Origin of the sequence: Pseudomonas brassicacearum (genome assembly GCF_003732265.1) — a bacterium.
Classification (GTDB): domain Bacteria; phylum Pseudomonadota; class Gammaproteobacteria; order Pseudomonadales; family Pseudomonadaceae; genus Aquipseudomonas; species Aquipseudomonas brassicacearum_D.
Map to the genome: position 1 here is coordinate 55,352 of NZ_MOBK01000010.1, position 57,671 is coordinate 113,022.

48 protein-coding genes, 1 tRNA gene and 3 pseudogenes (1 of these 52 cut by a window edge) are annotated in these 57,671 nt (G+C 57.6%); 25 read left to right on the top strand and 27 right to left on the bottom strand.

Translation table 11 applies throughout. The features are described from left to right. The first annotated feature begins 80 nt into the window (after positions 1-80). Positions 81-491: a hypothetical protein gene (locus BK660_RS24240; RefSeq protein WP_123435432.1), complete on the top strand. Its 411-nt coding sequence runs from the start codon at positions 81-83 to the stop codon at positions 489-491. Positions 492-538: 47 nt separating this feature from the next. Here BK660_RS24240 and BK660_RS24245 read toward each other — a convergent pair whose 3' ends face one another. Both BK660_RS24245 and BK660_RS24250 read right to left on the bottom strand, forming a co-directional pair. Beyond that, the gene (locus tag BK660_RS24245; RefSeq protein WP_123435433.1) at positions 539-3,532 is read right to left on the bottom strand and encodes an Eco57I restriction-modification methylase domain-containing protein; all 2,994 of its coding nucleotides are present in this window, start codon (positions 3,530-3,532) and stop codon (positions 539-541) included. A 19-nt stretch (positions 3,533-3,551) separates the two neighbouring features. After that, positions 3,552-3,831, bottom strand: a pseudogene (locus tag BK660_RS24250) (nuclease-related domain-containing protein); the annotation flags it as partial. Positions 3,832-3,981: 150 nt separating this feature from the next. Here BK660_RS24250 and BK660_RS33790 point away from each other — a divergent pair. Next, positions 3,982-4,153: pseudogene (locus BK660_RS33790) on the top strand (transposase); the annotation flags it as partial. A gap of 1,035 nt (positions 4,154-5,188) precedes the next feature. Here the strand turns inward: BK660_RS33790 and BK660_RS24260 are convergent. From BK660_RS24260 to BK660_RS24305, 10 genes are all read right to left on the bottom strand, one after another. After that, positions 5,189-6,568 (bottom strand): phage/plasmid primase, P4 family, encoded by a 1,380-nt coding sequence (locus BK660_RS24260; RefSeq protein WP_123435434.1) that lies wholly within the window; start codon positions 6,566-6,568, stop codon positions 5,189-5,191. Between the two features lie 147 nt (positions 6,569-6,715). After that, positions 6,716-7,072, bottom strand: coding sequence for a hypothetical protein (locus tag BK660_RS24265; protein ID WP_123435435.1), 357 nt, complete (start codon positions 7,070-7,072; stop codon positions 6,716-6,718). A 148-nt stretch (positions 7,073-7,220) separates the two neighbouring features. Then, entirely contained in the window at positions 7,221-7,472 is a 252-nt protein-coding gene (locus BK660_RS24270; protein WP_123435436.1) for a helix-turn-helix transcriptional regulator, read from the bottom strand. 208 nt (positions 7,473-7,680) lie between these two features. Beyond that, positions 7,681-8,178: a hypothetical protein gene (locus tag BK660_RS24275; RefSeq protein ID WP_123435437.1), complete on the bottom strand. Its 498-nt coding sequence runs from the start codon at positions 8,176-8,178 to the stop codon at positions 7,681-7,683. Between the two features lie 89 nt (positions 8,179-8,267). Further along, the gene (locus BK660_RS24280) at positions 8,268-9,491 is read right to left on the bottom strand and encodes a tyrosine-type recombinase/integrase (RefSeq protein ID WP_404942952.1); all 1,224 of its coding nucleotides are present in this window, start codon (positions 9,489-9,491) and stop codon (positions 8,268-8,270) included. A 172-nt stretch (positions 9,492-9,663) separates the two neighbouring features. Continuing rightward, positions 9,664-9,739 (bottom strand) — tRNA-Phe (locus tag BK660_RS24285). A 103-nt stretch (positions 9,740-9,842) separates the two neighbouring features. After that, positions 9,843-10,115: an oxidative damage protection protein gene (locus BK660_RS24290; protein ID WP_010464608.1), complete on the bottom strand. Its 273-nt coding sequence runs from the start codon at positions 10,113-10,115 to the stop codon at positions 9,843-9,845. Next, positions 10,112-11,179 carry an A/G-specific adenine glycosylase gene (mutY, locus tag BK660_RS24295; RefSeq protein WP_123435438.1) on the bottom strand — a complete coding sequence of 356 codons (1,068 nt, stop codon included), beginning with the start codon at positions 11,177-11,179 and terminating at the stop codon, positions 10,112-10,114. Before mutY ends, BK660_RS24290 begins: the two co-directional genes overlap by 4 nt. Beyond that, positions 11,176-13,401, bottom strand: coding sequence for an AsmA family protein (locus BK660_RS24300; RefSeq protein ID WP_123435439.1), 2,226 nt, complete (start codon positions 13,399-13,401; stop codon positions 11,176-11,178). Before BK660_RS24300 ends, mutY begins: the two co-directional genes overlap by 4 nt. Before the next feature lie 78 nt (positions 13,402-13,479). Next, on the bottom strand, positions 13,480-13,884 hold the full coding sequence (locus BK660_RS24305; protein ID WP_123435440.1) for an acetyl-CoA sensor PanZ family protein: 405 nt from the start codon (positions 13,882-13,884) through the stop codon (positions 13,480-13,482). 222 nt (positions 13,885-14,106) lie between these two features. On the opposite strand from BK660_RS24305, the gene BK660_RS24310 reads away from it, so the two are divergent. The 6 genes from BK660_RS24310 to hisF all read left to right on the top strand — a co-directional run bounded on the left by BK660_RS24310 (position 14,107) and on the right by hisF (position 19,092). Beyond that, a complete protein-coding gene (locus BK660_RS24310; RefSeq protein ID WP_123435441.1) occupies positions 14,107-15,771 on the top strand; it encodes an OFA family MFS transporter in 1,665 nt (554 codons plus the stop codon). A 271-nt stretch (positions 15,772-16,042) separates the two neighbouring features. Continuing rightward, the gene (gene hisB / locus BK660_RS24315; RefSeq protein WP_003218037.1) at positions 16,043-16,636 is read left to right on the top strand and encodes an imidazoleglycerol-phosphate dehydratase HisB; all 594 of its coding nucleotides are present in this window, start codon (positions 16,043-16,045) and stop codon (positions 16,634-16,636) included. After that, positions 16,636-17,274 carry an imidazole glycerol phosphate synthase subunit HisH gene (gene hisH / locus BK660_RS24320; protein WP_059181795.1) on the top strand — a complete coding sequence of 213 codons (639 nt, stop codon included), beginning with the start codon at positions 16,636-16,638 and terminating at the stop codon, positions 17,272-17,274. Before hisB ends, hisH begins: the two co-directional genes overlap by 1 nt. Continuing rightward, a complete protein-coding gene (locus BK660_RS24325) occupies positions 17,275-17,532 on the top strand; it encodes a DUF2164 domain-containing protein (protein WP_050682512.1) in 258 nt (85 codons plus the stop codon). A gap of 42 nt (positions 17,533-17,574) precedes the next feature. Next, a complete protein-coding gene (gene hisA, locus BK660_RS24330) occupies positions 17,575-18,312 on the top strand; it encodes a 1-(5-phosphoribosyl)-5-[(5-phosphoribosylamino)methylideneamino]imidazole-4-carboxamide isomerase (protein ID WP_017336056.1) in 738 nt (245 codons plus the stop codon). A 9-nt stretch (positions 18,313-18,321) separates the two neighbouring features. Continuing rightward, a complete protein-coding gene (hisF, locus tag BK660_RS24335) occupies positions 18,322-19,092 on the top strand; it encodes an imidazole glycerol phosphate synthase subunit HisF (RefSeq protein ID WP_007897430.1) in 771 nt (256 codons plus the stop codon). 29 nt (positions 19,093-19,121) lie between these two features. Here the strand turns inward: hisF and BK660_RS24340 are convergent, their stop codons facing one another. Then, complete coding sequence (locus tag BK660_RS24340; protein ID WP_123435442.1) at positions 19,122-20,651, bottom strand: trypsin-like serine peptidase; 1,530 nt, start codon at positions 20,649-20,651, stop codon at positions 19,122-19,124. A 212-nt stretch (positions 20,652-20,863) separates the two neighbouring features. On the opposite strand from BK660_RS24340, the gene BK660_RS24345 reads away from it, so the two are divergent. Beyond that, on the top strand, positions 20,864-21,619 hold the full coding sequence (locus BK660_RS24345) for a substrate-binding periplasmic protein (protein ID WP_123435443.1): 756 nt from the start codon (positions 20,864-20,866) through the stop codon (positions 21,617-21,619). Between the two features lie 148 nt (positions 21,620-21,767). Here BK660_RS24345 and BK660_RS24350 read toward each other — a convergent pair whose 3' ends face one another. The 4 genes from BK660_RS24350 to gpmI all read right to left on the bottom strand — a co-directional run bounded on the left by BK660_RS24350 (position 21,768) and on the right by gpmI (position 26,952). Further along, a complete protein-coding gene (locus BK660_RS24350; protein WP_123435444.1) occupies positions 21,768-22,544 on the bottom strand; it encodes a divergent polysaccharide deacetylase family protein in 777 nt (258 codons plus the stop codon). A gap of 1 nt (position 22,545) precedes the next feature. Next, positions 22,546-23,865 (bottom strand): S41 family peptidase, encoded by a 1,320-nt coding sequence (locus tag BK660_RS24355; RefSeq protein WP_123435445.1) that lies wholly within the window; start codon positions 23,863-23,865, stop codon positions 22,546-22,548. Between the two features lie 32 nt (positions 23,866-23,897). Further along, entirely contained in the window at positions 23,898-25,196 is a 1,299-nt protein-coding gene (locus BK660_RS24360) for a murein hydrolase activator EnvC family protein (RefSeq protein ID WP_123435446.1), read from the bottom strand. 226 nt (positions 25,197-25,422) lie between these two features. Continuing rightward, complete coding sequence (gpmI, locus tag BK660_RS24370; RefSeq protein WP_123435447.1) at positions 25,423-26,952, bottom strand: 2,3-bisphosphoglycerate-independent phosphoglycerate mutase; 1,530 nt, start codon at positions 26,950-26,952, stop codon at positions 25,423-25,425. Between the two features lie 154 nt (positions 26,953-27,106). On the opposite strand from gpmI, the gene BK660_RS24375 reads away from it, so the two are divergent. The 3 genes from BK660_RS24375 to secB are packed head-to-tail and all read left to right on the top strand — an operon-like array spanning position 27,107 to position 28,309. After that, positions 27,107-27,520 (top strand): rhodanese-like domain-containing protein, encoded by a 414-nt coding sequence (locus BK660_RS24375; protein ID WP_027922167.1) that lies wholly within the window; start codon positions 27,107-27,109, stop codon positions 27,518-27,520. 1 nt (position 27,521) lies between these two features. Then, positions 27,522-27,776, top strand: a complete 255-nt coding sequence (gene grxC, locus BK660_RS24380) for a glutaredoxin 3 (RefSeq protein WP_123435448.1) — start codon at positions 27,522-27,524, stop codon at positions 27,774-27,776. 41 nt (positions 27,777-27,817) lie between these two features. Beyond that, positions 27,818-28,309, top strand: a complete 492-nt coding sequence (gene secB / locus BK660_RS24385) for a protein-export chaperone SecB (RefSeq protein ID WP_077432292.1) — start codon at positions 27,818-27,820, stop codon at positions 28,307-28,309. Between the two features lie 132 nt (positions 28,310-28,441). Here the strand turns inward: secB and BK660_RS24390 are convergent, their stop codons facing one another. Continuing rightward, positions 28,442-28,897, bottom strand: a complete 456-nt coding sequence (locus BK660_RS24390; RefSeq protein ID WP_123435449.1) for a tRNA (cytidine(34)-2'-O)-methyltransferase — start codon at positions 28,895-28,897, stop codon at positions 28,442-28,444. Here BK660_RS24390 and BK660_RS24395 point away from each other — a divergent pair. Beyond that, complete coding sequence (locus BK660_RS24395; protein WP_123435450.1) at positions 28,896-29,336, top strand: hypothetical protein; 441 nt, start codon at positions 28,896-28,898, stop codon at positions 29,334-29,336. The genes BK660_RS24390 and BK660_RS24395 overlap by 2 nt on opposite strands. A 607-nt stretch (positions 29,337-29,943) precedes the next feature. Here BK660_RS24395 and ntrC read toward each other — a convergent pair. From ntrC to glnA, 5 genes are all read right to left on the bottom strand, one after another. Next, on the bottom strand, positions 29,944-31,380 hold the full coding sequence (gene ntrC / locus BK660_RS24400) for a nitrogen regulation protein NR(I) (RefSeq protein ID WP_027922162.1): 1,437 nt from the start codon (positions 31,378-31,380) through the stop codon (positions 29,944-29,946). Then, positions 31,377-32,462, bottom strand: coding sequence for a nitrogen regulation protein NR(II) (glnL, locus tag BK660_RS24405; RefSeq protein WP_008024908.1), 1,086 nt, complete (start codon positions 32,460-32,462; stop codon positions 31,377-31,379). Before glnL ends, ntrC begins: the two co-directional genes overlap by 4 nt. Positions 32,463-32,692: 230 nt before the next feature. Further along, entirely contained in the window at positions 32,693-33,310 is a 618-nt protein-coding gene (locus tag BK660_RS24410; RefSeq protein ID WP_123435451.1) for a DUF4124 domain-containing protein, read from the bottom strand. Further along, positions 33,307-33,816, bottom strand: coding sequence for a DUF4124 domain-containing protein (locus BK660_RS24415; protein ID WP_123435452.1), 510 nt, complete (start codon positions 33,814-33,816; stop codon positions 33,307-33,309). The genes BK660_RS24410 and BK660_RS24415 overlap by 4 nt, the downstream gene beginning before the upstream one ends. A 298-nt stretch (positions 33,817-34,114) precedes the next feature. After that, a complete protein-coding gene (gene glnA / locus BK660_RS24420; RefSeq protein ID WP_027922158.1) occupies positions 34,115-35,521 on the bottom strand; it encodes a glutamate--ammonia ligase in 1,407 nt (468 codons plus the stop codon). A 330-nt stretch (positions 35,522-35,851) separates the two neighbouring features. On the opposite strand from glnA, the gene thiI reads away from it, so the two are divergent. Both thiI and typA read left to right on the top strand, forming a co-directional pair. Then, the gene (gene thiI, locus BK660_RS24430; protein WP_027922157.1) at positions 35,852-37,306 is read left to right on the top strand and encodes a tRNA uracil 4-sulfurtransferase ThiI; all 1,455 of its coding nucleotides are present in this window, start codon (positions 35,852-35,854) and stop codon (positions 37,304-37,306) included. Positions 37,307-37,445: 139 nt separating this feature from the next. Continuing rightward, complete coding sequence (typA, locus tag BK660_RS24435; RefSeq protein WP_090176728.1) at positions 37,446-39,266, top strand: translational GTPase TypA; 1,821 nt, start codon at positions 37,446-37,448, stop codon at positions 39,264-39,266. 225 nt (positions 39,267-39,491) lie between these two features. On the opposite strand, the gene BK660_RS24445 is transcribed toward typA, so the two are convergent. Continuing rightward, positions 39,492-39,932: a YkgJ family cysteine cluster protein gene (locus BK660_RS24445; RefSeq protein ID WP_123435589.1), complete on the bottom strand. Its 441-nt coding sequence runs from the start codon at positions 39,930-39,932 to the stop codon at positions 39,492-39,494. A 260-nt stretch (positions 39,933-40,192) separates the two neighbouring features. Here BK660_RS24445 and BK660_RS24450 point away from each other — a divergent pair, with 260 nt between their 5' ends. From BK660_RS24450 to BK660_RS24470, 5 genes are all read left to right on the top strand, one after another. Beyond that, a complete protein-coding gene (locus BK660_RS24450) occupies positions 40,193-42,643 on the top strand; it encodes a glycogen/starch/alpha-glucan phosphorylase (RefSeq protein ID WP_123435454.1) in 2,451 nt (816 codons plus the stop codon). A 207-nt stretch (positions 42,644-42,850) separates the two neighbouring features. Further along, a complete protein-coding gene (locus BK660_RS24455) occupies positions 42,851-46,429 on the top strand; it encodes a DUF2339 domain-containing protein (RefSeq protein ID WP_123435455.1) in 3,579 nt (1,192 codons plus the stop codon). Next, positions 46,426-47,799: a DUF3999 domain-containing protein gene (locus BK660_RS24460; RefSeq protein WP_123435456.1), complete on the top strand. Its 1,374-nt coding sequence runs from the start codon at positions 46,426-46,428 to the stop codon at positions 47,797-47,799. Before BK660_RS24455 ends, BK660_RS24460 begins: the two co-directional genes overlap by 4 nt. A gap of 192 nt (positions 47,800-47,991) precedes the next feature. After that, on the top strand, positions 47,992-49,002 hold the full coding sequence (locus BK660_RS24465; RefSeq protein ID WP_059181786.1) for a class 1 fructose-bisphosphatase: 1,011 nt from the start codon (positions 47,992-47,994) through the stop codon (positions 49,000-49,002). A 3-nt stretch (positions 49,003-49,005) separates the two neighbouring features. Then, positions 49,006-49,608, top strand: a complete 603-nt coding sequence (locus BK660_RS24470; RefSeq protein ID WP_123435457.1) for a DUF924 family protein — start codon at positions 49,006-49,008, stop codon at positions 49,606-49,608. 117 nt (positions 49,609-49,725) lie between these two features. Here BK660_RS24470 and BK660_RS33675 read toward each other — a convergent pair whose 3' ends face one another. Together BK660_RS33675 and BK660_RS33680 are read right to left on the bottom strand one after the other, a co-directional pair. Next, on the bottom strand, positions 49,726-50,490 hold the full coding sequence (locus BK660_RS33675; protein WP_370694468.1) for a methyl-accepting chemotaxis protein: 765 nt from the start codon (positions 50,488-50,490) through the stop codon (positions 49,726-49,728). Positions 50,491-50,583: 93 nt separating this feature from the next. Next, positions 50,584-51,618 (bottom strand): annotated as a pseudogene (locus tag BK660_RS33680) (HAMP domain-containing protein); the annotation flags it as partial. Positions 51,619-51,901: 283 nt separating this feature from the next. On the opposite strand from BK660_RS33680, the gene BK660_RS24480 reads away from it, so the two are divergent. Both BK660_RS24480 and BK660_RS24485 read left to right on the top strand, forming a co-directional pair. After that, entirely contained in the window at positions 51,902-52,156 is a 255-nt protein-coding gene (locus BK660_RS24480; protein WP_007949003.1) for a hypothetical protein, read from the top strand. Positions 52,157-52,187: 31 nt separating this feature from the next. After that, a complete protein-coding gene (locus BK660_RS24485) occupies positions 52,188-52,757 on the top strand; it encodes a lipocalin family protein (RefSeq protein ID WP_123435459.1) in 570 nt (189 codons plus the stop codon). 119 nt (positions 52,758-52,876) lie between these two features. On the opposite strand, the gene BK660_RS24490 is transcribed toward BK660_RS24485, so the two are convergent. Continuing rightward, positions 52,877-54,241 carry a formimidoylglutamate deiminase gene (locus BK660_RS24490; protein ID WP_123435460.1) on the bottom strand — a complete coding sequence of 455 codons (1,365 nt, stop codon included), beginning with the start codon at positions 54,239-54,241 and terminating at the stop codon, positions 52,877-52,879. Between the two features lie 146 nt (positions 54,242-54,387). Here BK660_RS24490 and hutC point away from each other — a divergent pair, with 146 nt between their 5' ends. The 3 genes from hutC to hutU all read left to right on the top strand — a co-directional run. After that, on the top strand, positions 54,388-55,098 hold the full coding sequence (gene hutC / locus BK660_RS24495; protein WP_172825957.1) for a histidine utilization repressor: 711 nt from the start codon (positions 54,388-54,390) through the stop codon (positions 55,096-55,098). 10 nt (positions 55,099-55,108) lie between these two features. Next, positions 55,109-55,678 (top strand): HutD/Ves family protein, encoded by a 570-nt coding sequence (locus tag BK660_RS24500; RefSeq protein ID WP_123435462.1) that lies wholly within the window; start codon positions 55,109-55,111, stop codon positions 55,676-55,678. Between the two features lie 493 nt (positions 55,679-56,171). Further along, positions 56,172-57,671, top strand: partial view of a urocanate hydratase gene (gene hutU / locus BK660_RS24505; RefSeq protein WP_123435463.1) — the 5' portion only. Its footprint extends 189 nt past the window's final position; 1,500 of the gene's 1,689 nt are visible here — the first part of the coding sequence; its start codon is at positions 56,172-56,174; its stop codon lies beyond the right edge, outside the window.

Consider the following 57,671-nt stretch of genomic DNA (forward strand, 5'->3'; position numbering starts at 1 on the left):
AGCCGAAACTATAGTCGAACTTATAATTGCTTTATTAGCTGGTGGTTTTTTAGTCTAACGTAACTATGGAGCAGGGTAAAATGTCACTACATAAAGTTTGGGAAAAGGTAAATCTCCCTAGGGGAGACTTGCAATTGCTTGATACAAGCCATGCTTCAGGTGTCTTGCGATTAACTCAATCTGATTATGGCATTGATCAAACTAATTATTTTCGCCACGTTGTATTTGTCAGATTGGCTTGGTATCCAATTGATGACAAAGAGATGGCTAGTGCGAATTTTAAGTTTTTGATAAATGGACAAGATTGTGGCGTGTTTAGGTTGGAACTAAGCCATAAGCCTTCATGGGAGTCCAATCAAAGAAATTATACAACAGGTTTACATTGGGGGGCGGCTTTGGGTGTAATCCAAAATGAGCAGTTAATTGGCAAAACATTAACTATTTATGATGCTCGAAATGAGGCATATGACTATCAAATTGAGATTCGATAGGAGGTAATTAAATGGGGAGCAGAGATAAATTTTCTACTCCCTTGGTTTTAAAGTGAACCGTACAGCTCTTTTACCGTTGGTATTTCTTTATCGAAATCACCTAGATCGAAAAGACTCTGAACTAACAGGCTCATTTCTTGAACAAGATTCTCAAACTGTCTTTCCAAAGGGGTTTTAGAACGTTCATTTGCTTTATTAATTTGAGAATAAAGTTTATTCATTTGCTTTTGCAAGTTGGCAACCATATCATGTTTTGCCTTCTCAGCTGCATTGCTAAAGTTTATTCTTGGAATAGGCATTCGAGTTTGAATTTTTGTGCCTCGAGCGACAAATCCACCTCTAAATACTTCACCATAAATAGAAGCAAACCACTCCAAATACTTAGAGGACAAAAGCGCCTGTATGTAATAGGTGGAGTAAGGGCAAGAATCAGGCACGTTGATTATGCTATAGCCAGCCGTGCCACCAGACGATACGAAAGTTCGATTTTCATCAATCGAGTACTTGAAACCATTCGATAAAACACCAACGATGATTTTTTGTGGAACATCGCAGTTTTCTAAAGCTTGACTACGACCGTATCTATACCATTCATTCGGAGTGGTAGGTACTGGTTTTACCGAACGATTGACGTTATCTAGATGTACTTTCACGACATGAAGAAAATCATACATTTTAGGATAATTTTTTTTCAATTCGTGATATTCGACAAGTTCGATAGAATTACTGACTTTTTTGTATGGGTAAATCACAAAGGCGTTGGGCTCGACATCTTTGTATGTGTAGAAATGATCATCTCCTGAACGCTGTGTTTGGAAGTAAGGTCTAGTAAGCTCTTTTTCCACACAGTGTATTGCGCCATCGTACTCAAAATAAATTAAATTGCTTACGGTTTTAATTTCTTCGTGAATGTAATAGGCATTGGCACTTGTTTGTATACCGTTCGCGATCGAGTTACTGCCTAAAATATCCCCTAGAGGCTCTGATTTGCTATACATCATTTCCAACAGTCTATTGGTATCCTTCTCAAGGATCCATGTGTCGGAGTTGAGCTTATCAACTTCATACGTGCTGGCATTCAGAAAGTTTTCTTCACGAGTAAGCCACTTCTTAAAATCTTTTACTTCATAATAATCGAATCTGGTTTGTGGAGATTTTTTTAAGAACAGCAAGCACGTATATGTGGTTTTGTTCTTGAATACTTGGCTCGCCCCGAACGAGATCATCTTGCTCAAAAATTTGTTATCTGCTAAAAGTTTTCGTAAGCCTTGGCCAGCACCTAATTTAGTGAATTTGGATGGTAGGATGTAGCCTAGATACCCATCTTCTTTTAACAGATGCATTGAGCGCTCTACAAACAAGAAATACTTATCAAACTGCTTAAATGCAGCTTTGTATTTATTTTTATAGATTGGCAGCTCTAATGGAGTGAACTGCTTCATATGCTCAGTTGCCATATAAGGAGGATTGCCAATAATCACATCAAACTGGTGTTCAATATTCAAAGGATTAACGGCAAGCACTTCTGAGCTTTTAATATTGGCCGATAAGTCAATCAAACTATTTCCAAATAGAATGTTTTTATCTATCCTTGGAAGAATAGGTGTATTTGGCTCAATTGTCTCCTTGGATTCGCCTTCAAGTAGTTTTAGAAGCAAGCCAAATGAACATGCTTTTACTGCGTTAAAATCTTTGTCCACGCCGTAGATGCATTTCGTTAAAATATCTTTCTTGACAGATAGCTTTAGCTTGAAACTATGCTCTGTCAGCTGCTGCAACTTAGACCGGTCATGTTCGATATAGTAGTCAATTAAAATGTCTTGTAAGGCCTGGAATGCTTCAAGCAAAAATGCACCTGAGCCACAAGCTATATCTGCAAACTTTGATTGCAGTATTTGCTCATCAGTTTTGCCTTTGCAAAACTCTACAATAGTGTTTCTTATTATATCTTTAACAATATGACTAGGCGTTGTAACGACATCTCTGTCGATATTCTCATTTTTTGGTTGTAACTCGATCTCACCGCTTTGATTAACACGGATTTTCTCACTAAGAAACACCTCATAAATATTTCCCAATATATCAGATGAAAATACGGAGAATGAGTAGGTGCTTTCAGGGAAGTACAGTTGTTTAATAATCGTCCAAATACATGAATCGAGATTATTGACGAGTAAATTGATATGAGAAAGAGAAAATAAGCCTGAGTTGTACCTTCTATCAGACGCCTTTAGTTTTTTGACTAATGACTGAAAGTCCTTTTTTATAGCAAGACAATAAAGCGATTCATAATTTTCAAGGTCTCTATCCTCACAAACTCTCAAAAAAACAATGCTATTTATATAGTCTTGAGTTAAATCATTAAGCTCTTCCTCGTTGAAGTCTGGTTTTATGCCAATGAATTCCTTTGCTAGCATCAAGCGCCAGTCATTAATTTGTTTTAGAAATAAGTCATCAATACTAAAGCGAGATATTTTATTTTCAATATTGGCCCATTCAGAATCAAATGTGCCTGAGTAAACGCTTTCCTTGCCGATTAACCGCTTAATTTCTTCGAGATTTTTTACAAGATCAGTGTAATGGTAGATTTTGATTCTTGAGTTGGTGGATAAGTCTTCTTCGGTAACTGGGTTAGAGCAGTCGTATATCGCTGTATATTCAAAATTAGATAGAACTGAAATTTTTAACTTTGCGGTAAATCCGTAGCGACGAATCTGTTTTGCTGACTCAGAATCGATATGAACTTGAATGTTTGGTTTCTTTGCTTCAACAAAAAATTTACGCTCAGAAAAAAGTCGAAAAGTGTAATCAGGCTTTTTTGTATTATCACCCGACCTAAATCGTAAGCCCTCTTCGACCAAAACCTCACGTTCATTTGTTGTCTTGCCGCTAGCATTCGTTATATCCCAACCTAGAATCGTAAACAGTTGGTCTAGAAAGTCAGTCCTTAGTTGCGTTTCGTTATAGCGGGTAGAGCGATAATAATCTAGGTTGCTGTTGTATTTTCCGATAAGGGCTTGCAAATTTTCTAATTGTGTCATTGTTTTATCTTATGAGATGAATTATGCCGCTCATATTCTTCGCTTTAATCACGAAAATGTCGTCGGGCGAGATGAAAATACGGCTGATCTGGGTGATGCCGTCTGGCGTATTCAGGGTGATATTGTGACGGCGGCGGTAGGTTTTCTTGTCCAGCTACCAGTGGGCGAACAGGCGTATCAGGAGTTCGCCAATAATAGACCTTAGCCCAAGGAGACTTGAGCGCACCGATCAGCAACTTCTGCGAGATAAACCAGCCGAGGGTGCCCTTGACTTTCGCATTGATGGGGATGAAGCCCATTTTCTGACCTCCTGTAATTCTGAGTTACCCGGATATTACCGAAGGCAAGCGTAAACGCACGAAAATATTGCCTGCTTCTCTAGGGTCTGTTGCCGTTTCACCTCAATCTATTGATCTAAAAGAGAAAACGCGTATCGTTAAAGCTCCTACATGACAACAAAACTAGTTTGCAATACCCGATTACTGTTAAGTGATGCGCACTGGTCGAAGCTTCGGGAAATTCTGCTGCACATGGGCTTCTACAACAAGCGTGATTTGCGAATGACCCTGGAAGGCATGCTGTGTCGCATGCGCGGGATGTCCTTGGCGAGAGCTAATCGCCACTTCATAGCATCTGAGTGAGTTTGGCTGTTCTCTACCTGTCATGGCCACGAAACGACTTGGTCAAACCCGATGCAAGGTCAGGTGGAATGAAACAGGTGGGCTAGTCTGTGCGATTGCCTACTATGGCTCACCAAGGACTTAAAACACACAGCTGCGTGGTAATTTCCGCGCTCTATTGAGTCGTGAATAGACAACCAGACTATGCGTTTAATCGGACTGCTTGCAATCTCTCCAATAATTTTGGCGGGTTGTTCAACCTTGCCAACTCCCTCAGACCAAGCAGCTCCGTTCCTGCAATTAGGCTTACAGCATCTCAGAGTAAGCCCACCGGCCAATACGGGGCACTGACAGTCTCTCGTGATAATGGCTTCACGGGCTCAGCGTGCTACACCATCTTGTACATCGACGGGAAAAAGTCGGCAGAGATAGGCTCAGGAGAAACCGCTAAATTTTACCTACCAGTTGGTAAGAGAATCATTGGCGCCAACTCCACAACCACATTGCCGGCTACCTTCAAGAAAGTTACCAATGCTCCAAGGGACCGCATGACGCTGAACTCGTACCGGTTGCGGCGAGTAAGCTTTCAGGCCTCAGGAGGATTGCCTGATCACATCCGCATATACCAAGGTGGCTAATCTCCAGCGCTACGGTTCAGGTGATAGGGACTTGCCCTCACGGGTGTTGCGATACGCGGCATGACCTGGTCCAAGTTTTCAGCATCTTGATAATTTCGAGCTGCTCGAAATTCTGTTTAGCCAGCGGCACGGATGCTGTTTTGTATTCGCGCGGTGATTTCCGCCAGCTCGCCGAAGGACAGGTGGGACAGATTTATCCATTTACGCCACATACGTGCGGGCGCTTCTTGCGCGATATACCATAAAAATCTGTCCTATCTGTCCCGAACAGTCTTAAAGCCAGCAATCGCGGGGTTCACAGCGATGACAGATTGGTTATTGAAACTGTCTTTACCTGTCACCAACTGTCACTCGTGCAGGCCAAACAGCCCGACGTTACGGTCGGGCGGCTGGACAGATTAATCATTCCACGTATCAAGGTAACGGGCATCATCGAATGCCTTTGCGGGCTTCATGCGCAACCCTCTGAAACCTCTAGCGCTCTCCACTTTCTTCCGCTCGAAACCTCGATTTACCAACATTTGAGTGAAGGCCTTTCCCGTTTTTGATTCTTCCCCGGCCGCCATGGCGTAGGTACTCCAGCTGCTAAATAGAATCTTGTGGGAGTCTTCATGATTTGTACCGCGCTCACAAAATTCCTCTAGCCACTGTCCCAATAGGTCTTGATCCTCGAAGTACGACTTGGTCGCGTCTGACACGACGTTCGGCCGTAGAAAACCGTTCTGTTGCCAGTCCAGGCAACCTTCAATCATCCAACGCAGGATGGCAGGCCATTCGTCGCGGAGTTTGCCTTCCAAATCAGGGTCAGGGGTACTCGGTTTGTAGGTGAACGGGATGATGTTGAGTCGGCGCGTCATAGCGTCATCTACATTGTCGAGAGAGGGCTTGTGATTGCCGATGATGACGAGCTTGAACTCTGGTTGGTAGGTGAAGAAGTCGCGACGCATAAAGCGGGCAGTAATTGGATCGCCGCCGGTGATTTGCTTAATTTTGGCCTCCGCCCAACGCTTACCTTCCTCGGTTTCACTTGCCGTGACCAACCGTGCGCCCTTGAGCATGGCCAGATCAGTCGAATGTCTCTCGTATTTGCTGGCAGTAAAAGTATCCATGGCGGCGGCCTGCGCGTATTCGCCCAGAATACCGGTCAACGTATTGAGAAAAACCGTTTTCCCATTACCACCAGGGCCATAGATGAAAAACAGAGCATGTTCACGTGTGGAGCCAGTCAAGCAATACCCTGCTATCTGCTGTAAGAAGCGAATCAGATCAGGATTATTGCCTGTTACGTCGTTTAAAAATTTAAGCCAGTGAACCGGTATATCGCCTTTGGCGGCAGCCGTTACGCTTGATTGACGGGTAATGAAGTCTTGTTGATTGGCATCCCGAAGCTTACCGCTGCGCAGGTCTACGGTACCGTTAGGAGTGCCTAGTAACCAGGGGTCTGTATCCCAGCATTCAGCGATAACTGCTAGCGCGCGGGAAGAACGGGCAAGGCGCTCGACGGCGTTGACAGTGGCGTGCTTCAAGTAGGCTGGTTTTCCATCAGCACAGCTTCGGCAAACTTTGCGTGCTTTGTCTAAAGCAAGGTGATCGCAATCCTTTCTCCAGCAATTCCGGTTCCAAAAGTACCAAGTGCCTGACGTGTGGCAGTAACGCAGTTCATCGCGATAGAGTGCTTCGAAGACCAAGGCAAATTTGTCTTCACTCTGGGTGCTGTGTTCGCCTGTGTTGGCTCCAGGTGGCAGTTGCTCATGTGGCGGAGGTTCGTAGTCATTCATGGCCGCATTCTCCAGAGCTGAAGGTTGTTGAAGTTGGTCAGGGGGCAAAGGCTAATGTCTGCGCGGAGCAGCGACACGCCCTCACCGATCTGATCCATCAATGAGATTCCCGCGTTTAGTTTCGACATGTCCGCGCTATTCATGGCCTTAGTCCGCGAAGTTGATAAAGATGGTTGTTCTATATCCGGCTACAACCAAGAACGCTGCTTTCTCTGCAAGTTTGCAAGCGCGCCTCCAGTCACAAGTATTGCGTTTGTCTTTGTCTGATGGAGTTAGTGCGCCATAAGCCTCTACGAAGTCGAGGCAGGCAATGCTGTCAGAGATACGTCTGATCTCTATAGTGCGAGCGCCAGCAAATGACTGGTAAAATAGTTCAAGAGCACGATACATGCGCTCGGTTTGGGGATCTCCGTGTTTGATCTGCTCTATGGCAATATTAAATTTAGAGCTGTAATGGAAATCCCGTTCCTCGTCGGAATTGATATATTTAAATTGCAAGTTCATATTCATTCCCTCTATGGGGGGGCTTTTCTTCCAGGCAAGCGCAAGGCGCTCCTTTTTTTTTATTCAGGTGGTTTGACTCGTCTTAATCATCTGCTTAAAGCGTGCAGCGGTGTCGGCCAGTCGGTGGTGACTGGCTAGGCGTCTCGCTTCAGGCCATCTCGCCGCGGCTTTCCCGAATGCGCGCCTCTTGCCATTGGAGGACCTCGTTTTCGAGCCAGGCGGACGACTTTGGACCAAATTTTATTTGCGCAGGAAACGTGCCGAGTCCGATGCGCCGATAAATTTCGGTTGCGGAAAGTGTGGTTAGCGCTTTGACGACATCAAGCTTTATGAACTTGTGTGGCCCAGCGACGGTAAGAGTTTCGGTGGGTGCTTGAATTTGTTTAGTTGTGTGTGCCATTTCTTGTTCCTCTACGGATGTATGTTTACAAGCGAAAGGCTAAGCGCGAAAAGTTCAGAGCGCCAGAATTCCCTCGAAAAAAAAGTATCAAGTGCGCGTTAATGAAACTTCCAAAAGTGCCAGCAAGGCGTTAGTGAAACTTTCGGAGGACGCAAAAAAAGCCCCGCGCGTGAGGGGCTGGATGGGGGGGCAGAGCGTGCAGGTTGAGTTACCACGTGATCCCTGCATTGTTCAGATAACGCCGCACGCTGATCTTCGAATAGCCAGTTTGATCAGCAATTGTTCCTACACGGGTATGCGGGGGCTTGTATGCGTATTTGTTCCAGAGTGCAACGACCTCGAATTGTCTTTCCAGCGCAGCCTCGTGGTTCTTTCGGCCAGATGCCCGGCCACCGGCACGTTTTCGATAGTCGCGCCCGGGCTCGATGCGCCGACCCCGGATCGCCAATATCAGCTCAGTAATACGGGCTTGAATCTGAAGCCCGGCGCGGCGCTCCTCGGGCGTCCCGGTTCGCGTACCAACGTCCCGGCCAATATCTCGCAGTTCAGTCAAATCGCTATCCTTGGTCGTGTAGGTAGTTTCCCAGCCGAGCGCTTGGTAAGCGCGCTGAAGCGCCGCACGCTTTCGCGCTGACATCTGTCTTGCTTCGAACGCCGTCAATGCCTTGTAGAACTCCTTAACGGCGTCAGTCTCGTCATCCGACATGGGCACACTCCCAAAAAAACGAGATTAGCCGGTTTTAATTGGGTGTGCAGGGGAAGGCTTGGGGGATCTTTTTTGTGGGCGTGGTGGCTTCAAGCGTTGCGCTTGAGAGTCACTACGTTGGCACCTGCACACAGTGCGTCGATAGAGTCCGCCCACGCCTGCATCATGTCCCGGCGCTGCTCAAGATAAGCGGCATGATTGTAGGTGTCGCGGATGCCATCCGCGTCACCATGGGCAAGCTGGCGCTCAATCCAGTCTCGGTTATAGCTACGCCCGTTCAACTCAGTGGACAACAGATGGCGGAATCCGTGGCCGGTCTGGCGGTCTTCATATCCCATCAGCCGCAACGCCTTGTTGATCGTGTTTTCACTCATTGGCCGGTCAGGGTTTTGCTGGCCGGGAAACAACAGGTCATAGCTACCAGTAATTTCGTTGAGTTGGCGCAGGATCGCAACTGCCTGACGGGGCAGCGGCACCACGTGTGGGCGACGGGCTTTCATCCGCTCTTTCGGAATCGTCCATGTGGCGTTGTCGAGATCGAATTCAGACCATGGGGCAGCGCGCAGTTCTCCAGGGCGCACGGCGGTCAGCACCAGCAGGCGAATGGCGCAGCGGGTAGGGGTGTAAATCTTTGCGGCCTCCACCTTGGCCAGTAGGTCGGGCAACTCGGCGAAACTAATGTGTGGGTGATGGCGTGGAGGCTTCGCTGGCGCTGCCACCACATCCAGGTCAGTGGCCGGATTGGCGTCTACCACTCCCTTGGCCAGCCCGTAGCGAAATATCTGGTGCAGCCACTGGCGGATCTTCCCGGCTGCATTGAGTGTGCCCCGTGCCTCTACGCCGCGCACCAGTGCCGCCAACTCGGATCGGGTGATTTCCTTCACGGGACGCGAGCCAATGCCGGGGATGATGTCGTTTTCCAAATACAGATTGGCCTTGTAGCGGGTCGTCTCGGCCCAGCGTGGGGCGTTGTAGGCGTACCACTCTCGCGCCAGCAATTCAAAAGTCAGCTCCTTGACTTTCTGTGCTTGCTTGACTGCCTGTCGTTCGGCACTGGGATCTTTGCCGTCGGCTATCAACTGTTGGGCGTCTGACTGCTTTTTTCGTGCCTGCGCCAGTGTTACGCCAGGGTATGACCCAAGGGCCAGTCGGTTCTCCTTGCCGAAGTGACGATACTTGAGCCGCCACAGCTTTGAACCTGTAGGCATGATCTCCAGATACAAGCCTCTGCCGTCAGAGAGCTTGTAGGGCTTCTCCTGAGGCTTGGCTGCCTTGATTGCTGAATCGGTAAGCTGTATGACTTTGCGAGGCATAGGGCATCTCCGTAGGGGCATTAAATTGACCGAACCGGGGATGCCCCCAGATATGCCCCCAACTGTCTGGGCAGCTAGGGATCATTTGGGAAAGCATAGACAACAAAAAACCCGCACTAGGCGGGTTTCTTGGGGCTTTCGGGTGGTATAGACACCACCTGAAATTAATTAGTGGTGCCCAGAGACGGAATCGAACCGCCGACACGGGGATTTTCAATCCCCTGCTCTACCGACTGAGCTATCTGGGCAACGGGGCGCATTAAACTGGTTTTTCAGGGGGTCGTCAAGAAAGTTTTCAAAAAAAATTTAATTATTACCGTCGCTTACGATCCGACCCCCGAGAAATCGGGATTATTCAGCCGGCGGCACGTAGCCGTCAGCCTTGGCGTATTCCTCGCCGGAGAAGTACTTGTCCATCTCGCCCTGAAGATATTTGCGGTCTTCGGCGTTCATCATGTTCAGGCGTTTTTCGTTGATCAGCAGGGTCTGGTGCTTTTGCCAGTCGGCCCAGGCCTTGGCCGAGACGTGGTCAAAAATGTCCTGGCCTTTTGCGCCCGGGAAGGGAGCGCGTTCGAGGGCGGGCAATTCTTCTTTGTACTTGCGGCACATGATGGTGCGGGTCATGACAATTCTCCTGCGTTCAATACGGCGGCCGCGCGTTCGAGCAAGGTTTTGACCGGGGCGGCAAGGCCCAGGCGCGGCGGGGTGGCGAGGTTATACCAGAGCCAGTCGGCCTCGGCCACGTGATGGCCGGCCTCCTGGACCTGAACCAGCCAGGGTTCGATGGACAACTGAAAGTGGCTGAAGGTGTGCACCAGGCTCGGCAGCGCCTGTTGGCTGCCCAGTTCCAGTGAGTGCTGCGCGGCCAGATGTTGCAGGTCGTCGAGGTCATCGAGCTCCGGCAAACTCCAGAGACCGCCCCACAAGCCCGTGGAAGGCCGCCGGTAAAGCAGAATCGCGCCTTTGCCATTGGCGAGCATCGGCATCAGCGTGCGCTTCTGTGGCACGGTTTTGCGCGGTTTGGGGATGGGGTAGCGGGTTTCCAGGCCGAGCATGTGCGCTTCGCAGCCCTTTTCCAGCGGGCAGAGCAGGCAGCTCGGCTTGCTGCGCGTACACAGCGTGGCGCCCAGATCCATCATCGCCTGGGTGTAGGCGTTGACCCGATCATGCGGCGTAAAGCGCTCAGCGTTCGCCCACAGCTGTTTGGCGACCTTCGGCTCCCCGGGGTAACCCTCTTGCGCGGTAAAGCGCGCCAGGACGCGTTTGACGTTGCCGTCGAGGATTGGCGCCCGCAAGCCCATGCTCAGGCTGGCGATGGCGCCCGCTGTCGACAAGCCGATGCCCGGCAGCTCAACCAGTTTTTCAACGTCGCGGGGAAACTCGCCACCGTATTCAGCGACGACAATTTTCGCGGTCTTCTGCAGATTGCGTGCGCGGGTGTAGTAACCCAGGCCGGTCCACAGGTGCAGCACTTCGTCTTCCGGCGCCGCGGCCAGGGCTTCGACCGTCGGCAACGAAGCCATGAAACGGTCAAAGTAATTCAACACGGTGCTGACCTGGGTTTGCTGCAGCATGATTTCCGAGACCCACACCCGATAGGGCGTGATGCCCTGTTGCCAAGGCAAATCGTGGCGGCCGTGGCGGTCGTACCAATCCAGCACCGCCGTTGAAAACTGCTCGGATCTCATCGCTTGAACAGCCCCTTCAATGCGTTTTTCAGTTCAGGACTGACCTTGTCGCCCAGCTTCTCGTCGATTTTTTCGCTGATCTTGTCGCCGGCCATTTTGCTCGCGACCTGACCCATGCGTTCGTTATCCAGACGGCAGGCCTTGGCGCCGAGTTCCAGCGGACCCCGGCAACGCAACGGCCACTCGACACCGACAAACTTGTCGCCGACCTGGCAAGCCGGGTCCGGCATGGCGCTGGTGTCGCCTTCGACGATGATGCCCACGCGGTAATCCATGCCCAGCACGCGCAGATCGACGTCGCCGTCGCCATTCACGGTCATGCCCGGGATGCGCACTTTCAGGTCCGGGTTGCTGGCCACGCCGTTACGGAAGGTCAGGTTGCCCTTGAGTTCCTGGAACGGTGTGTCCTTGCCCCGTGGCTCGCCGCTGAGGGATTTGCGGTTCAGGGTGGCGATGCCTTTGCACAGCTGTTGCTCAAGGTTGGCATTGAGCAGCACGCCGTTGTTGATGATGAAACTGGCGGTGCCGTTGAGGCTGTCGATCAACGCTTTCTGGCTGTTACCGCTGCCGGTCAGCGCACTGTTAAGCGTCACCAGACCTTTGACCGGCGGATTTTTGCCTTGGCTTTCGAGGATTTTTTCCACCGGCACTTTGCTGATGCGCGTCTGCATGTTCAGTGCTGGAACCTGCTGGCGCACATCGAGGGTGCCCTTGGCTTCGAAGTTGCCCTCGTACAGATCGCCGCGCAGGTTCTCCAGGGTCAGCAGGCCGCCCTGGCCGGAGGCCTTGAGCGCTGCGTTGTTGATCGGCAGCTTGTCGAGGGTCAACTGGCCAAAGGTCAGGTCGGCGTCCACGTCGAGTTTGCTCAAGCGCTCGACCGGCAGCAGGCGTTCGGTGCTCCACGCTGTCTTGGTCGGCGACTCCGGCAGTGGTGTGCTGCCGGCGCCGGCCATGGCGTCGGCCTCGGTGCTGGCAACTTCGGCCTGACGCACTTGTGTCGCGCTGTTGGCTTCGGCGGACTTGGGTGGCAGATATCGATCGACGTTGAACGTGTCCGCCTTGAGGGCTGCGCGCAGCGACTGCTTGGCAAAGTCTTCGACAGCGATACGGCCGCTGAAGGTGCTGTCGTCGATTTTCAGGTTGATGTTGTCGAACGACACGCTGGTCGGCGTGCCGGCCACACGGCTGACCAGTTCGACTTTGCTCAGGCTGCCTTCGGCCATCGCCGGCAGTGTCTGGCCGATGCTGTCGACAAATTTCGCCAGGTCGAATTGGGCAATCGAAATACCGCCACTGATCTGTGGGGTCTTGTCGAGGTCGTTGACCTTGAGTTCACCCAGTGCGCGCAGTTGGTTGGCGGAGACCTTGATGCCGGTCCATTCGGCGACGTTCGCCGCTTTATCCAGCAACAATTGCCCTTGCGCCGCGAAGGTCATGGTCTTGCCCTGCAGCGGATCACCCGCGACTTCGCCGGACAGTTTCATGTCTTCAAACTTGTAGCGCTGCAAGGCGCGTTCGAAACGCAGCTCGCCGTTGAGCTCGGTGCGCACTCGCAGAACCGGTTGGTTGGTGCCGAGGAACGCGGTGAGTTTGACGGGGATATTGGTTGAGTCGTGGACCGGGCCGGTGCTGAGTTGAATGCTCTCGGCGCTGAACTGCTTGCCCGTTTTCTCGTCGTTGTACTCAACGCGGGCGTTGTTGACGGTGAGGCTGTCGATGTCCAGGCGAGCAGGCTGGGGCGGTTTTTCCACTTGAACGGTGGTTTCCGGGGCAGGTTCGCCAGGCGTCGCAGGGGGCGTGGCCGGAGTGGCTGGGGCCGGGACCTTGCCGACGTCCTGCCAGTTGCCATGGCCGTCCTTGTCGCGGGTCAGGCGCAGGTTCAGGCCTTCGACGCGGACATCGCTCATTTGCACTTCGCGGCGCAGCAGCGGCAACACGCGCACTGACAAGCCAAGCATCTGCAGGTCGGCGAACGGCTCCGTCGGTTTGACCAGGGTCGCGACACTGGCGTCGTGCAACTCCAGGCCCAGCCACGGGAACAGGCTCCAGCCGATGTCGCCATTGAGCGTCAGCTCGATGTGGGCCTTGTCGCGGGCAATCTGGCGAATCTCGTCTTTATAGTCGTTGGGATCGAAGAGGTGGGTCAGGGCAAAGCCCAGCGCCACAATGATCAGCAACAGCCCGAGAAGCACCAGACCCAGGATTTTGCCGAACGCTTTCATGGGCGAGTCCTTGTAGTTAGTCGAATTCGAATTTAGCCGGGGAGTATAGCGCTCCAAAGCGGACGACCGGTCAGGCGATCACGCGGGCAGTACATCCAGCGGCAGTTTCAGCTTGGCCGCCAGCGCCTGAGCTTCAAGATGCCCGGCGGGAGCCAGCAGGCGCAGGGTGGCGCCCGATTCAGAGGCCATTTTCTGCGCTTCGTTCACCAGACGCTCGGCGACGCCACGACGACGGGTAATTTTTCGTACGCAAAGTTGGGACAAGTGCCAAACGCCCTGGTGCCGTTGCAAGCGGGCTGCGCCCAGCAGTCGATCATTGAAGCGTCCGGCGATCAACGAACCGTCCCGCAAACAGCTTTCGATCAGCTGCACATCCCCGGAAAACGGGGCGTATAGCCAGTCTGGAGCGTCGCGGTAAATTTTTTGCAGATCCTGCTGATCCTGATAAGTGACCTCGTTCAGCGGTTCGACAATGATCGGCATGGCGTCTCCTTAAAGAGGTACGAGAACAGATGACTTACAAAAGGTGATATCAGTTTGGTTTTTCTGTCACGTGCAAATGGTAACCTTTGCCCGTTCGTCCGTCCCGCTGCGACCCGATGTCGCACAAAAAGGCACTTCACCCAACAAAACGGTCATGCGTGCGCATAAAGGCCGGGGGTGGGGAGTGGCTGGCGAACCCTACTAATAATTGGGGGATACACAATGACTACGAGCATCACGGCGGACGGCCTCAACGCCGGCCAGCCTGCGTTCCTGTCCAAGGAACGGATCATCGCCAAGCCCGGTTTCAACCGCTGGCTGGTACCACCGGCCGCGCTGGCCATCCACCTTTGCATCGGCATGGCCTACGGCTTTTCGGTGTTCTGGTTGCCACTGTCCAAAGCCTTGGGCGTGACCAAACCGGTGGCTTGTGCGCCGGACATGAGCTTTATCTCGCAAGTTTTCTCGTCGCAATGCGACTGGCCGATCTCGATGCTCGGCTGGATCTACACCCTGTTCTTCATCTTCCTCGGCTGCTCGGCAGCGATCTGGGGCGGCTGGCTGGAACACGCCGGGCCGCGCAAGGCTGGCGTTGTATCGGCATTGTGCTGGTGCGGTGGTCTGCTGATTTCTGCGCTGGGGATCTATACCCACCAGATCTGGCTGATGTGGGTCGGCTCCGGGGTCATTGGCGGTATCGGTCTGGGGTTGGGCTACATCTCGCCGGTGTCGACGTTGATCAAGTGGTTCCCGGACAAGCGCGGCATGGCGACCGGCATGGCGATCATGGGCTTCGGTGGTGGCGCAATGGTCGGTGCTCCGCTGGCTGCAGCGCTGATGGGCCATTTTGCTTCGGCAGAAAGCGTGGGCGTTTGGCAGAGCTTCCTGGTGATGGCTGCGATCTACTTCGTGTTCATGATCGGTGGCGCACTGTCCTACCGCGTTCCGCCAACCGGCTGGAAGCCTGAGGGCTGGACCGCTCCGGCGAAAAAAGCCTCGAATGCGATGATCACTCACCGTCACGTTCACGTGAATGTGGCGTGGAAAACCCCACAGTTCCGTCTGGTGTGGCTGGTCCTGTGCCTGAACGTATCCGCCGGTATCGGCATTCTTGGCATGGCGTCGCCGCTGTTGCAGGAAGTGTTCGGCGGTAAATTGATCGGTGTGGACCTGCCATTCGGTCAGCTCGACGCCGGGCAACTGGCTTCGATTGCGGCGATTGCTGCCGGCTTCACCGGTTTGCTGAGCCTGTTCAACATCGGCGGCCGGTTCTTCTGGGCCTCGTTCTCGGACTACCTGGGTCGCAAAAACACCTACTTCGTGTTCTTCGCCCTGGGCTTTGCCCTATATGGACTGATTCCGAACCTTGGTCATCTGGGCAGCGTTGCGCTGTTCGTGGCGGCGTTCTGCATCATCCTGTCGATGTACGGCGGTGGTTTTGCGACGGTCCCGGCCTATCTGGCGGACCTGTTCGGTACGCAAATGGTCGGCGCGATCCACGGTCGTCTACTGACGGCATGGGCAGCGGCGGGCGTGTTGGGTCCGGTGTTGGTGAACTACCTGCGTGAGTATCAGCTGAGCATCGGCGTTGAACGTGCCGCCGCTTACGACATCACCTTGTACATCCTCGCCGGCCTGCTGGTGCTGGGTTTCCTGTGCAACCTGCTGGTGCGCCCGGTGGCTGACAAGTACTTCATGACCGACGCTGAACTGGCTGCCGAACAGGCGCTGGGCCACGACAAAGGTGCTGACAGCAGCACCGTGCTGGAGTGGAAAGCAGCGCCGGGCAGCAAGCCGCTGGCGATCGCTGCGTGGCTGGTGGTGGGTATTCCGCTGGCGTGGGGTGTTTGGGTGACTCTGCAGAAAACGGCAGTCCTCTTCCACTAACGCAAAAACCCTGTGGGAGCGGGCTTGCTCGCGAAGAAGGAGTATCAGTCGACATCAATGTTGCCTGACACACCGCTTTCGCGAGCAAGCCCGCTCCCACATTTGGTCTCCACAAGGCACAGCATCCGTGTTTTGCTGGCTTGTATGGACATGTCTATCCCCGACAGCGCGGGGTTCTATCCGTCAGCCATATCACCTCTCGTGTTTCTGTTTCGGCCCCGCGTGCCTATAATGGCTGCCTTTTTCGCCCAATGATTTTGCGGAGCTGGTGATGGCCGAACGTAAGGCGTCAGTCGAGCGCGACACTCTGGAAACCCAGATCAAAGCCTCGATCAACCTGGATGGCACCGGAAAGGCCCGATTTGATATCGGTGTTCCTTTTCTTGAGCACATGCTGGACCAGATCGCCCGTCACGGGCTGATCGACCTGGATATTGTCAGCAAGGGCGACCTGCATATCGACGACCACCACACCGTGGAAGACGTCGGTATCACTTTGGGTCAGGCCTTTGCCAAAGCCATCGGCGACAAGAAAGGCATCCGTCGCTACGGCCACGCCTACGTGCCGCTCGATGAAGCGCTGTCGCGCGTGGTGATCGACTTCTCCGGCCGCCCGGGCCTGCAGATGCATGTTCCGTATACCCGTGCCACCGTTGGCGGTTTCGACGTTGACCTGTTCCAGGAATTTTTCCAGGGCTTCGTCAACCACGCGCTGGTCAGCCTGCACATCGACAACCTGCGTGGCACCAACACCCACCACCAGATCGAAACCGTGTTCAAGGCTTTCGGCCGCGCCCTGCGCATGGCCGTCGAGCTCGATGACCGCATGGCCGGTCAGATGCCGTCGACCAAAGGCGTTCTGTAATGCAGACGGTCGCGGTTATCGATTACGGCATGGGCAACCTGCACTCGGTGGCCAAGGCCCTCGAGCACGTCGGTGCCGGCAAGGTCCTGATCACAAGCGATGCCGATGTGATTCGCGAAGCCGACCGGGTGGTTTTTCCCGGTGTGGGCGCGATTCGCGATTGCATGGCGGAGATTCGTCGCCTGGGCTTCGATTCGCTGGTGCGTGAAGTCAGCCAGGACCGCCCGTTCCTCGGCATCTGCGTGGGCATGCAAGCCTTGCTCGACAGCAGTGAAGAGAACGACGGCGTCGACTGCATCGGCCTGTTCCCGGGCGCGGTGAAGTTCTTCGGCAAAGACCTGCATGAAGACGGCGAACACCTGAAAGTCCCGCACATGGGCTGGAACGAAGTGAAGCAGAAGGTGAGTCACCCGCTGTGGCACGACATTCCGGACCTGGCGCGTTTCTACTTCGTGCACAGCTACTACATCGCCGCCGGCAATGCGCGGCAGGTGGTCGGTGGCGGTCACTACGGTGTCGATTTCGCCGCGGCGCTGGCCGATGGCTCGCGTTTCGCCGTGCAGTTCCACCCGGAGAAGAGCCATACCCATGGCCTGCAGTTGCTGCAGAACTTCGCCGCGTGGGATGGTCGCTGGTAAATGGCCGTCAAGAAGAAGCCACCGATCCTGACCCTCACTCCTGAACAGGAGAACGAGGCCAACCAGAAGATCAAACGCTTCATGGAGGATCGCTTCGAACTGGACCTGGGTTCGTTCGAAGCGGCCGAAATCCTTGAGCTGTTTACCCGTGAAATTGCTCCGCACTATTACAACAGGGCGATTTTCGATGTGCAGACGCACCTCAAAGAGAGGTTCGAAAGCATCGAAAGCGACTTGTGGGCGCTCGAGAAAAACTGATTTCCGAGCGAAGCTGAATACTCGAATTTGAAGGTTTGCCAGATGCTGATTATTCCCGCTATCGATCTCAAAGACGGTGCCTGTGTTCGTCTGCGCCAGGGCCGCATGGAAGATTCCACAGTGTTCTCCGATGACCCGGTGAGCATGGCTGCCAAGTGGGTGGAGGGCGGTTGCCGTCGTCTGCATCTGGTCGACCTGAACGGCGCTTTCGAAGGCCAGCCAGTCAATGGCGAAGTGGTCACCGCGATTGCCAAGCGTTATCCGAACCTGCCGATCCAGATCGGCGGCGGTATCCGTTCCCTGGAAACCATCGAGCACTACGTCAAGGCCGGCGTGAGCTACGTGATCATCGGCACCAAAGCCGTGAAAGATCCGGCCTTCGTCGCCGAAGCGTGCCGCGCGTTCCCGGGCAAGGTGATTGTCGGCCTGGATGCCAAGGATGGTTTTGTCGCCACCGACGGCTGGGCTGAAATCAGCACCGTTCAGGTGATCGACCTGGCCAAGCAATTCGAAGCCGACGGCGTGTCCGCGATCGTTTATACCGACATCGCCAAAGACGGCATGATGCAGGGCTGCAACGTACCGTTCACCGCCGCGCTGGCCGCTGCCACGCGCATTCCGGTGATCGCGTCCGGTGGTATTCACAACCTCGGTGACATCAAGTCGCTGCTCGACGCCAAGGCGCCAGGCATCATCGGCGCGATCACCGGCCGGGCGATCTACGAAGGCACCCTCGACGTCGCTGAAGCGCAAGCTTTCTGCGATTCGTACAAAGGCTGAGGACTGACCATGGCGCTGGCCAAACGCATCATCCCTTGCCTGGACGTGGATAACGGCCGGGTCGTCAAAGGTGTGAAGTTCGAGAACATTCGCGACGCCGGTGACCCGGTGGAAATTGCCCGTCGTTACGACGAGCAGGGTGCCGACGAGATTACCTTTCTCGATATCACGGCCAGCGTTGACGGTCGTGACACCACGCTGCATACCGTCGAGCGCATGGCCAGCCAGGTGTTCATCCCGCTGACCGTGGGCGGTGGCGTGCGCACCGTGCAGGACATTCGCAACTTGCTGAATGCCGGCGCGGACAAGGTCTCGATCAACACCGCTGCGGTGTTCAATCCGGAGTTTGTGGGCGAGGCGGCTCAGCATTTCGGTTCGCAGTGCATCGTCGTTGCCATCGATGCGAAGAAAGTCTCGGGACCTGGCGAAACCCCGCGCTGGGAAATCTTCACTCACGGTGGCCGCAAGCCTACCGGCCTCGACGCCGTTGAATGGGCGAAGAAAATGGAAGGCCTCGGCGCCGGCGAAATCCTGCTGACCAGCATGGACCAGGACGGCATGAAAAACGGCTTCGACCTGGGCGTGACGCGCGCCATCAGCGACGCGCTGGGCATTCCGGTGATCGCCTCTGGCGGTGTCGGCAACCTGCAGCACTTGGCCGACGGCATCCTCGAAGGCCACGCCAGCGCGGTGTTGGCGGCGAGTATTTTCCACTTCGGCGAATACACCGTTCAGGAAGCCAAGGCCTACATGGCGCACCGCGGGATCGTGATGCGATAACGCGTCCGGAAAAATCCTCCGGGCCGATGTCAGTTGGCAACTTCAGCCGTGGGAGTTGCCGCTTCGTGAGTGTCTGTCGCATAGCCCAACAAGTCGACCCTCGGCGCTGATGCCTGCCCCGACTTGTCGTAGGCAATAGAACAGAGCTTGCCCGGAAGATCGTCGCTTGGAACGAAGAAATCCATCTCCACGTCGTTCCTGTATTTGTCAGGTTGATTGCAGTCCGTCGTTGCGGCGGGACCATATTTTATCGAATAGGTCCTGTGCGGCTCTTCTGCTTTCGCCAGGGTCACAAAAACTTCGGTGATGATCGACAGATCAGGCGGGGTGGTTGGCTTGTTGTCCAGTATCTCGACTGGCAAAGACAGTGCATTTTTCAGAAGTCCCGATTCGGGTTTTTGCGTCGCAGAATCTAATCCGAGAATGCACAGAAAATAGTGTCCGGGTTCACTCCCTATTTCGGAATTGATGAAGGCATTCGCTGAGCCCTCAACATCGCTGTAGTGATGAGGGCTCTCGCACTCCATTGCCTTGCGCACGGTTTTATGGCGATAGAAATCGGTGCTTATAGAGAATCGATAGTTCCAGGTCGGAATGGCAATTGAGCCGTCATCCTGATGTTTGACCCGTTGGTAACTTTCCAGCGTGATAGCGTCAGTGTCGATGGTGAACGCCGGGAAGAGTTGGCAGGACGACGGCGGGTTTTTTGCGATCCGACCTTCCAAGAAGCATCCGTTGAGAAATGCCGTCGGATTGCCGTATACATTTCCCGGTATTGCCTGATAAGCCTCTCCAGCGGGTGTGCAAGGAGCATGCTCGCGACATGGAACAAGGCCTTCATCAAAATTTCCTGTCCCGATCACTCCAACGATCTCATTGGAGGAGCGATCCAGTAGCGGGCTTCCTGATCCGCCTCCCCTGATGTCCTGACAGCGTGTCATGAACGTGTTGCGCCATACCCAGGCGCCTTCAACTATTTCCTGCGCCGGTTGCAGAGTACAGGCCGACATCCGCAACGTGGTTTGATCAAAGCCTTTTGGCGCCCCGACGATCAATACGTCGGTCCCGTCCGCTGGTGTTTCACGCGCCAGTGTTAATGGCTGTATTCCATTATCGATGAGCTCCTGAAGGCTGACATCCAGTTCGACTATGGCCATATCAACGCCTTGAATGCTTCGCCATGTCGTCGTCTTCAGCGGATAGCTCTTGAACGCGGTGCTGTCAGTGAAATAGTTGAATGTGAGGCTGCCGGTAACCGGTCTGTCTGTGACGATGTTGCCATTGGTCAATTCGATGCAGTGGCCCGCAGTGAGCACGTAAGCAGGAGTTCCAGGCTGCTCGAGTTCATCGCGTGTATCCAGGAGGGTCGCGGTACAGTTCCCTGAGCCGGTGGTCAGGCGCCCGATGCCTTGCCAGTGGTCGCGAGAGCCGTCAGTGTTTTCAAGGACTACGGAAGGCGTCAGATTCAGCAGGCCTTCGCCATAATCGCTGCCGTTTGCAAAGCTCGGAGTGCACAGTGAGCACACAGCGCTGGCAAGAAGTAAGGGAATCGAATTCATAGAGCGTTGTCTCTGATTAATATAAAAAACGGCCTGTCGCCGGTGTTGGCAATTAATCAGTTGTGGCGGGTTGGAGTGCGGTAACTATCTACCGCACTGACGGTGACACCCATTATTTTAACGATCTGCATAAGGCTGTTATCAAAAGGCCAGTAGACAGTGTGTCGGGCTCAAGGCACTCTTGGGCACGCCACGGATTTCGGTAGCCCGACATGATCAAACGCCTGCTTCTTGTCCTCGCCAGCGCTTCTCTGTTGCTCATCAATGGAGTCCACGCTGAAGAAAGTCCCGACACCGATCTGGTGTTGCTGACGGAAAATTTCCCGCCGTACAACATGGCGAAGAACGGCAAAAACTTCGCTCAAGACGAGAACATCAACGGCATCGCCGTGGACATCGTCCGCGAGATGTTCAAACGTGCCGACATCACCTACAGCCTGACGCTACGTTTCCCTTGGGAACGAATCTACAAACTCGCGCTGGAAAAACCCGGTTACGGCGTGTTCGTGATGGCGCGTTTGCCCGACCGCGAAAAGCTCTTCAAGTGGGTCGGCCCGATTGGTCCGGATGACTGGATCATGCTGGCCAAGGCTGACAGCAAAATCAGCCTTGAGACGCTGGATGACGCGCGCAAATACAAGATTGGCGCGTACAAAGGTGATGCGATTGCCGAGACGCTGGGCAAGCAAGGGTTGAATCCGATCGTTGTGCTGCGCGATCAGGACAATGCGAAGAAGCTGGTCAACGGCCAGATCGACTTGTGGGCCACGGGTGATCCGGCCGGGCGGTACCTGGCGCGGCAGGAAGGGGTGAATGGTCTGAAAACCGTGCTGCGCTTCAACAGCGCCGAGCTGTACCTGGCGTTGAACAAAGACGTGCCGGACGAGATGGTCACCAAGCTTCAGGCCGCGCTGGATCAACTGCGCAAGGAAGGCAAGGTGGACGAGATCATGGCGCGGTACCTGTAAGGCTCAACACCGAACCTTCACGCATGCACAAAACCAACTGTGGGAGCGAGCCTGCTCGCGAAGAGGGAGTGTCGGTCAACATCATCGTTGCCTGGCATACCGCTTTCGCGAGCAGGCTCGCTCCCACAGGGTTTATTGGCGTAGCGGATTACCGGTAGACGCCATCCTTGCCATGGGCTGCCGTTGCGCGGTTACCCCGCACGCTGATCATCTGCTTGATATCAATCCACTCAATCCCCTGAGCCTTCAACTTTGGCATCTCGCGTTCCAGCACCGCCAGTGTCTGCGGATACGGATGCCCGATCATCACCGCCGAACCCTGCTTGCGCGCCAGACTGATCGCCGTCTGTAGCTGCGTGGAGATCGCCGCTTCGGTGCGCTCATCATCCAGAAACACATCCCGCGAAACACTCGCCAATCCAATCTTCTGAGCTTCGGCAGCAGCGACGGTTTGCGCGCTGGTACGGCTGTCGACGAAAAATTTGTGGCGTTGCTGCAAGTGCGCCATCAACCAGGCCATGGCCGGTTGTTGTGCGGTCATGCGGCTGCCCATGTGGTTGTTGATGCCCGCGGTGTAGGGCACGACCTTGAAGGCCGCGCCCAGGCGCTTCTCAAGTTCTTCAATGGACAAGTCCGGGTGCCAGGCAAACGGGCCGGTGGCCGGGTCCATGGGCATGTGCAGGATGACGATCTTGCCGGCGCGATGGGCTTCGCGGGCAAACTCGGTGGCGTGGGGCGTGTCGGGCATGATCGCCGTGGTTACCGGGCCGGGCAGGGCCAGCACGCGACGATCCCGGGGCAGGTTCTGCCCCAGGTCATCGATGATCAGGCTGAGATAAGCTTTTTGAGGGGCCGTCTCGACGGGGGCTGCGTGAGCAACACCCGTCAGGCAGAGCAATAAACCCAGGATAAACCGCTGGAACATCTCAGCGGCCGGACGTGATGCTCAACCCTTTGAGCAGGCTCAAGGCCTGGGCCAACTGGTAATCATCATCCTGCGGCATGACCTTGGGTTTGCCGCCGGAGCTGGTCGGCTTGTCGGCGCCGCCGTTGCCATTGCCCAGGTGACCTTGCAGGTCGGCTTCCTTGAAGTACTCGCTGTCCTGCTCGTTGGTGATCTTGGCCTTGCGCACTTCGATGTCCGGCACGATGCCCTGGGCCTGAATCGAGCGGCCGTTCGGCGTGAAGTACAACGCAGTCGTGATCTTCAGCGCGCGGTCGTTGTTCAGCGGCAGCACGGTTTGCACCGAGCCCTTGCCGAAGCTGGTGGTGCCCATCAGCACCGCGCGCTTCTGATCCTGCAAGGCACCGGCCACAATCTCGGACGCCGAGGCACTGCCGCCGTTGATCAGCACGACCATTGGCACGGCTTCGCTTTCGTCCTTGCCGGTCGCGGAGAAGCGCAGCTCGGAATTGGCGATACGGCCTTTGGTGTAGACGATCAGGCCCTTCTTGATGAAGTGATCGACCACTTCCACTGCGGACTGCAGCACGCCACCCGGGTTGTTACGCAGGTCGAGGATGATGCCGTTGAGCTTCTTGCCGTTTTCCTTGCGCAGTTTGGCCAGGGCCTGGGAGACCTCTTCGCCGGTCTTGACCTGGAACTGCGTGATGCGGATGTAGCCGTAGCCGGATTCCAGCAACTGCGACTTCACGCTCTTCACTTGAATAATCGCGCGGGCCAGGGTGACGTCGAACGGCGTACCGCCATCGCGCACCAGGGTCAGGGTGATTTTCTGGCCGATCTTGCCGCGCATCTTGTCCACGGCTTCGGTCATGCTCTGGCCGCGAGTCGGCTGGCCGTTGATCTTGACGATGAAGTCGCCGGCCTGGATGCCTGCCTTGGAGGCGGGCGTGTCATCGATCGGCGAAACCACCTTGATGAAACCGTCTTCGGCGCCGACTTCGATGCCCAGGCCACCGAATTCACCGCTGGTGCTTTCCTGCAACTCGGCGAAGTCTTCCGGCCCGAGGTAGGCGGAGTGCGGATCGAGGTTGCTGAGCATGCCTTTGATGGCGTTTTCCAGCAGGGTCTTGTCGTCCACCGGTTCTACATAGGCAGCCTTGATCCGGTCCATGACCTCGGCAAAGGTGCGCAATTCTTCCAGTGGCAACGGTGCCTTGGTCGTCGCGGCAGTGCCCGCAGGCGCGACTGCCGGGGCCGGTTGAGCGGCGAACGCCAGAGGCGCGCCGATCACCAGGGCGATCGTCAGGGCCAGCGAGGTAAGGCGGGACAAATGCAGCATGTCTAACGAACTCCTGAAATTAGGTAGCGTGCTTATCCTTGCGCGCGACACCATTGCGCCGGATCACTCGGGTGACCCTGCTGACGAATTGCGAAATACAGTGCTGGTGTGTCCTGCCCGCCGCTGTTACCGACAGTGGAAATGGACTCACCGGCTTTTACCACGTCACCCGCAGACTTGAGCAGCGTCTGGTTGTGACCATAAAGACTCAAAAAACCGTTGCCGTGGTCGAGAATCACCAGCAGCCCGGCACCACGCAACCAGTCGGCAAACACCACGCGACCGCCATGCACGGCATGCACCTGGCTGCCGGCGGAGGCGCTGATCATCACGCCGTCCCACTTGGTGCGGGCATCGTCGCCACGGGATTCACCGAAGCGTGCCAACAGTCGACCATCAACTGGCCAGGGAAGTTTTCCCCGAGTTGACGCGAAAGGGCCGCCAAAGGTCTCGCCTGAACTTGAAACCAGCGCGCCGGGTGTCGATCTGACCGGTTTGCGTGGGGCGTCGGTGGTTTCTGCGTCTGCAGCCGCCTGGGCCTCACGTAAACGCTTTTTTTCGGCTTCCTGCTGGGCGATCAGCGCTTTTTGCCGCGCTTCTTCTGCCTCTCGGGCCTGGCGAGCCAAGGTTTCTTCAATGGTTTTAAGGACTTTAGACAGGTCTGCCTGATCTTGCTCGCGGGATGCCAGTTTCTGGTCGCGGGCCTTTACGTCGTCGCTGAGCTTGGCCAGGACCTGTTGGCGTTCCTTGCGGACTTTGTCGAGCTCATCTCGCTGGGTGTCGAGGCTGCTTTTCTGCACCAGCAACTGCGCCTGTTGGGCGTCAATGTCTTTTTCGACATTGGTCAGTTGGCGCAGGGTTTCGTTGAAATTCTTCAGCTGCTCCAGGCGGGCCTGGCTCAGGTAGTCGTAGTAGGTGAGGGTACGGGCGAATTTTTCCGGGTTCTGCTGGTTCAGCAGCAGCTTCAGGTACTCCTGACGGCCGTTCTGATAGGCCGCTCGGGCCTGAATGGCGATCAGTCGTTGCTGTTCAGTGCGCGCGCTCTGGAGTTTTTTTTTCTCTGCATCGAGTCGCTGCAGCTCGGATTCGCTTTTCTTCAGCTCTTTTTGCAGGGCATCGACCTGCTTCTCGAGCTTGCCCATTTCGGTCTCGGTGCCTTTGAGCTCTTTCTGCACACCGGATTTTTCTTCCTGGAGCTTGCCCAGCAGTTTTTTCAGCTCGGCAATGTCCTGACGCGTGGCGTCCAACTGTTGTTGGGTTTGCTCGCGCTCGTCAGCAAAAGCCGGTTGGAGCAGGCAAGTCAGTGCAAGGGCTATCAGGACGCGGAGCATAGAGGCGGGCGACACCAGGGAAAGGGACGGCCTAGTATGCCCGCCAAGCGTGGCAAAAAAAATGCCCAATTGGGGCTGTGTGATAACTGGAACGAAAAACACCGCAAAACCAATGTGGGAGCGGGCTTGCTCGCGAATGCGGTGTGTCAGGCAACGTTGATGTTGACTGATACACCGCATTCGCGAGCAAGCCCGCTCCCACAGGGATTCAAGGCGTTTGAACGATCTACACCAGAATCGATGTCCCGGTCATTTCCGCCGGTTTTTCCAGGCCCATCAGCATCAGCATGGTCGGCGCCACATCCGCCAGCACGCCGCCTTCGCGGACCTTGAGGTCACGCTTGCCGACATAGATGAACGGCACAGGCTCGGTGGTGTGTGCGGTGTGCGCCTGGCCGGTGGCTTCATCGGCCATTTGCTCGACGTTGCCGTGGTCGGCAGTGATCAACGCTTCGCCGCCGACCTTTTCCAGGGCTTCGACGATGCGGCCGACGCACTGGTCCAGGCATTCAACGGCCTTCACTGCAGCATCAAACACGCCGCTGTGACCAACCATGTCGCCGTTGGCGTAGTTGACCACGATCACGTCGTAACGCTGGTTTTCAATGGCATCGACGATGCGGTCGGTGACTTCCGGGGCGCTCATCTCAGGCTGCAAGTCATAGGTGGCAACTTTCGGCGACGGGATCAGGATGCGTTCTTCGCCCGGGAACGGTTCTTCACGACCGCCGGAGAAGAAGAAGGTCACGTGCGCGTATTTCTCGGTTTCGGCGATGCGCAGTTGCGTCTTGCCGTTTTTTGCCAGGTAATCGCCCAGCACGTTTTCCAGGCTGCCGGCGGCGAAGGCCGATGGCGCAGGAATGCTCGCAGCGTATTGGGTCAGCATGACGAAGCCAGCCAGTTTCGGCTGACGGCTGCGTTCAAATTCCTTGAAACCGTCTTCGACGAACACGCGAGTCAGCTCACGGGCGCGGTCGGCACGGAAGTTCATGAACACCACGGCATCGCCGTCTTCGACCTTGACCGGCTCGCCGATGGAGGTGGCTTTGACAAACTCGTCGCTCTCGCCACGGGCGTAAGCGGCTTCCAGACCTTCCTGGGCGGTGGCAGCGTTGAACTCGCCGTTGCCGTCGACAATCAGGTTATAGGCCTGGGACACGCGGTCCCAACGGTTGTCGCGGTCCATGGCGAAGTAACGGCCGATGATGCTGGCAATCCGGCCTTTGCCCAGCGCCTGGAAGGTCGCGTCGAGCAGTTCGATGGACGACTGGGCGCTTTTCGGCGGGGTGTCGCGGCCATCGAGGAAGGCGTGCAGGTAGATTTTTTCAGCGCCGCGCTTGTAGGCCAGTTCCGCCATGGCGATCAGGTGGTCCTGGTGGCTGTGAACGCCGCCATCGGACAGCAGGCCCATGAAATGCACGGCTTTGCCGGCGGCAACGGCTTTATCCACCGCCGCGCAGATGGTCGGATTCTCGAAGAACTCACCGTCGCGGATCGATTTGGTCACGCGGGTGAAGTCCTGATACACCACGCGGCCGGCGCCGAGGTTCATGTGGCCGACTTCAGAGTTGCCCATCTGACCGTCCGGCAGGCCAACGTCCATGCCGCTGCCGGAGATCAGGCCGTTGGGCACGGTGGCCCACAAACGGTCCAGCACGGGCTTCTTCGCGGCAAAGATAGCGTTGGATTCAGGGCTCTCACTGTGACCGAAGCCATCGAGAATAATCAGGACCAAAGGTTTAGGCGTGGTAGTCATGGATTCCACTCGTGGCTGAGTTAAAAGAGGGCAATGAAAAAAGGGAGTCGCAGTTTAAAGCGAAGTTCCGGCCACGTCACCGCCGGACGGGGTTTGGCCCACCATAGTGGCTGTGTATACTGGCCGACATTTTAACGCCCTGGAACCTCCTTCGATGGTTGCTCACCTGATTGAATTTGCCACTAACCACTACATTCTTGTCGGTATCTTCGTCGTACTGCTGGCGGCGCTGATTGCCTATCAAATGCAGGGCGGCGGCCGTAGCCTGAGTACCGGTGAACTGACCGGGCTGGTCAACAAGGACGCAGGCGTCGTGATCGACATCCGTTCGAACAAGGACTTCGCCGCCGGTCACATCGTTGGCGCGTTGAACATTCCTCACGACAAACTGACCGCGCGCATCGGCGAACTGGAAAAGCACAAGGCCAAGACCATCATTCTGGTCGACGCCCTGGGCCAGACCGCCGGTACCCATGCCCGCGAGCTGATGAAATCCGGCTTCACCGCCGCCAAGCTCTCCGGTGGTATTTCCAGCTGGAAGGGCGACAACCTGCCGCTGGTGAAGTGATATGAGCAACGTCGTCGTCTATTCCAGCGATTACTGCCCTTACTGCTCGCGAGCCAAGTACCTGCTCGAGAACAAAGGCGTGGCCTTCGAAGAGATCAAGGTCGATGGCAAGCCGCAGGTGCGCGCCGCCATGGCTCAGAAAGCCGGACATACGTCCGTGCCGCAGATCTGGATCGGCAGCACCCATGTTGGTGGTTGTGATGATTTGTTTGCCCTTGAGCGCGCCGGCAAGCTCGACGCCATGCTCAAGGCCTGAATACCTTCCCTATAAGACCCCAAGATCAGAAAGGATCTGAGATGACTGACCAACAGAACACTGCAGCTAGCGAAGAAGAAACCGCACCGCAATTCTCCTTGCAGCGCATCTACGTACGTGACTTGTCCTTCGAAGCCCCGAAAAGCCCGGCGATTTTCCGCCAGCAGTGGGAGCCGAGCGTCGGTCTGGATCTGAACACCCGTCAAAAGCCCCTGGAAAGCGACTTCTACGAAGTTGTGCTGACCCTGTCGGTTACCGTGAAGAACGGTGAAAACGGCGAAGTCGCATTCATCGCTGAAGTGCAACAGGCCGGGATCTTCCTGATCAAGAACCTGGACGACGCTTCGATGAGCCACACCCTGGGCGCGTTCTGCCCGAACATCCTGTTCCCGTACGCTCGCGAAACCCTGGACAGCCTGGTGACCCGTGGTTCGTTCCCGGCCCTGATGCTGGCACCGGTGAACTTCGACGCGCTGTACGCACAAGAACTGCAACGCATGCAGGCGGCTGGCGAGACTCCGACCGTTCAGTAAGCAGTCCTGAGAGTCGACGCAAGTCCAATGTGGGAGCGGGCTTGCTCGCGAAAGCGGCGTAACAGTCAACGAAGGTGTTGAATGTTATGGCCCCTTCGCGAGCAAGCCCGCTCCCACATTTGTTATGCGGTGTTATTTGAAACCGAGCTGACGCCAGCCTTCGTACACGGCGACGGCCACGGTGTTGGACAGGTTCAGGCTGCGGCAGCCTTCGCGCATCGGCAAGCGCAAGCGCTGTTCGCCGGGCAGGGCGTCGAGCACTTCAGGCGGCAGGCCTCGGCTTTCCGGACCGAACAGGAAGGCATCGCCCTCGGCAAAACTGGCATCGTGGAACGGTCGCGAGCCTTTGGTGGTGAAGGCGAACAACCGTGGATGGCCAAGGCTCTCCAGGCAGCTGGCGAGGTCGGCGTGGCGTTGCAGGGTGGCGTACTCGTGGTAGTCGAGGCCGGCCCGGCGCAGACGCTTGTCGTCCATCTCGAAGCCCAGCGGCTCGATCAAATGCAGGTGGCAGCCACTGTTGGCGCACAGCCTGATAACGTTGCCGGTATTCGGCGGAATTTCTGGTTGAAAAAGGATGACGTGAAACATGCACGGCTCCGAAGGTAAAGATGACGGGCATTCTACGCCGCCAAAGGACCCTCGTTCGAAACTATTCCCGCGCGTGCTCGGTTCATTGGCGATTGTCGGGATGATGGTGGGGCTGATGATCGGTCGCCTGACCGCGCCAGACCCGACGGTCTTGCAGCAAGTGGAGGTCACCAGCGACGGCCTGGTCGTGTGGTTCAACAACGAACCCAAGAGCCACGGCGAGTTTGTCGACGGTAGTCTCGCGCTGCTGTTCGAGGCTGAAGGCAAGGCGCAGAAAGGTCAGCTCAGGCTCGACGATAAAACCGTCAACTGGCGAGTGCGTTTGAGTGATGGGGGGTTGTTGCTGTCGGTGGTGGCCGCTCGGCCACTGCTAGGCGAGTGGGCCGGTAGCGAGGTCGATGACCGCTGGCGGCTGGAGATCCATCTCCGGGAGCAATAAAAGAGGGAATCCCCGGCCTGCCTGTACCAAGGTTCCCAAAACGGCGGGGCTCACGCATTGCGTCGTGAGCCCGGTGTAAAGAAGGAACCCCTGACCTGCCTGTATCAAGGGCCCCAAAACGGGTGGGCTCGTCGCTTGTGCGGTGTGAGCCCGATGTAAAGAGGGGAATCCCCGGCCTGCCTGTACCAAGGTCCCCGAAACCGGGTAGTGAACTGAATCACTGAATGGACTATTGCAGGGGGCGTGCCAGTTTTTAACAAGTTGAAACAGAAATCCGCGCAGAAACGTCGAAAGCCCCGTATTCCGGGGCTTTCGTGTTTTTTCGATAGGGGTTCGATTGCGAAAAATGGCGAGGTTTTGGTGCTGCTTTTGTGCGCGATTGCAGGTCGCAGTGCATTGGTACGGTGCATGATGTTCTAAATGTGGGAGCGGGCTTGCTCGCGAAGGCGGTGTAACACTCAACGAAGATGTTGATTGTTATGGCCGCTTCGCGAGCAAGCCCGCTCCCACATTGGTTCTATGTCAGCCGCAAAATTCAGGCTTGGCGCAAAGCCCGTGAGGCGGGCCTGCGATTGAATGTAACTAATGCAGAATAACCAAAGGCTGCTTAGCCCTCATCCCCCTCATCATCATCCCCACCATCCACCTTCATCCCCAATTCCTTGATCTTGCGCGTCAGGGTATTACGCCCCCAACCCAACAAGACTGCAGCATCGCGGCGGCGGCCGGCGGTGTGTTTGAGGGCGGTCTCGATCATGATCCGCTCGAAAGCCGGCACGGCGGTGTCCAGCAGGCTCGACTGACCACGCGCCAACGCCTGATCGGCCCACTGGCGCAGCGCTTGTTCCCAGTTGGTCACCGGCGCCGAATCCTGCGGCAGGCTCAGCAGCTCAGGCGGCAGGTCGCTGATGTGCACTTCGCGACCCGATGCCATCACCGTGATCCAGCGGCACGTGTTCTCCAGCTGACGGACGTTGCCGCCCCACGGCAGGTTCTTCAGGTATTCCTCGGTCTCGCTTTTCAGCAGCTTCGGTTCCACCGCGAGTTCCTGCGCGGCGCGGCTGAGGAAGTGCTTGGCGAGGGTCGGGATGTCTTCGCGACGGTCCGACAGGCGCGGAATGTGGATGCGGATCACGTTGAGGCGGTGGAACAAGTCCTCACGGAATTTTCCGGCGTGCACCAGGGTTTCCAGGTTCTGGTGAGTCGCGGCGATGATTCGCACATCGACCTTCACCGGCACATGACCGCCAACGCGGTAGAACTCGCCGTCGGCCAGTACCCGCAGCAAGCGGGTCTGGGTGTCGGCCGGCATGTCGCCGATTTCATCCAGGAACAGCGTGCCGCCATCCGCCTGTTCAAAACGACCGCGACGCAGGTTGGCCGCGCCGGTGAACGCGCCTTTTTCGTGGCCGAACAGCTCGGACTCCATCAAGTCCTTTGGAATCGCCGCCATGTTCAACGCGATGAACGGCGAGGCCGCTCGTGGGCTGTGACGGTGCAGGGCGTGGGCCACCAGCTCTTTACCGGTCCCGGATTCGCCGTTGATCAGCACGGTGATGTTGGAGTGGCTCAAGCGCCCGATGGCGCGAAACACTTCCTGCATCGCCGGTGCTTCACCGATGATTTCCGGGGTGCGGGTCAGGGCGACCGGGACTTCCAGGCCTTGCTGTTCCTGAGCGTGCTGATTGGCGCGCTTGACCAGGGAGACGGCTTCATCGACATCGAACGGCTTGGGCAGGTACTCAAACGCACCACCCTGATAGGACGCGACAGCGCTGTCCAGATCCGAGTGAGCGGTCATGATGATGACCGGCAACCGTGGGTGCTGTTCGCGAATCCGTGCCAGGAGGTCCAGGCCGCTGGCGCCCGGCATGCGGATGTCAGAGATGATCACGTCCGGTTGCTGGCGCGCCAGGCGGCTCATCACGCCATCGGCGCTGTCGAAGCTTTGCGTGGTCATGCCTTCTTGCTGCAAGGCTTTTTCCAGGACCCAACGGATAGAACGGTCGTCATCGACGATCCACACGGTTTCACTACGGCTCATGTCGATGTGGCTCCTTGTTCCAGTGGCAGAAAGATCGAGAAAGTGGTGTGGCCTGGGTGGCTGTCACATTCGATCAAGCCCTGGTGCTGGCTGATGATGTTCTGGGTAATGGCCAGGCCGAGCCCGGTACCGTCGGGGCGACCGCTGACCATGGGAAAGAAGATGGTTTCCTGCAGTTCCGCAGGAATGCCCGGACCGTTGTCGATGATTTCGATTTTGGTCACCAAGCGATGGCGCACGTGGCCGATGGTGAACTGGCGCATGGCGCGGGTGCGCAGGCTGATGCGGCCCAGGCGCAATTCGTTCTGGCTGCTGATGGCCTGCATCGCGTTGCGCACGATGTTCAGGACCGCCTGAATCATTTGTTCGCGGTCGATCAACACGTCGGGAATGCTCGGGTCGTAGTCGCGCACCAAGGTGATGCAGCCCTGGCTTTCCGCTTCCACCAGATGGCAGACGCGCTCCAGCACTTCGTGGACGTTGCACATGGCCAGCGACGGCAATTTGTTCGAGCCGAGCATGCGGTCGACGAGGTTGCGCAGGCGGTCGGCTTCTTCAATGATCACGTTGGTGTAATCGCGCAGGCTTTCTTCCGGCAGTTCGCGGGCGAGCAATTGCGCGGCGCCGCGAATCCCGCCCAGCGGATTCTTGATTTCATGGGCGAGGCCACGCACCAGCATCTTGCTGGTTTCCTGCTTCGACAACTGCGCCTCTTCCTTGGTGATCCGCAGCAGGCGGTCACGGGGATGGACTTCCAGCAACAGCATGGTGGCGCCGTTGGCCAGGATCGGCGTGACTGCGTAATCGACGGTCAATGTCTGGCCGGTGAGGGCAGTGAGCATCGCTTCGCGTTTGGTAAACGGGTGCGCTTGCTCGACCGCCTGGCGCAGGGAATTCAGCGCTTCGGTGGATTCGGTGAACAACTCGCTGATGAACTGCCCATGACTGCGCTGGCCGCTGATGGCCAGCAGCATCTCCGCCGCCGGGTTCATGTACTCGAGGCGCAGTTCGGCGTCGAGCAGGATGGTGGCGGTGGTCAGGTTGTCGAGTAGCAAGCGGTGTAGTGCGTCGCTAATGGTCATCAGGACCTCTTTTGGAGCGGAGCGTGCGCGAGAAACAAGCGCTGATGCGGGGAAAATGCAAAAACCAAACCAAGGCTCCGAAAAGAAGCAATTAAGGCCTGAAACGGGCGTTTGACGCTCGTTTGCGTGGCGTTCTGCCAGCTTTCACGGGTACTTTCGAACCAAAATGGGTTGCGATGTGGGTACGGTGCACCCTATCGCACCAATATAGTGCACAAACCTGAACGGCGTTAGAACAAACGAAGGAAGGGATTTTTTTCTTCTTCCGGTTTGTCTTCGAGGGGGCATTCCGGCCGTTGGCCGTAGTCGGCGAGGGTGCAGGGTTTGACCCGGCGTTGTTGCGCGAGGGAGGTGCGCAACATGTGGAAGGGTTGATTGGCCGTGCGTTCGACGGTGCGGCCTTGTTCGTCGAGGATTTCCACTGACAGGTTGTGGCTGCCGCGATCGATGTTTGTCAGGGGGAATACAGGGCTCAGGCCAGGTTCGGCAGTGGGTTGGCCGTCGAGCAGCAGGCGGTAGCGATGACCCGGTTGCAGGCCGGGTTCATTGGTGACGCTGACGATCATTTCGCCGGCATTGCTGCGGATCGTCGCGTCCGGCTCCGGCACCAGTATGCGCAGCAAATCGTAGTGAAACAGCGGTTGCTCTTCGGGCTGATTCACGGCGATTAGCGGTTTTGCAGTGGATTGGGCAGCCATGCGATTGCTGGTCGCCAGCGGCACGCGTTTGGCGTTGCCATGTTGCGGCTGGTCGGTGAAGGCGCGATTGCCCTGGGCATCGACATAAGTGAAGACCTCGGCTGACACCGGGAAGGCAATCAAACAGGCGATCAGCAGCCACAGCCTCATGGCTTATGCACCCGTTGCACGGTGAGCGTCACGGTGGGACTTTGCTGAAGGACCTCCTCGCCATTGATCACCTGCACCGCCAGGCTATGTTCGCCGCGGTCGATGTTCACCAGTTGCAGGATCGGCACGTTGCTCGATTGCCCATACGGTTGACCATCCAGCAGTAATCGCAACAGATGCGGTGCTTGCAGGCGCGGTTTGATCAGGACGCTGACGGTGAAGGTGCCGTTATTGGCGCGCAGGGCTTCCTCGGTGGGCACGCCAGTCAATTGCAGCACCTCGTAGGCGTTGCCGGGCGGCTCATTGCGGGTGGTGCCGGTGGGGGCGGCTGGAGGAGATTGGGGTTCCACGCTGTTGAGCGGCGGCAATTCAACCGGCTGGGCCGTGACGCCATCGGGCGGTTGATTGCTGTAGGCGGTGTTGCCATCGGCGTCGGTGTACTTATAGATCTGCGCGGCGGCGGGCAGGGCGATGAGCAGCAAGATAAATAGAAAACCACGACCCATAAAATCGACCAGAAACGAAAGCGTTGGGTTGCAGCATAGGTCAGGGGTGGCGATTGACCCAAGGCGTTAACATTTGGGCATGAATTACTGATCTCTCTCAAACACCACAAAGCCCCTGTAGGAGTGAGCCTGCTCGCGATAGCGGTGTGTCAGCAGCATTCATTTTGGATGAGAAACCGCTTTCGCGAGCAGGCTCACTCCTACAGGGGTTATTCATCGCTCGTGAAATCCAGGGCACAAAAAAGGCCTCCCGAAGGAGGCCTCTTTTTGTCACGCCGCGTGCCGCAGCGCTACCGGATCAGCAGCTGTAGTACAGCTCATATTCCAGTGGGTGTACGAAGGTGCGGACCTTGATTTCTTCTTCGCTTTTCAGAGCGATGTAAGCGTCGATGAAGTCATCGGAGAACACGCCGCCTTTGGTCAGGAACGCGCGACCTTTGTCCAGTTCTTCCAGGGCTTCTTTCAGGCTGCCGCAAACTTGTGGGATCTCTTTGGCCTCTTCTGGCGGCAGGTCGTACAGGTTTTTGTCAGCTGCGTCGCCAGGGTGGATCTTGTTCTGGATGCCGTCCAGGCCAGCCATCAACAGTGCAGCGAAGCCCAAGTACGGGTTGGCTGCTGGATCCGGGAAGCGGGCTTCGATACGGCGAGCGCGAGGGCTGGACACGTAAGGAATACGGATCGAAGCGGAACGGTTGCGAGCCGAGTAGGCCAGCATTACTGGAGCTTCAAAACCTGGGACCAGACGCTTGTAGGAGTTGGTCGACGGGTTGGTGAAGCCGTTCAGGGCCTTACCGTGCTTGATGATACCGCCGATGAAGTACAGGGCAGTGTCGGACAGGCCGGCATAGCCTTCGCCAGCGAAGGTGTTCTTGCCATCTTTGGCGATGGACAGGTGAACGTGCATACCCGAACCGTTGTCGCCGTACAGTGGCTTAGGCATGAAGGTCGCGGTGCGGCCGTATGCATCAGCAACGTTGTGTACGCAGTACTTCAGGGTTTGAACTTCGTCAGCCTTGGCAACCAGGGTGTTGAACTTCACGCCGATTTCGTTCTGGCCAGCAGTTGCCACTTCGTGGTGGTGAACTTCGATGACCAGGCCCATTTCTTCCATGGCGTTGCACATGGAGGTACGGATTTCGTGGTCATGGTCGAACGGTGGAACAGGGAAGTAGCCGCCTTTGACGCCTGGACGGTGGCCGCGGTTGCCGCCTTCCACGTCCTGGTCGGACATCCACGAACCTTGTTCGGAGAAGATTTTGAACATCGAACCGGAGATGTCGGACTTGAACTTCACTTCGTCGAAGATGAAGAACTCTGGCTCTGGACCCACAAATACGGTGTCACCGATACCGGTCGACTTCAGGTATTCCTCGGCACGCTTGGCGATCGCACGTGGGTCGCGGTCGTAGCCTTGCATGGTCGAAGGCTCGATCACGTCGCAAACCAGGATCAGGGTCGGCTCTTCGGTGAACGGGTCGAGTACGGCAGTGCTGTCGTCCGGCATCAGGATCATGTCGGAGGCTTCGATGCCTTTCCAGCCAGCAATGGAGGAACCGTCGAACATTTTGCCTTCTTCGAAGAAAGCGTCATCCAGCGCGTCGCGAGCCGGCATGGTCACGTGGTGCTGAGTGCCTTTGGTGTCCGTGAAGCGCAGATCAATCCACTTGACGTCATGATCTTTGATGAGTTGAACCGACTTCGACATAGTGTCCTCCGGGTGGCTTCGGGCTTAGTAGTGGATGCCCTTGGAATGTGGGTGATGCCGGCGCGAATACTCTGCCAAGGCAACCTGCCTCACAAGGGAGCAAATTGCATGCCAGTGCCCCACCATGGGTTTTTTGCCCCAATTTCACGCTTATAAAGGCACAAAGCGTCTTCAGGTGGAAAATCTCGCCCTACAATGTAGCGTTAAATCCTATAAATGACCCGTTTTGGTGCGCGCAAAACCTTCTGCACATTAACTGGTTAAACCTTGAGCAATTTCCGCTATAATCCGCGCCCCCCTTTTTCGGCTGGCCCAGCGCGCGCTGTTTTCATGAAACTAATCGTAAAAGTCTTCCCCGAGATCACCATCAAGAGCCGCCCGGTACGGATGCGTTTCATCCGCCAATTGGCTAAAAACATCCGCACCGTGCTCCGCGACCTGGACCCGGCCGTGGTGGTGAACGGTGTGTGGGACAATCTCGAGCTGGAAACCCGCGTCAGCGAGCCCAAAGCCCTGAAGGAGATGACCGAGCGCCTGAGCTGCATGCCCGGCATCGCGCATTTCCTGCAGGTCGATGAATACCCGTTGGGCGACTTCGACGACATCGTCGCCAAGTGCAAGCAGCACTTCGGCGAGTCCCTGGCCGGGAAGATCTTCTCGGTGCGCTGCAAACGCGCCGGCAAGCATGAATTCAGCTCGATGGACGTCGAAAAATACGTCGGCAGCCAACTGCGTCGTCAGTGCGGCGCCGCCGGAATCTCGCTGAAAGAGCCGGAAATCGAAGTTCGCATCGAAATTCGCGACAAACGGTTGTTTGTGATCCACAGCCAGCACAACAGCATCGGCGGTTATCCGCTGGGTGCACTGGAACAGACGCTTGTGCTGATGTCCGGTGGCTTCGATTCCACCGTGGCGGCGTACCAGATCATGCGCCGTGGCCTGATGAGCCATTTCTGCTTCTTCAATCTGGGCGGAAGGGCCCATGAACTGGGCGTCATGGAAGTCGCGCACTTCATCTGGAAGAAGTACGGAAGCTCCCAACGCGTGTTATTTGTCAGTGTGCCGTTCGAGGAAGTTCTGGGAGAAATTCTCGGGAAAGTCGATAACAGTCATATGGGTGTAGTTTTGAAGCGTATGATGTTGCGCGCTGCTTCCCGTATTGCTGATCGGCTGGACATCGAAGCGCTGGTCACCGGTGAAGCGATTTCCCAGGTGTCGAGCCAGACGTTGCCGAACCTGTCCGTGATCGACTGCGTGACCGACAAGCTCGTCTTGCGTCCGCTGATCGCCAGTCACAAGCAGGACATCATCGACCTGGCCAACGAAATCGGGACTGCCGACTTCGCCAAGCACATGCCGGAATACTGCGGGGTCATCTCGGTGAACCCAAAGACCCACGCCAAGCGTCCGCGCGTGGAGCATGAAGAGAAAGAATTCGACATGGCGGTCCTTGAGCGTGCGCTCGAGAACGCCAAACTGGTCCCGATCGATCGCGTAATCGACGAATTGGGCCAGGACTTGCAGATTGAAGAAGTCAGCGAAGCGCTGGCGGGGCAAATCATCATCGACATCCGTCACCCGGATGCCGCTGAAGATGATCCGCTGGCCCTGGCTGGTATCGAGGTACAAGCGATGCCTTTCTATGCATTGAACGCTCGTTTCAAGGAACTGGACCCTACTCGCCAGTACCTGCTGTATTGCGACAAAGGCGTGATGAGTCGCCTGCATGCCCACCATTTGCTCAGTGAGGGGCATGCCAATGTGCGCGTTTATCGACCGAGCTAAGAGCCCGGGGCTGTATGCCTGTGGCCTGCGTCACCGGCCCCCCGACTCTGCCGTCAAGCTGTAACGGCAAGGCCTGACTCTACTGTTAATCGCTGCCAAGACTTGTCAGCACACCGAATCCTCTGATCGAGATACACAAGTGATCGAAAATCTACGCAACATCGCCATCATTGCTCACGTTGACCATGGTAAAACCACCCTGGTAGACAAACTCTTGCGTCAATCCGGCACCCTGGAGCGCAACGAGCTCAACGACGAGCGCGTGATGGACTCCAACGACCAGGAGAAAGAGCGCGGTATTACCATTCTGGCGAAGAACACCGCCATCAACTGGAACGGCTACCACATCAACATCGTGGACACCCCGGGCCACGCCGACTTCGGCGGCGAAGTTGAACGCGTAATGTCGATGGTTGACTCCGTTCTGCTGCTGGTTGACGCTCAAGACGGCCCTATGCCGCAAACCCGTTTCGTGACCAAGAAGGCTTTCGAAGCCGGCCTGCGTCCAATCGTGGTCATCAACAAGGTTGACCGTCCAGGCGCGCGTCCGGACTGGGTTCTGGACCAGATCTTCGATCTGTTCGACAACCTCGGTGCTACCGAAGAACAGCTGGACTTCAAAGTCGTCTACGCCTCGGCCCTGAACGGCATTGCCGGTCTGGAACACACCGACATGGCTGAAGACATGACCCCGCTGTACCAGTCGATCGTCGACAACGTACCTGCGCCGAAAGTCGACCGCGATGGTCCGTTCCAGATGCAAATCTCCGCTCTGGACTACAACAGCTTCCTGGGTGTTATCGGCGTTGGCCGTATCGCTCGTGGCCGCATCAAGCCGAACACTCCGGTTGTCGCTATCGACGCCGACGGCAAGAAGCGTAACGGTCGTATCCTGAAGCTGATGGGTCACCACGGTCTGCACCGCATCGACGTTGAAGAAGCAGCTGCCGGCGACATCGTCTGCATCAGCGGCTTCGACCAGCTGTTCATCTCCGACACTCTGTGCGACCCACTGAACGTCGAAGCGATGAAGCCGCTGACCGTTGACGAACCAACCGTTTCCATGACCTTCCAGGTAAACGACTCGCCTTTCTGCGGTAAAGAAGGCAAGTTCGTGACTTCCCGTAACATCAAGGAACGTCTGGACAAAGAACTGCTCTACAACGTTGCCCTGCGCGTTGAAGAAGGCGACACCGCCGACAAGTTCAAAGTCTCCGGCCGTGGTGAGCTGCACCTCTCGGTACTGATCGAAACCATGCGTCGCGAAGGCTTCGAAATGGGTGTTGGTCGTCCGGAAGTGATCATCCGCATGGTTGACGGCGTGAAGCACGAACCGTACGAAAACGTGACCATCGACCTGCCGGAAGAATCGCAAGGTTCGATCATGGAACAGATCGGTATCCGTAAGGGCGACCTGACCAACATGGTTCCGGATGGCAAGGGCCGTGTGCGCCTTGAGTACAACATCCCGGCTCGTGGCTTGATCGGTTTCCGTAACGAGTTCCTGACCCTGACCTCCGGTGCAGGCATCCTGACCTCGATCTTCGACCGTTACGACGTGATGAAGTCCGGCGACATGTCCGGCCGTCAGAACGGCGTGCTGGTTTCGGTTGCTACCGGTAAGGCTCTGACTTACTCGCTGGAAACCCTGCAAGCTCGCGGCAAACTGTTCCTGGGTCACGGTGAAGACGTGTACGAAGGTCAAATCGTCGGCATCAACAGCCGCGACAACGACCTGGGCGTCAACCCAACCAAAGGCAAGAAGCTCGACAACATGCGTGCTTCGGGTAAAGACGAAACCATCGCTCTGGTTCCGCCTATCCGCTTCACTCTGGAGCAGGCTCTGGAATTCGTTCAAGAAGACGAATTGTGCGAAGTCACTCCTAAGTCCATCCGTCTTCGCAAGAAGATCCTGGGCGAAAGCGAGCGTACCCGCGCTGCGAAGAAGTCCGGTAACTGAGTCTTTTAGTTAGCTGACAAAAAACGCCCCCGACCGCAAGGTCGGGGGCGTTTTTGTTTGTCTGGGGTTTGATGATCACTGTGGCGAGGGGGCTTGCCCCCGTTGGGTGGCGAAGCCCCCCCAAAACCTGCCACCTCGTTTATCCAGAAACCAGGCATCGCTCGGCTTCACGACGGCTTCGCCGCCGAACGGGGGCAAGCCCCCTCGCCACAGGTGAAGTGGAGATCAAAACTTATCGAGCGGCCGACGGCTCTCGCTGGTCTCGCGCACCACTTCTTTCGGCTTGTACGCGCAATACCCCGGCCGCGGCCCGATTTTCGGGTGATTGCGGCAGGTATCCGGGCGCTTTTCATAAATAGTGCACAGACGGCTCTTACGATCCAGGTACAGGCAGTCGTTGTTGCTCATGCGCTGGAGGGTGAAGATCTCGGTCTTCTGGCTGTAACGCTCGACGATCCCTTCCTTCTGCAGGCGCTTGGCGATGTTTTTCGCCGGCTCGCCGCGTTCGAACTCGTCGACGATGCCGATACGGATCAGATCCTTGATCTTGACCTCGACCGGCAGCGTGCAGCAGCTGGACACACAGGAACCGCACATCGGCGCAGAGTACTTGGCCCAGGTATCGAGGCGATCGATCTCAGCGGCGGCGATCAGGTTGGGCTTCATCATCGGTTGTTACCAGCTACGTGCATCAGGGCGCGCGATCATACCGGGACTGGTGGATTTTTGAACAACCTTTCGCCAGATTTTTTCTGTATCACCCAAAAAGCACCGTTAATCCGGCACGGCCCCTGCATTGATTCAGGCACACGACAATGTAATGCCGAGCTATCTCGCACTATCAGGAAAAACTGCCGAACCAGAGCCCCCGCCGTCTGTCAGACCGTCTAGGCTCAACAACTCCACGCTCGCTCGAGGTCCTATCGATGACTCAAGAACCACTTGTTCGCGAAGCAGAGGTGGCCGCATTCCGCGACGCCGTCTTGACCAAACTCACCTACGCGGTGGGTAAAGACCCGGATCACGCCTTTGACCACGACTGGTTCGAAGCCATCGCCCTGGCGGCCCGTGATCACATGGTCGAGCACTGGATGGACCACACCCGGCAGATCTACCGCAAAGGGCAGAAACGGGTTTATTACCTCTCCCTCGAATTTCTCATCGGCCGACTGCTCTACGACAGCCTGAGCAACCTGGGCTTGCTCGACGTCGCCCGCGAAGCGCTGACCGAACTCGGTGTCGACCTCGAACGCATCCGCCTGCTGGAGCCCGACGCGGCGCTGGGCAACGGTGGTCTCGGTCGTCTGGCCGCCTGCTTCATGGAAAGCATGTCGACCCTCGGCATCGCCGGTCACGGCTACGGCATTCGTTATGAGCACGGTTTGTTCCGCCAGGCCATCGTCGACGGCTGGCAGCAAGAGCAGACCGAACACTGGCTGGACTTCGGCAACCCGTGGGAATTCGAGCGCCCAGAAGTCGTTTACCCGATTGGCTTCGGCGGCGGCGTCGAAACCGTCACTGATGAAAACGGCAAGACCAAGCAAGTCTGGACCCCGGTGGAAACCGTGCGCGCGATTGCGTATGACACGCCGGTGGTCGGCTGGCGCGGTGCGAGCGTCAACACGCTGCGTCTGTGGCGCGCCCGCGCCATGGAAGATTTGCATTTGGAGCGCTTCAACGCCGGTGACCACTTGGGCGCCGTGGCAGAAGTCGCCCGGGCCGAAAGTATTTCCCGCGTGCTTTATCCCGCGGACAGCACCGAAGCCGGCCAGGAACTGCGCCTGCGCCAGGAATATTTCTTCGTCGCTGCGTCCTTGCAGGATTTGCTGCGCCGTCACCGCAACATGCACACCTCGGTCCTGACCCTGGGTGACCACGCGGCGATCCAGCTCAACGACACGCACCCCTCGATTGCCGTGGCCGAATTGATGCGCCAACTGGTCGATGTCTACGACGTTGCCTGGGATGCGGCGTGGCAGGTTACCGTGGACACGCTGTCGTACACCAACCACACGTTGTTGCCGGAAGCGCTGGAAACCTGGCCGGTCGGCTTGATGGAGCGGATGCTGCCGCGGCACATGCAGATCATTTACCTGATCAACGCCCAGCACATCGATTCGCTGCGGGCCAAAGGCATTCACGACTTCGACGTGTTGCGCGCGGTATCGCTGATCGAAGAAGACAACGGCCGCCGTGTGCGCATGGGCAACCTCGCGTTCCTGGGTTCGCACAGCGTCAACGGTGTGTCCGGGCTGCACACGCAGTTGATGCGCAAAACCGTGTTCTCCGAACTGCACAAACTCTACCCGGACCGGATCAACAACAAGACCAACGGCATCACCTTCCGCCGCTGGCTCTACCAGGCCAACCCCGAACTGACGTCGATGATGGTCGATGCCCTCGGGCCGGATTTGCTGGATAACGCCGAATCACGTCTGCTCGAACTGGAACCGTTCGCCGAAAAACCCGCGTTCCGCAAAGCATTCGCCGAACAGCGTCTGCTCAGCAAAAAAGCCCTCGCCTACATCATTCACGAACGGCTGGGCGTGGCGGTCAATCCGGCGGCGATGTTCGACGTGCAGGTCAAACGGATCCACGAATACAAACGCCAGTTGCTCAACCTGATGCACACCGTGGCGTTGTATCAGGCGATTCGGGCCGAGCCGGAGATCGACTGGGTGCCGCGCGTGAAGATCTTCGCCGGCAAGGCCGCCGCCAGTTATCACCAGGCCAAGCTGATCATCAAGCTGACCAACGACATTGCCCGGGTGGTGAACAACGACCCGACCGTGCGCGGTTTGCTCAAAGTGGTGTTCCTGCCCAACTACAACGTCAGCCTGGCGGAGAGCATTATTCCGGCGGCGGACTTGTCGGAGCAGATTTCCACCGCAGGCTTCGAAGCCTCCGGCACCAGCAATATGAAGTTCGGCCTCAACGGCGCCCTGACCATCGGCACCCTCGATGGCGCCAACGTCGAAATGTGTGAGCGCATCGGCGTCGAGCACATGTTCATCTTCGGCCTCAGTGCGCAGCAGGTGGAAGCGCGCAAACAGAACCATGAGTTCAACGCGACGCCGGACATCGCTGCGTCGCATCGGCTGAATGACGTGCTGCAAGCGATTCGTGGCGGGGTGTTCTCGCCGGATGATCCGTCCCGTTACACCGGGCTGATCGATTCGCTGGTGGATTACGACCGTTTCCTGGTCTGTGCCGACTTCGACTCTTACTGGGACGCGCAGATGCGCGTCGAGGCCCACTGGCATGATTCCAAGGAATGGTGGCGCTCGGCGGTGTTGAACACGTCGCGGATGGGGTGGTTCTCCTCGGACCGGACCATTCGTGAGTACGCCACGGATATCTGGAAGGCACTGGAGTAACTTTTCGCAATAATTGCGTGCAAGGCCCGACGGTTGTTGGGCCTGGCCGATATACTACGCACCGGTTACGCCGGGTTGCATGCATTGGCAATCCATTGTGGGAGCGAGCAGGCTCGCTCCCACAGGTTTGTGTGGTTTCACACTAAACTCAGCCAATGCTGCCTTGCCGGACTCGCCCCATCGCGGGGCCGCTTAGGGATATCGACCATGCAATGGATTTTCATGCTGATTGGGCTGGTGCTCGGCTGGATACTCGACGAGTCATTGAGTGATGCGCTGTTGGGCGCGTTGCTCGGCTTGGGTATTGGCCAAGCCATCCACATCGCCCGTTTGGGTTCAAAAGCTGCCGAGCAGCACCTTCTGCTGGCGCAGACGCAGGTTGCGCTGAACGAGGTGCAGCAACGCCTGGCCTTGCTTGAAGTGTCCGGCGTCAAACCTCCGGAAACCAGCGAGCCGATCGCCAGCGAGCCCGTTGCACCTCCAGAATTTACCCTCGACGAAATCCCTGCCGAAACCCCTGAGCTGATCTGGGACCTCCCTCCAGAGCTCGAACCAATCACCGCTGCGGCGACTGAAACCAGTCAGCCACTGCCGGCCGATGCCTGGAAACCCGAGCCGGTTGTTCGCGAACCTGCCATCCCGCGCGGCCCCAACTTCATCGATCGCGCCATCAGCGGCGCCCGCGCCTGGCTGTTCGGTGGCAATACCGTGCTGCGGGTCGGCGTGGTGCTGTTGTTCCTCGGTCTGGCCTTTCTGCTGCGTTACGCAACCGAAGGCATGGTGGTGCCGATTGAACTGCGTTACGCCGGGGTTGCGGCGGCGGCATTGGGCCTGCTCGGCCTGGGCTGGTGGCTGCGTCATCGCAACAACAATTACGCATTGATGCTGCAAGGCACCGGCATTGCCGTGCTGTACCTGACGGTGTTCGCCGCCATGCGTTTGCATCCACTGCTTGATCCAACCGCAGCGCTCGGCTTGTTGGTGGCGGTGACAGTGTTCTCAGCCATCCTGGCGATCACCCAGGATTCCCTGGCGCTGGCCTGCGTCGCCGCGCTGGGCGGTTTTGCTGCGCCGATTCTCACGTCCACTGGCGCCGGCAACCACGTCGCGCTGTTCAGCTACTTTGCCTTGCTCAACGCAGGCATTCTCGCCATCGCCTGGTTCAAGGCCTGGCGTTTGCTCAACCTGATCGGGTTTGTCGGCACGTTCGGCATCGGTTTCGCCTGGGGCCTGCGTTCCTACACGCCAGAGTTGCTGTGGAGCACCGAGCCGTTCCTGATCCTGTTTTTCCTGATGTACCTGGCCATCGGCCTGTTGTTCGCCCGACGCAAGTTGCTGGAAATGAGCGATGCGCCCGAGGACGAAAGTCGCGAGGCGCTGCTGCGCTGGTCGGCGCGCAAGGGCGATTATGTTGACGGCACGATGCTGTTTGGCCCGCCGCTGGTGGGCTTTGGCTTGCAGTTCGCGCTGGTCCAGCACCTTGAGTTTGCCGCCGCGTTCAGCGCATTGGCGCTGGGCATGATCTACATGGGCCTGGCCCGTTTGCTGATGGGCGGCCGCGCGTTGTTGCTGGCGGAGACCTGTCTGGCGCTGGGTGTGATTTTCGCCAGCCTGGCGATTCCATTGGGGCTGGATGCGCGCTGGACGTCTGCGGCCTGGGCTGTCGAAGGTGCCGGGATTTTCTGGCTCGGCTTGCGTCAGCAACGTCCGTTGGCCAGGGCCTTCGCCTTGCTGCTGCAATTGGGCTCGGCGCTGGCGTTTCTCAGCGAACTGCGGATCGGCGAAAGCAGCCTGCTCGACGGCGCACCGTTGGGTGCGTTGATGCTCGGCGTGGCGTTGCTGTTCAGCTTCTATCAATTGCGCCAAGCCTCGCCGGAGCACACCGCGCAATGGGAGCGCAAAGGGCTGCCGGTTCTGGCTTGCCTCGGCCTGTCGTTCCTTTACCTGCTGGCACCGTTGTTTTTCTTTACCCACGGTACGGCGATCAGCTGGGCGCTGGCCGGTCTGGCGACGTTGTTTATCGGTCTGCGCCTGCAATCACGCACGTTCCTGTTTACCGCGTTTGCTGTGCAATTGCTCGGGGGTGCGTTGTTCCTGCTGCGTCTGCAAGGTGCTGGCGGTGAATCTGCGGCAGTGTTCAGTGCCGGCTGGAGCGGGTTGCTCAGTGCCTCGCTGATCGGCCTGGCGTTGATCGCCGGCATGCTGCTGGCGGCGCGCGATGAGATGGTGCGCAGTGACGTGCGACTGCTGCGCGGTTTGTCGGTGGTGTTGCTGGCCGGTCTGGTGCTGATCAATCTGGCGGTGTTGTTTGTGTTGCCATGGCAAACCGCGAGCGCGGTGTGGGCGGCCAGTGGCTTGTTCATCATCTGGTTGAGCCTGTACTTGAAACAGCGCGTGAGTTTCGTTTTCGGTTTGCTATTGCAGGTGATTGGCGGCGCCGCGTTCCTGTTTGCCGGGCCGGACCTGCTCGGACCGTTGGCCAGCGAAGGACTGAAGCCGCTGGCGCACAGCGGTTTCTGGACGCCGTTGGTACTGGGTTTGGCGGCGCTGGTCGGGGCCTGGCGATTGCAGGTGGGCAACCACGCTTCGGCATTCGATGTGTTGAGCCTGCAGCGTTTGTCCGAAGTGTTGCTGGTGTGGGGCGCGGGTTGGTGGGCGCTGGCGTGGGTCAGTGAAGTGCTGCGCTTCGCGCCGGTGAACCTGCAAGCGCCGCTGCTGCTGGCGGTCGCGGCCATCAGTGTGGCGTTGTGGACGTTGTTGGCGCTGCGCTTGAAATGGTCTTCGCTGGGTTTGCTCTGCACCTTGCTGATGCCGGCGGCCGGCGTGGTGTTGCTCGCAGCGTGGCACTCGCGTTATCACCCGGCGGCCAGTGTTGGCTGGTTGGCCTGGACGGCGGTGTTCGTCGTGCATTTCGTTTCGCTGAAACGACTGGCGCCGATGTTGCCGGCGCGCGCGGTCAGCACCGCGCATGTGCTCGGTTGCTGGTTGTTGATCGGTGTGCTGGCGCTGGAACTGCGTTACGGCTTGCTGTTGCTGTCCGAGCAATACAACGCCTGGCGCTGGTTGGGCTGGGCGATTCTGCCAAGCCTGTATCTGGTGCTGATGGCGGCGCCGCGCACTTGGCCATGGCCGGTGTCGGCGTATTCCCGCGAGTACCGACTGTATGCGGCGGCACCGCTGGCGCTGCTGATGCTCGGCTGGTTCTGGCTGGCAAACGTCGTCAGCGACGGCACCGCCGAACCGCTGCCGTATGTGCCACTGATCAACCCGCTGGAGTTGGGCCTGCTGTTTGCGCTGTTCGGCGTTTACGTCTGGTCGCGCAGCGCGGTGACACAACTGGCGATCCGCAAGGATTACGCCGAGCACGCCACGCAATTGATCGCCGGGGTTTCGCTGTTTGTGTTCTTCACTGCGTTGGTGATGCGCACTGCGCACCATTGGGGCGGTGTGCCGTTCGAATTCGATGCCTTGCTGGAGTCGATGCTGGTGCAGGCCGGCCTGTCCATCGTCTGGACCCTGATGGCGCTGAGCCTGATGATCGGCGGCCATTTGCGCCATCGTCGCGAGGTCTGGCTGATCGGTGCGGCGTTGATTGGCGTGGTGGTGGCCAAGCTGTTCTTCGTTGAATTGAGTAACCGCGGCGGGCTCGCGCGGATCGTGTCGTTTATCGGCGTGGGCGTGTTGCTGCTGGTGGTGGGCTATTTCGCGCCGCTGCCGCCCAAGCGCGTCGAGGCTGTGCCGGCGTCTGAAAAACCGGCCCCGGAAACCGAAGGAGTGTCGTCTTGAGTCAGAAGCTGAACCTGGGATGGTTGGGTGCCGTTGCGCTGGGTATGACGTTGTCGGTCAGCGCGCAGGAGCAACCGGCGGATTTCACCACTCGAGTGCCGTTGTCCGTGAGCGGTGACGGCCCGTGGTACCGCCTCGAATTGCCGTTGAGCGTGCAGTTGAATGCGCGGCAAACCGACCTGAGCGATGTGCGTGTGTTCAATGCGGCTGGTCAGGTTCAGGCGTATGCCTTGGCGCGAGAATCGGCCCAGACCCGCGAAAATCGCACGCTGACCGATGTGAAGTGGTTCCCGCTGTACGACTCGGCGGATTCCACCGAGCGCGCGCCCAGCGTGCGGGTGCAATCGAGTGCCAACGGCACGCTGGTCGAAGTGCAGCCGTCCAGTCATTTGGAGGCGGGCGAAGAAGTCCTGCGCGGCTGGTTGCTCGATGCCAGCGGCATCAAGGCGCCGCTGCAGCAATTGGTCCTCGACTGGACCAGCGAGCGTGACGGCTTCCAGCGTTTTTCCATCGAGGCCAGCGACGACTTGCAGCATTGGCAGTCGTGGGGAGAAGGGCAGGTGGCACGACTGACGTTTGCCGACGAACGGGTCGAGCAGCATGAAGTCGGGCTGCCGGGGCAGTCGGCGCGCTATCTGCGCCTGCTGTGGAATTCGCCGCAATCGGCGCCAGCGCTGACCTCGGCGCAGCTGGAAAGCGCCAGCACCCGCAGCCTGCCGCTGCCGTTGGTCTGGTCGCAACCGTTGGCTGGCAGCAGCGCGAAGGCCGGTGAATATACTTGGCAATTGCCGATGGGACTAAATGTCGAACGGGTGCAGGTCGAGCTGAGTCAGCCCAACAGTCTGGCGCCGGTGGCATTGTCTGGCCGCCGCGAGAGCAGCTTGCCGTGGCAGCCGCTGGGCAGCGGTTTGCTGTATCGCCTGACCCAGAATGGCCAGGACGTGGTGCAAAACGAATTGCAGTTGCCGGGGCAAACCGTGCAGCAGTTGAAACTGGTGGTGGACGAGCGGGGCGGAGGCTTGGGCGCCGAAGCGCCGTCGCTGAAGTTCGCCGTGCGTTCGACGCAACTGGTGTTCCTGGCACGCGGCCCTGGCCCTTACACGCTGGCGCTGGGCAATGCGACGGTGAAAGCGGCGAGCTTGCCGTTGTCGACGCTGATTCCGGATTACAACGCGCAGAAACTGGCGGCATTGGGCAAGGCGACGGTGGACGGCGGGGCAGTGGTGACGTCGACATCGACGGTGACCACGACGGCGACGGCGGGTACGAACTGGAAGAAATTCGGGTTGTGGGCGGTGTTGTTGCTGAGTGTGCTGTTCCTGGCTGCGATGGCGTTCAGCTTGCTGCGCAAGCCCCCGACTTCATCCTGAGAATGGCTGACTTTCAGGCAAAGAAAATCTTGAAACTCCCACCTGCCGCCAGTCCACATCCGCCCCGTTTCGAACTACGCTCAATCCGGCACATGAACTCTCTTGGGCGTATCACGTCTGATAGGAGGAAATGCGCCTCGACTCGCGTTAAACTGCGCGGGTTTTTAGCCCCCCATTCCACCGGAGCCTTCCATGTCCCGCGTTACCCTGAGTCGCTATTTGATTGAGCAGACCCGTAGCAACAACACCCCTGCCGATCTGCGTTTCCTGATCGAAGTGGTGGCGCGTGCTTGCAAAGAGATCAACCACGCCGTGTCCAAAGGCGCCCTCGGTGGTGTTCTGGGCAGCATGGGCACTGAAAACGTCCAAGGTGAAGTGCAGAAGAAACTCGACGTGATCTCCAACGAGATCCTGCTCGAAGCCAACGAATGGGGCGGTCACCTGGCCGGCATGGCGTCCGAAGAAATGGACAATGCCTACCAGATCCCGGGCAAATACCCGAAAGGCGCGTACCTGCTGGTATTCGACCCGCTGGACGGTTCGTCGAACATCGACATCAACGCGCCGGTCGGTACGATCTTCTCCGTACTGCGTTGCCCGAACGAATACCTGAGCCAGAACGAACCTCTGAACGAAAAGGCTTTCCTGCAGCCAGGCACCGAGCAAGTCGCTGCCGGTTACGCGATCTACGGTCCACAGACCATGTTGATCCTGACCTTGGGCGACGGTGTGAAAGGCTTCACCCTGGATCGCGAAATGGGCAGCTTCGTACTGACCCACGAAGACATCAAGATTCCGACCTCCACCCAGGAATTCGCGATCAACGCCTCCAACCAGCGTCACTGGGAAGCGCCGGTACAACGTTACGTCGGCGAATTGCTGGCTGGCGAAGAAGGCCCGCTGAAAAAGAACTACAACATGCGCTGGGTTGCTGCGATGGTCGCGGACGTGCACCGCATCCTGACCCGTGGCGGACTGTTCATGTACCCACGCGACAGCCGCGAGCCGTCCAAGCCGGGCAAGCTGCGCCTGATGTACGAAGCCAACCCGATGTCGTTCCTGGTTGAACAGGCTGGCGGCGCTTCCACCGATGGCCATCAGCGCATCCTCGACATCAAGCCGGACGGCCTGCACCAGCGTGTTGCGGTGTTCCTCGGTTCGAAAGAAGAAGTTGAGCGCGTCACGGCTTACCACAAGGCCTAAATCATGACCGCGCCCTGGCAGCCGTTGCTCGATTGGTGGTTCGGTTCTTCCGGGTCCTCGAAAGAAACAGCGGCCACCAAGGGCAAGTTATGGTTCGGCAAGCGCGACAGCCAGGACCTCGAAGCGCAATCGCGTTTCGGGGACTGGGTCGAGCAGGCACTGGCCGGCGGATTGACTGACTGGGCGCAACGCCCTGAAGGTTGGCTGGCCCTGGTGCTGCTGCTCGATCAACTCCCTCGAATGATTTATCGCGACACTCCCCAATGCTTTTCCGGCGATCTCAGGGCTCAGGCACTGGTGGCGCAAGGCGTTGCTGCGGATTTTGATCGGCAGTTACAGCCGATTCAGCGGGTGTTTATCTACCTGGTGTTCGAGCACAGCGAAAACCTCGCGGTGCAGAACGAAGGCGTCTCGCGCCATATCGAATTGGTGGCGCAACAACCCGAGATCGATCGGGCGCTGTTTAGCGATTACCTGGACTATGCCGAGCGGCATCGGGACGTGATTGCGCGGTTTGGACGGTTTCCGCATCGCAATGCGGTGTTGGGGCGGGCGACTACGGCTGAGGAATTAGAGTTTCTTTCGAAGCCCGGGTCTCGGTTTTAGATTTTCCTTTCGGCTGATGCCGTCTTCGCGAGCAAGCCCGCTCCCACATTGGATGTGTGAACGACACACATCCAATGTGGGAGCGGGCTTGCTCGCGAAGAGGCCTTCAATAGCGCCTTAAATCCGGAAGCTACCCACAAGCTGCTTTAACCGCGCCGCCTGCTGCTCAAGATCCGCACACGCACGCAAGGTCGACTGCAAGTTCTCCACCCCTTCCTGGTTCAAGGTGTTGATCTCGGTAATGTCGACGTTGATCGACTCCACCACAGCGGTCTGCTCTTCCGTCGCCGTCGCCACCGACTGGTTCATCCCGTCGATTTCACCAATGCGTTGCGTCACGCTACCCAGTCGCTCGCCGGCCTGGTTGGCGATACCCACGCTGCTTTCGCTCTGGCGCTGGCTGTCGGTCATGGTGCTGACCGCTTCACGGGCGCCGACTTGCAGCTCCTCGATCATCTTCTGCACTTGCTGCGCCGAATCCTGGGTGCGGTGCGCCAGGTTGCGCACCTCGTCCGCCACCACCGCGAAACCACGACCGGCTTCACCGGCACGGGCCGCTTCGATGGCCGCGTTCAGGGCCAGCAAGTTGGTCTGCTGGGAGATGCTGGTGATCACTTCCAGAATCTGCCCGATGTTCACGGTGTTGCTGTTGAGCGTTTCGATGTTGCCGCACGAGTCGCTGATCTTCGCCGACAGCTGCTGCATCGCGGCGATGGTCTTGTCCACCACTTGCTGACCGTCTTCGGCCAGGGCGCGGGCGTCGCTCGAATGCTGCGAGGCGAGGGCGGCGTTCTGGGCGATTTCCTGGGCGGCGGCGCCCAGTTGATTGATCGCCGCGGCCACGCTGCTGGTGCGCGAGGCTTGCTGGTCGGAGTTGAACATCGACGAGTTGGAAGCCGCCACCACACGCAGGGCCACTTCGTTGACCTGGCCGGTGGCCGAGGACACTTCGCGAATCGAGGTGTGGATACGCTCTACAAAACGGTTGAACGAGGTGCCCAGTGCGCCGAATTCGTCCTGGCCGTGGATGGTCAGGCGTTTGGTCAGGTCACCTTCACCTTCGGCGATGTCATGCATTGCGCGGCCCATGGTCAGCAGCGGCTGCATCAGGAAACTGATCAACATGCCCAGCAACGCGATGATGATCACCACGGCAATGACCATGGCGATGATCGCCGAGGTGCGGAATTCGCTGAGCATCGAGAACGCGGTGTCCTGATCCAGCACCAGTGCTACGTACCAGTCCGCCGACGGCACGCCGTTGACGTGGGTGAAGGAGATGAACTGAGTCTTGCCGTCGAACTCGACTTCTTTCATGCCCGGGCTGACTTTCGGAGCGCCGTTCGGGTAGGCATCGGCCAGTCCTTTGAGCACCAGTTTGCTGTCCGGGTGGATCAGGATCTTGCCGTCGGCGCTGACGATGAATGCATGGCCGTGGCCGCCGAAGTTCAGCGAGTTGATGATCGCGCTGACGCTGGACAGGTCGATGTCCGCACCGGCGACGCCGATCATCTGGCCCTGATTCTTCACGGGGGTGGCGACGGTGATCACCAGTTTGCCGGAAGACGCGGCGATGTACGGTTCGGTGACGATGGTCTGTTGCGCGCTGTTGGCTGCCTTGTACCAGCCACGGGCGCGAGGATCGTAGTCGGCGGCGCGATTGCCGGCCGGGATCGAGAACATCACACCATCAGTGCCGCCGAAATAGCTCAGCTGGAAATTGCTGGTGTAGGCCGGCAGGTCGATGGCGCGTTTCAGGCTGGCGGGTGCGCTGCCATCCACGGCGATCTGCTGGGACAACGATTGCAGCAACTGGATGCGGCTTTCCAGCCAGGTCTGGATGTTGCTGGTGGTCAGGCTGCCAAGTTCCTGCATCGAGGACTCGGTACTGCTGCGCAGGGTCTGACGCTGGCGGTAGTCGTTGAACAGGATAAAGCAGGCGAACGCAACGGCGACCACAAGGGCGGCGGCCAGCAAGATCTTGTGGCTGAATTTCATGTTTCTGGTCATTAAATGCACTACCGCGGAGGGGCTGATCAGCGAGGGGCGTCAATTCGCCACAGTCGAGGGCTTTACGCTGCTTCTATGTCGACTGGCCGGCGCCAAAGATTAGGCGTCTTTTTGCAAAAACTGACGAAATACCCGATGGCGTAAGAAAGTGGCTGATTTTTCGAAAAAAGGCAGACGAGTGGCCTGATAAATAGCGTCGCGGTCGGGGAACCAGATGGGGGTTTTCTCTTCTAAGCTTCAGCTTGGCAGCCATGCCATTCCCCTTCGCTCCAGGAGTTTCACCATGTCGTTGCGATCTCTCGCCTTGCTCTCGTTCTGCGTGTTGTTGGCCGCATGCAGCAAGGTCAATCAGGAAAACTACTCGAAACTGTCGACCGGCATGCCTAAGGCCGAGGTCGAAACGTTGTTGGGTAAACCTGCTGATTGCTCGGGCGCGCTCGGCATGTCCAGTTGCACCTGGGGCGATAAAAACAGCTTTATCAGCGTGCAGTACGCCGGTGACAAAGTATTGATGTTTTCCGGCCAAGGCCTGAAGTAAACCGGGGCGTTGCGCCCACGGGAGAAAAACAATGAAGCGGTTCCTATTCGTACTTTTTGCCGGCCTGGTATTGGCTGGCTGCGCCACTTCTGGCCATGATTCGTTGGCGCCAAAAACCGTCAACAGCGTCAACCTCAAGCGTTACCAAGGGACCTGGTACGAGTTGGCTCGCCTGCCGATGTATTTCCAGCGCGACTGCGCGCAGTCCGAAGCCCATTACAGCCTCAAGCCTGACGGCAACATGGCGGTATTGAACCGCTGCCTGACGCCGCAGTGGCAGTGGGAAGAGGCCAAGGGCACGGCTTATCCACAGGTATCGGGTAAATTCGACAAACTGTGGGTCGAGTTCGATACCTGGTTTTCTCGTCTGCTGCCCGGTACGGCGAAGGGCGAATACTGGGTGTTGTACGTCAGCGATGACTACAAGACCGCCATTGTGGGCGACCCGAGTCGCAAGTACCTGTGGCTGCTGTCGCGGACCCCGACGGTCAATGGCGTAGTGCGCGAGGAATTGCTGAGCAAGGCGCGTCAACAGGGTTACGACACCACGCGGCTGATCTGGCGTGCGACGGATACGCAGATGGCCAAGACCTCGAACTAACTGTTTGCACAAAACCAATGTGGGAGCGGGCTTGCTCGCGAAGGCGGACTGTCAGTCAACATCTCTGTTGAATTTGACGGTCCCTTCGCGAGCAGGCTCGCTCCCACAGTTGTTTTTGGTTAGCCCAAGAGGTCGCGCAGGACCTGGGTGAACGCGCGATTGCTTTCTTCTTCACCCGCATGACGCCCATCACGCACGACCCATTGGCCATTGACCAGCACATCACGCACCTGACGATCACCACCCGCAAACAACCAGCGATTCAAAATCCCGTCGCCACTGGCCGTCGCCAGGTAAGGATCGTTGCCGTCCAGCACCAGCCAATCCGCACGCTTACCGACTTCCAATGCGCCAATCGGCTGCCCCAACGCCTGAGCACCGCCATCCAGTGCCGCGTCGTACAGCGTGCGACCGACCATCGGCTGCTCCGCGCCATACAAACGATTACGCCGCTGATCGCGCAGACGCTGGCCGTATTCCAGCCAGCGCAGTTCTTCCACCACGCTCAACGACACATGGCTGTCGGAGCCGATGCCCATGCGTCCGCCCTGAGCAAGGAAATCCACGGCCGGGAAAATCCCGTCACCCAGGTTGGCTTCAGTGGTCAGGCACAAACCGGCAATGGCGCGACTCTTGGCCATCAGCGTGACTTCTTCGGCATTGGCGTGGGTCGCGTGAACCAGGCACCAGCGCTGATCGACTTCGGTATTTTCGTACAGCCATTGCAGCGGACGGCGACCGCTCCAGGTCAGGCAGTCGTCGACTTCCTTCTGCTGTTCGGCAATGTGGATGTGCACCGGGCATTGCTTGTCGCTGGCGGCCAGCACTTCGCTGATCTGCTGCGGCGTGACAGCGCGCAACGAGTGGAAGCACAAGCCCAACGACTGCGCCGGTTGCTGCGCCAGGATCGGCTGCAAGCGCGACTGAAGTTTCAGGTAGTTTTCGGTGCTGTTGATAAAGCGGCGCTGGCCTTCGTTGGGCGTCTGGCCACCGAAACCGGAATGGCTGTAGAGCACCGGCAGCAGGGTCAGACCGATACCGGCGGAACTGGCGGCCTGGCTGATGCGCAGCGCCAGTTCAGCCGGGTCTGCGTAAGGCTGGCCGCTGGTGTCGTGGTGCACGTAATGAAATTCCGCGACCGAGGTGTAACCGGCCTTGAGCATTTCGATGTACAGCTGACGGGCGATGTCGCCGAGTTGATCCGGGCTGATTTTTCCGACGAGGCGATACATCAAATCGCGCCAGGTCCAGAAACTGTCGTTCGGATTGCCCGCCACTTCCGCCAAACCAGCCATCGCTCGCTGGAAGGCATGGGAGTGCAGATTCGGCATTCCTGGCAGCAGCGGACCGCTTAGCCGTTCGGCGCCATCTGCATGGGAATCGGCCTGGATATGGGTCAAAACGCCCTCGGCATTGACCTCAAGACGTACATTGTTGGCCCATCCACTAGGCAGCAGCGCGCGTTCGGCAAAGAAGGCGGACATGGTTCAGCACCCCATCGTGTGTTATTTGTATATACATATACAGACGTTTGCCTGCTCGGTAAACTCCGGCAAGCTAGCAACTCTTCTCAAACGAACAAGGATTAACCGTGCCGACTCCGCCCCAAGTGTCACCGTTGGCCGCGAACATGGGCGACAGTCCGGCGCCCTTGTACGCCCGCGTCAAACAGATGATCACCCAGCAAATCGACAGTGGAAACTGGCCGCCGCACTACCGCGTTCCGTCGGAAAGCGAGCTGGTCAGCCAACTCGGCTTCAGCCGCATGACCATCAACCGCGCGTTGCGCGAGATGACCGCCGACGGTCTGTTGGTGCGAATGCAAGGCGTGGGTACGTTCGTCGCCGAGCCGAAGAGTCAGTCCGCGCTGTTTGAAGTGCACAACATCGCCGACGAGATCGCCTCCCGTGGCCATCGCCATACCTGCAAGGTGATCACCCTTGAAGAAGAGGCCGCCGGCTCCGAGCGTGCTTTGGCGCTCGATATGCGCGAAGGCCAGAAAGTTTTCCATTCGCTGATTGTGCATTTCGAAAACGATATCCCGGTGCAAATCGAGGACCGTTTCGTCAATGCGCTGGTCGCCCCGGAATACCTCAAGCAGGATTTCACCCTGCAAACGCCTTACGCCTACCTGAACCAGGTCGCGCCGCTGACCGAAGGCGAGCACGTGGTCGAGGCGATTCTGGCCGAAGCGTCCGAGTGCAAGTTGCTGCAGATTGAAAAGGGCGAGCCATGCCTGCTGATTCGTCGCCGCACCTGGTCCGGCCGCCAGCCAGTGACCGCCGCCCGTTTGATCCACCCCGGTTCCCGTCATCGTCTGGAAGGTCGGTTTCATAAATAGAGAGCCATAAATGAATCAAGTGAAGGTTTTACGCGCCATCGATTACCCGCGTATGCCGTGGAAAAACGGCGGCGGCAGCACTGAAGAAATCACCCGCGATGCGGGCGTTGGCCTTGAGGGTTTCGGCTGGCGCCTGTCGATTGCCGACATCGGCGAGTCGGGGGGCTTCTCGACGTTCACCGGTTACGAGCGGGTTATCACCGTGCTGCAAGGTGACGGCATGACCTTGCGGGTCGATGGTCAGGACACTCATCCGTTGTTACCGCTGCACCCGTTTGCCTTCAGCGGTGAGAGCGAAGTGTCCTGCACATTGCTCGGCGGGCCGATCCGCGATTTCAACCTGATTTATGCGCCGCAGCGTTACAGCGCGCGGTTGCAGTGGCTGGCGGGTGAGCAGCGGTTTTTCAGTTCGGCGGGGACGGTGCTGGTGTTCAGCATTACCGACGCATTGGAAGTGAATGCCGGTAACAGCGCTTCGCAACTGGGTCGGCATGATTGCCTGCAACTGGACGGTAACACCGGGTTGTTGGAAGTTTCCGTCAACGGCCCGTGCTGCGTGATTGAACTGACTGCGCACTGATTCAACCCATCCACTGATCCACTGTGGCGAGGGGGCTTGCCCCCGTTCGGCTGCGCAGCAGCCGCAAAATTTAATGCGAACATCGGGGGCGGCTACGCCACCCAACGGGGGCAAGCCCCCTCGCCACAAGAGCGGTCGCTCCTCCTGTTCCCCATTGCGCACCACTTTGTTACCGAACGCCCCAGCGTGGCGCAAAACCTCGCTCAAGTAACAGCCGTCACCCTTCCGCAAAAACACCCCAGAAAAATTTCATCTCCGCCCGAACCCTTGATCTACAAGCCTTCCAGCCCATCCAAGAACTTTTCTTGAACACCCATCCAACAAGTTGGCCGCTTGATTGCATATGCTTGTATGTACAAGTAAAGACGTATGCGTATGAGTCGACCGAGACTCTCCGCAGCGTCCACTGATTCGCTTGTGGCGCATCGATGCGCACAGGCTCGCTTGCCCACTGCCAGGGTTGGTTTGAATTGATCGCTGAGGAGTCTTTTTCGTGACTGACAATACCCAGAAACCTACTAAATACCGTGACGTTGAAATCCGTGCCGCACGCGGTAACACGCTGACCGCCAAGAGCTGGCTGACCGAAGCGCCGCTGCGCATGCTGATGAACAACCTCGACCCGGAAGTCGCCGAGAACCCTAAAGAACTGGTGGTTTACGGTGGTATCGGTCGTGCGGCACGTAACTGGGAATGCTACGACAAGATCGTCGAAAGCCTGACCAACCTGAACGACGACGAGACCCTGCTGGTGCAATCCGGCAAGCCGGTCGGCGTGTTCAAGACCCACACCAACGCACCGCGCGTGCTGATCGCCAACTCCAACCTGGTGCCACACTGGGCGAGCTGGGAACACTTCAACGAACTCGACGCCAAAGGCCTGGCCATGTACGGCCAGATGACCGCCGGCAGCTGGATCTACATCGGCAGCCAGGGCATCGTCCAGGGCACCTACGAAACCTTCGTCGAAGCCGGTCGCCAACACTACAACGATGACCTGAAAGGTCGTTGGGTCCTGACCGCAGGTCTGGGCGGCATGGGCGGCGCCCAGCCTCTGGCCGCGACCCTGGCTGGCGCTTGTTCGCTGAACATCGAATGCCAGCAGGTCAGCATCGATTTCCGTTTGAACAGCCGCTACGTCGACGAGCAGGCCAAAGACCTCGACGACGCGCTGGCCCGCATCGAAAAATACACCAAAGAAGGCAAGGCGATTTCCATCGCGCTGCTGGGTAACGCCGCTGAAATCCTGCCGGAACTGGTGCGTCGTGGCGTACGCCCGGACATGGTCACCGACCAGACCAGCGCCCACGACCCGCTCAACGGTTACCTGCCAGCCGGCTGGACCTGGGAAGAGTACCGCGCTCGTGCCAAGACCGAGCCAGCTGCTGTTGTAAAAGCCGCCAAGCAATCGATGGCTGTTCATGTTAAAGCGATGCTGGATTTCCAGAAAATGGGCATCCCGACCTTCGACTACGGCAACAACATCCGTCAGATGGCCCAGGAAGAAGGCGTGGAAAACGCATTCGACTTCCCTGGCTTCGTACCGGCTTACATCCGTCCGCTGTTCTGCCGCGGCATCGGTCCATTCCGTTGGGCTGCGTTGTCCGGCAACGCCGAAGACATCTACAAGACCGACGCCAAAGTCAAAGAGCTGATCCCGGACGACGCCCACCTGCACAACTGGCTGGACATGGCTCGCGAACGCATCAGCTTCCAGGGCCTGCCGGCTCGTATCTGCTGGGTTGGCCTGGGCCTGCGTGCCAAGCTCGGTCTGGCGTTCAACGAAATGGTGCGCAGCGGTGAATTGTCCGCGCCAATCGTGATCGGTCGCGACCACTTGGACTCCGGTTCGGTCGCCAGCCCGAACCGCGAAACCGAATCGATGCAGGACGGTTCCGATGCTGTGTCCGACTGGCCACTGCTCAACGCTCTGCTGAACACGGCGAGCGGTGCGACCTGGGTTTCCCTGCACCACGGCGGCGGCGTCGGCATG

Coding starts and splice junctions, on each gene's coding strand:
- BK660_RS24240 (WP_123435432.1), top strand. CDS start 81: ATGTCACTACATAAAGTTTGGGAAAAGGTAAATCTCCCTAGGGGAGAC.
- BK660_RS24245 (WP_123435433.1), bottom strand. CDS start 3,532: ATGACACAATTAGAAAATTTGCAAGCCCTTATCGGAAAATACAACAGC.
- BK660_RS24260 (WP_123435434.1), bottom strand. CDS start 6,568: ATGAATGACTACGAACCTCCGCCACATGAGCAACTGCCACCTGGAGCC.
- BK660_RS24265 (WP_123435435.1), bottom strand. CDS start 7,072: ATGAACTTGCAATTTAAATATATCAATTCCGACGAGGAACGGGATTTC.
- BK660_RS24270 (WP_123435436.1), bottom strand. CDS start 7,472: ATGGCACACACAACTAAACAAATTCAAGCACCCACCGAAACTCTTACC.
- BK660_RS24275 (WP_123435437.1), bottom strand. CDS start 8,178: ATGTCGGATGACGAGACTGACGCCGTTAAGGAGTTCTACAAGGCATTG.
- BK660_RS24280 (WP_404942952.1), bottom strand. CDS start 9,491: ATGCCTCGCAAAGTCATACAGCTTACCGATTCAGCAATCAAGGCAGCC.
- BK660_RS24290 (WP_010464608.1), bottom strand. CDS start 10,115: ATGACCCGCACCATCATGTGCCGCAAGTACAAAGAAGAATTGCCCGCC.
- mutY (WP_123435438.1), bottom strand. CDS start 11,179: ATGAGATCCGAGCAGTTTTCAACGGCGGTGCTGGATTGGTACGACCGC.
- BK660_RS24300 (WP_123435439.1), bottom strand. CDS start 13,401: ATGAAAGCGTTCGGCAAAATCCTGGGTCTGGTGCTTCTCGGGCTGTTG.
- BK660_RS24305 (WP_123435440.1), bottom strand. CDS start 13,884: ATGCCGATCATTGTCGAACCGCTGAACGAGGTCACTTATCAGGATCAG.
- BK660_RS24310 (WP_123435441.1), top strand. CDS start 14,107: ATGACTACGAGCATCACGGCGGACGGCCTCAACGCCGGCCAGCCTGCG.
- hisB (WP_003218037.1), top strand. CDS start 16,043: ATGGCCGAACGTAAGGCGTCAGTCGAGCGCGACACTCTGGAAACCCAG.
- hisH (WP_059181795.1), top strand. CDS start 16,636: ATGCAGACGGTCGCGGTTATCGATTACGGCATGGGCAACCTGCACTCG.
- BK660_RS24325 (WP_050682512.1), top strand. CDS start 17,275: ATGGCCGTCAAGAAGAAGCCACCGATCCTGACCCTCACTCCTGAACAG.
- hisA (WP_017336056.1), top strand. CDS start 17,575: ATGCTGATTATTCCCGCTATCGATCTCAAAGACGGTGCCTGTGTTCGT.
- hisF (WP_007897430.1), top strand. CDS start 18,322: ATGGCGCTGGCCAAACGCATCATCCCTTGCCTGGACGTGGATAACGGC.
- BK660_RS24340 (WP_123435442.1), bottom strand. CDS start 20,651: ATGAATTCGATTCCCTTACTTCTTGCCAGCGCTGTGTGCTCACTGTGC.
- BK660_RS24345 (WP_123435443.1), top strand. CDS start 20,864: ATGATCAAACGCCTGCTTCTTGTCCTCGCCAGCGCTTCTCTGTTGCTC.
- BK660_RS24350 (WP_123435444.1), bottom strand. CDS start 22,544: ATGTTCCAGCGGTTTATCCTGGGTTTATTGCTCTGCCTGACGGGTGTT.
- BK660_RS24355 (WP_123435445.1), bottom strand. CDS start 23,865: ATGCTGCATTTGTCCCGCCTTACCTCGCTGGCCCTGACGATCGCCCTG.
- BK660_RS24360 (WP_123435446.1), bottom strand. CDS start 25,196: ATGCTCCGCGTCCTGATAGCCCTTGCACTGACTTGCCTGCTCCAACCG.
- gpmI (WP_123435447.1), bottom strand. CDS start 26,952: ATGACTACCACGCCTAAACCTTTGGTCCTGATTATTCTCGATGGCTTC.
- BK660_RS24375 (WP_027922167.1), top strand. CDS start 27,107: ATGGTTGCTCACCTGATTGAATTTGCCACTAACCACTACATTCTTGTC.
- grxC (WP_123435448.1), top strand. CDS start 27,522: ATGAGCAACGTCGTCGTCTATTCCAGCGATTACTGCCCTTACTGCTCG.
- secB (WP_077432292.1), top strand. CDS start 27,818: ATGACTGACCAACAGAACACTGCAGCTAGCGAAGAAGAAACCGCACCG.
- BK660_RS24395 (WP_123435450.1), top strand. CDS start 28,896: ATGCACGGCTCCGAAGGTAAAGATGACGGGCATTCTACGCCGCCAAAG.
- BK660_RS24390 (WP_123435449.1), bottom strand. CDS start 28,897: ATGTTTCACGTCATCCTTTTTCAACCAGAAATTCCGCCGAATACCGGC.
- ntrC (WP_027922162.1), bottom strand. CDS start 31,380: ATGAGCCGTAGTGAAACCGTGTGGATCGTCGATGACGACCGTTCTATC.
- glnL (WP_008024908.1), bottom strand. CDS start 32,462: ATGACCATTAGCGACGCACTACACCGCTTGCTACTCGACAACCTGACC.
- BK660_RS24410 (WP_123435451.1), bottom strand. CDS start 33,310: ATGAGGCTGTGGCTGCTGATCGCCTGTTTGATTGCCTTCCCGGTGTCA.
- BK660_RS24415 (WP_123435452.1), bottom strand. CDS start 33,816: ATGGGTCGTGGTTTTCTATTTATCTTGCTGCTCATCGCCCTGCCCGCC.
- glnA (WP_027922158.1), bottom strand. CDS start 35,521: ATGTCGAAGTCGGTTCAACTCATCAAAGATCATGACGTCAAGTGGATT.
- thiI (WP_027922157.1), top strand. CDS start 35,852: ATGAAACTAATCGTAAAAGTCTTCCCCGAGATCACCATCAAGAGCCGC.
- BK660_RS24445 (WP_123435589.1), bottom strand. CDS start 39,932: ATGAAGCCCAACCTGATCGCCGCCGCTGAGATCGATCGCCTCGATACC.
- BK660_RS24450 (WP_123435454.1), top strand. CDS start 40,193: ATGACTCAAGAACCACTTGTTCGCGAAGCAGAGGTGGCCGCATTCCGC.
- BK660_RS24455 (WP_123435455.1), top strand. CDS start 42,851: ATGCAATGGATTTTCATGCTGATTGGGCTGGTGCTCGGCTGGATACTC.
- BK660_RS24465 (WP_059181786.1), top strand. CDS start 47,992: ATGTCCCGCGTTACCCTGAGTCGCTATTTGATTGAGCAGACCCGTAGC.
- BK660_RS24470 (WP_123435457.1), top strand. CDS start 49,006: ATGACCGCGCCCTGGCAGCCGTTGCTCGATTGGTGGTTCGGTTCTTCC.
- BK660_RS33675 (WP_370694468.1), bottom strand. CDS start 50,490: ATGTTCAACTCCGACCAGCAAGCCTCGCGCACCAGCAGCGTGGCCGCG.
- BK660_RS24480 (WP_007949003.1), top strand. CDS start 51,902: ATGTCGTTGCGATCTCTCGCCTTGCTCTCGTTCTGCGTGTTGTTGGCC.
- BK660_RS24485 (WP_123435459.1), top strand. CDS start 52,188: ATGAAGCGGTTCCTATTCGTACTTTTTGCCGGCCTGGTATTGGCTGGC.
- BK660_RS24490 (WP_123435460.1), bottom strand. CDS start 54,241: ATGTCCGCCTTCTTTGCCGAACGCGCGCTGCTGCCTAGTGGATGGGCC.
- hutC (WP_172825957.1), top strand. CDS start 54,388: ATGGGCGACAGTCCGGCGCCCTTGTACGCCCGCGTCAAACAGATGATC.
- BK660_RS24500 (WP_123435462.1), top strand. CDS start 55,109: ATGAATCAAGTGAAGGTTTTACGCGCCATCGATTACCCGCGTATGCCG.